Source organism: Anabaena sp. CS-542/02, assembly GCF_028331085.1.
In the GTDB taxonomy this organism is placed as follows: Bacteria; Cyanobacteriota; Cyanobacteriia; order Cyanobacteriales; family Nostocaceae; genus Anabaenopsis; species Anabaenopsis arnoldii.
Window position 1 is genome coordinate 1 of sequence record NZ_JAQMTM010000055.1, and the last position, 51551, is coordinate 51551.

General features: G+C 41.2%; 39 protein-coding genes and 3 pseudogenes. 24 read left to right on the plus strand and 18 right to left on the minus strand.

Going from position 1 to position 51551, the window contains the following annotated elements:
* The 3 genes and pseudogenes from PN447_RS05760 to PN447_RS05770 all read right to left on the minus strand — a co-directional run.
* Window positions 1-200: pseudogene (locus PN447_RS05760) on the minus strand (RNA-guided endonuclease TnpB family protein); the annotation flags it as partial.
* A gap of 240 nt (window positions 201-440) precedes the next feature.
* The gene (locus tag PN447_RS05765) at window positions 441-2501 is read right to left on the minus strand and encodes a serine/threonine-protein kinase (protein WP_271761554.1); all 2061 of its coding nucleotides are present in this window, start codon (window positions 2499-2501) and stop codon (window positions 441-443) included.
* A 21-nt stretch (window positions 2502-2522) separates the two neighbouring features.
* Window positions 2523-2645 (minus strand): hypothetical protein, encoded by a 123-nt coding sequence (locus PN447_RS05770; protein WP_271761617.1) that lies wholly within the window; start codon window positions 2643-2645, stop codon window positions 2523-2525.
* Window positions 2646-2665: 20 nt separating this feature from the next.
* Here PN447_RS05770 and PN447_RS05775 point away from each other — a divergent pair.
* Window positions 2666-2807 (plus strand): annotated as a pseudogene (locus PN447_RS05775) (transposase); the annotation flags it as partial.
* Between the two features lie 213 nt (window positions 2808-3020).
* On the opposite strand, the gene PN447_RS05780 reads toward PN447_RS05775, so the two are convergent.
* Together PN447_RS05780 and PN447_RS05785 are read right to left on the minus strand one after the other, a co-directional pair.
* The gene (locus tag PN447_RS05780; RefSeq protein ID WP_271761556.1) at window positions 3021-3329 is read right to left on the minus strand and encodes an RNA recognition motif domain-containing protein; all 309 of its coding nucleotides are present in this window, start codon (window positions 3327-3329) and stop codon (window positions 3021-3023) included.
* A 360-nt stretch (window positions 3330-3689) separates the two neighbouring features.
* A complete protein-coding gene (locus PN447_RS05785; protein WP_271761557.1) occupies window positions 3690-4340 on the minus strand; it encodes a fasciclin domain-containing protein in 651 nt (216 codons plus the stop codon).
* A 339-nt stretch (window positions 4341-4679) separates the two neighbouring features.
* On the opposite strand from PN447_RS05785, the gene PN447_RS05790 reads away from it, so the two are divergent.
* Window positions 4680-5471, plus strand: coding sequence for a glutathione S-transferase family protein (locus PN447_RS05790; protein WP_271761559.1), 792 nt, complete (start codon window positions 4680-4682; stop codon window positions 5469-5471).
* A 96-nt stretch (window positions 5472-5567) separates the two neighbouring features.
* The gene (locus tag PN447_RS05795; protein ID WP_271761561.1) at window positions 5568-7286 is read left to right on the plus strand and encodes a helicase HerA domain-containing protein; all 1719 of its coding nucleotides are present in this window, start codon (window positions 5568-5570) and stop codon (window positions 7284-7286) included.
* Between the two features lie 9 nt (window positions 7287-7295).
* On the opposite strand, the gene hemW is transcribed toward PN447_RS05795, so the two are convergent.
* The gene (hemW, locus tag PN447_RS05800; protein ID WP_271761563.1) at window positions 7296-8474 is read right to left on the minus strand and encodes a radical SAM family heme chaperone HemW; all 1179 of its coding nucleotides are present in this window, start codon (window positions 8472-8474) and stop codon (window positions 7296-7298) included.
* A gap of 245 nt (window positions 8475-8719) precedes the next feature.
* Between hemW and PN447_RS05805 the strand changes: the two genes are divergently transcribed.
* Entirely contained in the window at window positions 8720-9796 is a 1077-nt protein-coding gene (locus PN447_RS05805; RefSeq protein WP_271761565.1) for a PIN/TRAM domain-containing protein, read from the plus strand.
* Between the two features lie 167 nt (window positions 9797-9963).
* Here PN447_RS05805 and PN447_RS05810 read toward each other — a convergent pair whose 3' ends face one another.
* Both PN447_RS05810 and PN447_RS05815 read right to left on the minus strand, forming a co-directional pair.
* Window positions 9964-10128 carry a MerR family DNA-binding transcriptional regulator gene (locus PN447_RS05810; RefSeq protein WP_271761567.1) on the minus strand — a complete coding sequence of 55 codons (165 nt, stop codon included), beginning with the start codon at window positions 10126-10128 and terminating at the stop codon, window positions 9964-9966.
* A 68-nt stretch (window positions 10129-10196) separates the two neighbouring features.
* Window positions 10197-11453 carry a vWA domain-containing protein gene (locus PN447_RS05815; protein ID WP_271761568.1) on the minus strand — a complete coding sequence of 419 codons (1257 nt, stop codon included), beginning with the start codon at window positions 11451-11453 and terminating at the stop codon, window positions 10197-10199.
* A gap of 192 nt (window positions 11454-11645) precedes the next feature.
* Between PN447_RS05815 and PN447_RS05820 the strand changes: the two genes are divergently transcribed.
* The 8 genes from PN447_RS05820 to PN447_RS05855 all read left to right on the plus strand — a co-directional run bounded on the left by PN447_RS05820 (window position 11646) and on the right by PN447_RS05855 (window position 20032).
* The gene (locus PN447_RS05820; RefSeq protein ID WP_271761570.1) at window positions 11646-12308 is read left to right on the plus strand and encodes an ATP-dependent Clp protease proteolytic subunit; all 663 of its coding nucleotides are present in this window, start codon (window positions 11646-11648) and stop codon (window positions 12306-12308) included.
* A 71-nt stretch (window positions 12309-12379) separates the two neighbouring features.
* On the plus strand, window positions 12380-12973 hold the full coding sequence (locus PN447_RS05825) for an ATP-dependent Clp protease proteolytic subunit (RefSeq protein ID WP_271732085.1): 594 nt from the start codon (window positions 12380-12382) through the stop codon (window positions 12971-12973).
* Window positions 12974-13390: 417 nt separating this feature from the next.
* A complete protein-coding gene (locus PN447_RS05830) occupies window positions 13391-14056 on the plus strand; it encodes a phosphoribosyltransferase (RefSeq protein ID WP_271761572.1) in 666 nt (221 codons plus the stop codon).
* A gap of 47 nt (window positions 14057-14103) precedes the next feature.
* Window positions 14104-14751, plus strand: a complete 648-nt coding sequence (locus PN447_RS05835) for an HPF/RaiA family ribosome-associated protein (protein ID WP_271761575.1) — start codon at window positions 14104-14106, stop codon at window positions 14749-14751.
* 2 nt (window positions 14752-14753) lie between these two features.
* Window positions 14754-14969 (plus strand): hypothetical protein, encoded by a 216-nt coding sequence (locus PN447_RS05840; protein WP_271761618.1) that lies wholly within the window; start codon window positions 14754-14756, stop codon window positions 14967-14969.
* Between the two features lie 128 nt (window positions 14970-15097).
* Window positions 15098-18067: a cation-translocating P-type ATPase gene (locus PN447_RS05845; RefSeq protein ID WP_271761577.1), complete on the plus strand. Its 2970-nt coding sequence runs from the start codon at window positions 15098-15100 to the stop codon at window positions 18065-18067.
* A gap of 721 nt (window positions 18068-18788) precedes the next feature.
* On the plus strand, window positions 18789-19034 hold the full coding sequence (locus PN447_RS05850; protein ID WP_271761579.1) for a hypothetical protein: 246 nt from the start codon (window positions 18789-18791) through the stop codon (window positions 19032-19034).
* 11 nt (window positions 19035-19045) lie between these two features.
* The gene (locus PN447_RS05855; RefSeq protein ID WP_271761581.1) at window positions 19046-20032 is read left to right on the plus strand and encodes a hypothetical protein; all 987 of its coding nucleotides are present in this window, start codon (window positions 19046-19048) and stop codon (window positions 20030-20032) included.
* Between the two features lie 86 nt (window positions 20033-20118).
* Here PN447_RS05855 and PN447_RS05860 read toward each other — a convergent pair whose 3' ends face one another.
* On the minus strand, window positions 20119-21282 hold the full coding sequence (locus PN447_RS05860) for a helix-turn-helix domain-containing protein (protein ID WP_271761583.1): 1164 nt from the start codon (window positions 21280-21282) through the stop codon (window positions 20119-20121).
* A gap of 579 nt (window positions 21283-21861) precedes the next feature.
* Between PN447_RS05860 and PN447_RS05865 the strand changes: the two genes are divergently transcribed.
* The 4 genes from PN447_RS05865 (at window position 21862) to PN447_RS05880 (ending at window position 28446) form a co-directional block, all read left to right on the plus strand.
* Complete coding sequence (locus PN447_RS05865) at window positions 21862-22683, plus strand: transcription factor RcaD (RefSeq protein WP_271761584.1); 822 nt, start codon at window positions 21862-21864, stop codon at window positions 22681-22683.
* A 46-nt stretch (window positions 22684-22729) separates the two neighbouring features.
* Complete coding sequence (locus tag PN447_RS05870; protein ID WP_271761586.1) at window positions 22730-24823, plus strand: ATP-binding protein; 2094 nt, start codon at window positions 22730-22732, stop codon at window positions 24821-24823.
* Window positions 24824-24828: 5 nt separating this feature from the next.
* The gene (locus PN447_RS05875) at window positions 24829-27444 is read left to right on the plus strand and encodes a DNA translocase FtsK (RefSeq protein ID WP_271761588.1); all 2616 of its coding nucleotides are present in this window, start codon (window positions 24829-24831) and stop codon (window positions 27442-27444) included.
* Window positions 27445-27561: 117 nt separating this feature from the next.
* The gene (locus tag PN447_RS05880) at window positions 27562-28446 is read left to right on the plus strand and encodes a ParA family protein (RefSeq protein WP_271761590.1); all 885 of its coding nucleotides are present in this window, start codon (window positions 27562-27564) and stop codon (window positions 28444-28446) included.
* A 65-nt stretch (window positions 28447-28511) separates the two neighbouring features.
* Here the strand turns inward: PN447_RS05880 and ileS are convergent, their stop codons facing one another.
* A complete protein-coding gene (gene ileS / locus PN447_RS05885; RefSeq protein ID WP_271761592.1) occupies window positions 28512-31514 on the minus strand; it encodes an isoleucine--tRNA ligase in 3003 nt (1000 codons plus the stop codon).
* A gap of 317 nt (window positions 31515-31831) precedes the next feature.
* On the opposite strand from ileS, the gene PN447_RS05890 reads away from it, so the two are divergent.
* Window positions 31832-32230 (plus strand): helix-turn-helix domain-containing protein, encoded by a 399-nt coding sequence (locus PN447_RS05890; protein ID WP_271761593.1) that lies wholly within the window; start codon window positions 31832-31834, stop codon window positions 32228-32230.
* A gap of 278 nt (window positions 32231-32508) precedes the next feature.
* Window positions 32509-33621, plus strand: a complete 1113-nt coding sequence (locus PN447_RS05895; protein WP_271761595.1) for a three-Cys-motif partner protein TcmP — start codon at window positions 32509-32511, stop codon at window positions 33619-33621.
* Here the strand turns inward: PN447_RS05895 and PN447_RS05900 are convergent.
* The 3 genes and pseudogenes from PN447_RS05900 to PN447_RS05910 all read right to left on the minus strand — a co-directional run bounded on the left by PN447_RS05900 (window position 33611) and on the right by PN447_RS05910 (window position 36133).
* A complete protein-coding gene (locus tag PN447_RS05900; RefSeq protein WP_271761597.1) occupies window positions 33611-34387 on the minus strand; it encodes a DUF5131 family protein in 777 nt (258 codons plus the stop codon). The two genes, PN447_RS05895 and PN447_RS05900, sit on opposite strands and share 11 nt — an antisense overlap.
* A 201-nt stretch (window positions 34388-34588) precedes the next feature.
* A pseudogene (locus PN447_RS05905) lies at window positions 34589-35130 on the minus strand (REP-associated tyrosine transposase).
* Between the two features lie 286 nt (window positions 35131-35416).
* Complete coding sequence (locus PN447_RS05910; protein ID WP_271761599.1) at window positions 35417-36133, minus strand: Ycf66 family protein; 717 nt, start codon at window positions 36131-36133, stop codon at window positions 35417-35419.
* A gap of 467 nt (window positions 36134-36600) precedes the next feature.
* On the opposite strand from PN447_RS05910, the gene gndA reads away from it, so the two are divergent.
* The gene (gene gndA / locus PN447_RS05915; protein WP_271761600.1) at window positions 36601-38031 is read left to right on the plus strand and encodes an NADP-dependent phosphogluconate dehydrogenase; all 1431 of its coding nucleotides are present in this window, start codon (window positions 36601-36603) and stop codon (window positions 38029-38031) included.
* A gap of 197 nt (window positions 38032-38228) precedes the next feature.
* Here gndA and patX read toward each other — a convergent pair whose 3' ends face one another.
* Window positions 38229-38462 (minus strand): heterocyst-inhibiting protein PatX, encoded by a 234-nt coding sequence (gene patX, locus PN447_RS05920; RefSeq protein ID WP_271761602.1) that lies wholly within the window; start codon window positions 38460-38462, stop codon window positions 38229-38231.
* Window positions 38463-38569: 107 nt separating this feature from the next.
* Entirely contained in the window at window positions 38570-40345 is a 1776-nt protein-coding gene (locus PN447_RS05925; protein ID WP_271761604.1) for an FAD-dependent oxidoreductase, read from the minus strand.
* 130 nt (window positions 40346-40475) lie between these two features.
* Between PN447_RS05925 and PN447_RS05930 the strand changes: the two genes are divergently transcribed.
* The 4 genes from PN447_RS05930 to hetR all read left to right on the plus strand — a co-directional run bounded on the left by PN447_RS05930 (window position 40476) and on the right by hetR (window position 47368).
* Window positions 40476-41522, plus strand: a complete 1047-nt coding sequence (locus tag PN447_RS05930) for a zinc-dependent dehydrogenase (RefSeq protein WP_271761615.1) — start codon at window positions 40476-40478, stop codon at window positions 41520-41522.
* A gap of 119 nt (window positions 41523-41641) precedes the next feature.
* A complete protein-coding gene (locus PN447_RS05935; RefSeq protein WP_271761606.1) occupies window positions 41642-42880 on the plus strand; it encodes an inorganic phosphate transporter in 1239 nt (412 codons plus the stop codon).
* 551 nt (window positions 42881-43431) lie between these two features.
* Window positions 43432-45615 carry an EamA family transporter gene (locus tag PN447_RS05940; protein WP_334311084.1) on the plus strand — a complete coding sequence of 728 codons (2184 nt, stop codon included), beginning with the start codon at window positions 43432-43434 and terminating at the stop codon, window positions 45613-45615.
* Window positions 45616-46468: 853 nt separating this feature from the next.
* The gene (hetR, locus tag PN447_RS05945; RefSeq protein ID WP_271761607.1) at window positions 46469-47368 is read left to right on the plus strand and encodes a heterocyst differentiation master regulator HetR; all 900 of its coding nucleotides are present in this window, start codon (window positions 46469-46471) and stop codon (window positions 47366-47368) included.
* 385 nt (window positions 47369-47753) lie between these two features.
* Here the strand turns inward: hetR and PN447_RS05950 are convergent, their stop codons facing one another.
* Both PN447_RS05950 and PN447_RS05955 read right to left on the minus strand, forming a co-directional pair.
* Window positions 47754-47966: a hypothetical protein gene (locus tag PN447_RS05950; protein ID WP_271761609.1), complete on the minus strand. Its 213-nt coding sequence runs from the start codon at window positions 47964-47966 to the stop codon at window positions 47754-47756.
* Window positions 47967-47974: 8 nt separating this feature from the next.
* Window positions 47975-48595, minus strand: coding sequence for a hypothetical protein (locus PN447_RS05955; RefSeq protein WP_271761611.1), 621 nt, complete (start codon window positions 48593-48595; stop codon window positions 47975-47977).
* A gap of 390 nt (window positions 48596-48985) precedes the next feature.
* Between PN447_RS05955 and PN447_RS05960 the strand changes: the two genes are divergently transcribed.
* The gene (locus tag PN447_RS05960; RefSeq protein WP_271761612.1) at window positions 48986-49927 is read left to right on the plus strand and encodes an N-acetylmuramoyl-L-alanine amidase; all 942 of its coding nucleotides are present in this window, start codon (window positions 48986-48988) and stop codon (window positions 49925-49927) included.
* A 339-nt stretch (window positions 49928-50266) separates the two neighbouring features.
* Here the strand turns inward: PN447_RS05960 and PN447_RS05965 are convergent, their stop codons facing one another.
* Window positions 50267-51253: a CHAD domain-containing protein gene (locus PN447_RS05965; protein ID WP_271761613.1), complete on the minus strand. Its 987-nt coding sequence runs from the start codon at window positions 51251-51253 to the stop codon at window positions 50267-50269.
* Window positions 51254-51551 lie beyond the last annotated feature (298 nt).

The window sequence follows — 51551 nt, forward strand, 5'->3', positions numbered from 1 at the left end:
AAAGCATTTGGGACTGCTTTTCTCATGATGTTATAAGATCCATTAACATCAGCGTTAATCATCCTGCCATCAGCAGATTTGTACAAACCTCGAATTATTCTCTTACCACTAAATGTGTGTTTAACACCTTCTTGATAAGTAGGGATATTATCTAAATCTAAAAAGCTAGCTTTAGAGGTGTAGCTTTCTTCTGTGACCAAAACTTTGATTCCTATTAACTCTGCTTTGTACGTCAACTTATTAATAAATAGTGAATATAGCATACATAAGTCCATAATTGGGCATACTTGACTACAAAATAAGCAAAGTTTTTCAATACTCTTCAAACCAGCAATCGCGCAAGGGCAGCAAAAGCCCATCGCATCTTGAAGAATGTCTGTATTTTAACAGCAAGTCTTGCTCATCTTAATGATAAATTTAAAACCTGCAAGCAAACAAAACTAGTTGGGTTCAGTATCATTTGGCTCTGGGGTAGTTTCTGGTGTAGGCTCTGGGGTAGTTTCTGGGTTAGTTTCTGGGGTAGGCTCTGGGGTAGTTTCTGGGGTAGTTTCTGGTGTAGTTTCTGGTGTAGGTTCTGGGGTAGGAGTTTGTGTCGCAATGCTGAGTTGATAACTTAGTGCTCCTGATGCTGTGGAAGCAATTACAAACTGATAAAATCCCGATTCTGGTAATTTATTAACTAATAAATTACGTTCTGGAGAGTCTTCTAAAAATTTAACTTGGCCAGAAGGAGAATAAACCGAAAGTAAAACTTGAGAACTGGCTTCTAACTTCACTTCCATTAATTGATTTTGCGCCAGGTGAGCAATAAAAACCTTACCCCCAGCCGGGTCAACAGCTGATTGCAGGTTACCTGTAACTGTTTTGCTGGTAGTACCTGGATCAAATAGAATTCTGTCTAAAGCCGTTCCAGAGACAATAGCGTTAAGTTTATCGCTAACAAACCCGTGCCAAACTTGTCCCATGGGTTGATTAATAAAATTTTGGCCTTGCTGTTGAGGAAATTGGTTGAAAAACGCAGGGTCAGCTAAATCATATAAAGAATTTATACTCACATTGAGTTTGTTAACTTCCACTCGCCAAGCTTCCCGTTCTGCTGCTGTATAAGTTCCCAATTGTTGGCGCGACCTCGTACTCAATACAGCTAGTTTTTCTAGTAATTGGGCGGCTGTTTTATCCCATTGCGCCCGCAAACTTTCATCTTGCGCTTCATCACTGAGAGTGCGTTGCTGTAAACTGGGGTTATTGTCCCAAAATATTTGATCTACCAACCGGACGTAAAAGCTAGAGTCAATTCCCAATTGTTGACGACGGTTGTTTAATCTTTGTTTACGCTGACGTTCCGCTGGGGAGAGCGGATCTGGGGGAGCAGTGGGCTGCTCAAGGGTGGGAGGGCGAGTAGGTGTAACTGTTTGTGGAGTGTGATCGCTGCTAGTGAATCCCCACCAAATTCCCCCAGCTGTACCCGCAACTATGATTACTGCTACTAAGGCTGTTGCTGGTGTTAACCAGGATGTTGGTTCGGGAGATGATGATGAGGGAGATGGGCGCGGTGGGGGAGGTGGGGAAACAGCAACTGTAGCAGATGTGGGTGGGTTAGTGGGATATTGAGTTGGGGGATGACTCACTGATGAGGGGTTGAGAGCAGCTAAGACGTGAGCCGCTGCATGATAGCGATCGCCTGGTCTAGGGGATAGCATTTTATCTAATATCTGTCCCAATACCGGACTGAGAGTAACTTCTCGTCGCCATTGCCAAGTTAGATTATAATTATCAATGAGTTCTGGCGGTTGTTTACCTGTCAATAAAACTAGGATGGTGACAGCCAAGGCGTACAAGTCGCTGTGAGTAGACACCATACCTGTTTGCATCTGTTCTGGAGGTGCAAAGCCTATTTTACCTAGTAGGGTGAGTGATTGGGGGGATGGGGTTTTTTCCCCTTGGTAATATTGCGAGGCCACCGTTGCGGCTACTTGTTTCACACCGCCAAAGTCAATTAATACCGGTAATTTGTCAGTACTGCGCAGAATTAAATTATCTGGTGAGATATCCCGATGAATTACCCCCATGGAGTGGATATATTCCAACACTGGCAGAATTTCTAATAACAATTGCCTAACTTCAAGTTCTGTAAATCCCAACCCTTGCTGTTTACGCGCATCTAATAAGGAACTATAAGTTTGTCCTTCTACATAATCCTGTACCAAGAACAGGTATTCCTGACCTTGTAAGTTAATTCGCAGTAGTTCCCGAAAGCGGGGAATTTGCGGATGTTGCAGCTTGTACAGAACAGTCGCTTCTCGCTGAAATAATTCTTGGGCTTTTTGTGCAATATACTCTGTTTGAACTTGAGGGGAAAATTCTTTTAAAACACACAGTTCACCGAAGCGGTTCAGGTCTTCAGCTAAATAGGTACGTCCAAAACCTCCCTGACCGATTTGACGAACAATTACATAGCGATCGCTTAAAGTTACACCGGGTTGAATATTATTTATATACATAAGTCATTAGCTATCCGATTTTTACCTGACTGACTTGATCAGCCGCGATCGCATCCCAAAGTGTCTATAGGATTTATGCTGATCTTGAGCCGAATAAGTGTGGTCAAAACCACCATATACTAAACCACAATAGGACTTATACACGAGTTACTTTGACACTATAAACTAGATTGAAACAAATTTTTCTTGATTTAGCAGTGGAAAAGGAATGGGATATTTTAGCTGGTGGAAGTCGCACCAGACGATATTCATCTGTTTGTAAGCGTCAAACCAACCGACGCACCACATTTTATCGTTAAAGCTTTTAATACCTGTTAAAACCTTTTTGTTAAGGATACGACAGGATAAATCCTGTTGAGTCGCGTTTCATCCCTACGCTTTAGCGTAGGGGTTCTCACGCTCCCACTATGTTTTGATAGTTAAAAGCTCCGAACATGGACTAAGCCTTGCTCGGAGCGACAGTATTAAAGGGGTTGAGGACTAGATACTAGGACAAACTTCCCCCCTAGTCCCTAGGTTTTAGTAGCGGTTACGGGAACCGCCACCACCGTATCCTCCCCGGCCACCACCAAAGGAACCTCTATCCTCTTTGGGTTTAGCTTTATTCACTTTCAGGTCGCGTCCCATCCATTCCGCACCGTCTAGAGCCTCAATGGCTGCTGTTTCTTCATCCTCCGAACCCATCTCTACGAACGCAAAGCCGCGTACACGACCTGTTTCACGGTCGGTTGGTATTTGCACTCGTTTGACAGAGCCGTACTCTGCAAACACGTCAGTGAGGGCTTGTTGGGTAACGTCGTATGAAAGATTACCTATATAAATTGACATCAATGGTCTCCAAAATCACAAAAACGTAGAGATTTAGATTTCGGAGATAAGTCTGTAAATACCACAAGGAAAAAGCCTGTCAATACTAAAAACAAACGCTGTCGCCGAATTAATTCTCAACTCCAATTGTGGCACATAATTTCAATGATCACAGGAAAAGTGAAAAAAACTGTTATAAAAAGTTATGTTAAGGTAAATCTATATTTATGTCATCTTGTCTACCCCCCTAAGATAAATATTTGAGTCTTGCAGATTTGCAATATCAAGTCCCCCTACCCCACCTAACACACAGAAAAAGACCGCTTAGATTATTGATATCAACGGTCTTTAATGCTTGAATAATGGTATCAACGATAGGGTCTACAGGTCAGGAGGTAGAATCACCTGATCAATAGCGTGGATCACACCATTAGTACCCTTAATATCTACCTCAACTACGTTGGCATCATTGACCATCACACCATTAGAACCAACCGAGACCCTGATGGCTCCCCCTTCAAGGCTTTTCACTTCCCCGGATGACAGATCGGTAGATAGCACTGTGCCGCTAACTACGTGGTAAGTTAATAGCTTGAGCAAAATTTCTTTATTCTCTGGCTTTAACAAGTCTGTGACAGCATCTTGTGGTAATTTGGCGAATGCTTCATTGGTGGGAGCAAAGACTGTTAATTGATCTCCACCTTGCAAAGCGTCTGTTAATCCGGCTGCTTTTAATGCCGCGATTAAGGTGGTAAAGTTAGGGCTTGACTCTGCCAATGCTAATAAGGTTTTGTCTTGAGTTTGGGTTTTAGGGGGTGTAACTCTTGGAGTGGTGGGTTTAGCTCGATGATTGCGGTTATAGGGAGGCTCATCGAAAATGCTGGGTCTAGGATTAACTGTTCCACTCCCAGCTTGTGCTAGATTATAGGTTGGTTCATTGGCTAGAGATGGTAAATTGATTAAAAGGCTAACACTGGCTAACCCAACTATTCCGGCAAGATTGGTCAAGAAATTGCTGTAATTTACTTTCATAAATCTGGTTGGTCTTTCTTAATATAGGTGACATTAAAGATTTATAACACTTCGCTATGCAAAATATATAAATCCAGCAGCAATATTTTTAGTGCAAATAACTATGTTAAATTATCATTTATGCTTTTAAACAGTTGAGATCATTTCCCACAATCCATAATAAACACTTTGTAGATGCTACTTGGTTTCCTAGCACCAGGGCTACAGTCCTGACTAACAGCCAAAATATCCTATTTCCTCCATAAGATTTTTGCTAAATTGCTGACTTGCTCAGGAAAATTACCGGAAGTAAAGATACAATAAGAGCGTTGTAGAATTAAACTCTTGAAAATATAGGTTATGCTGGAATTATATCAGTGGGAAATATCTCAATATTCAGAGAAAGTACGGTTGATTCTAGATTACAAAGGGCTAAATTACCGTAAAATAGAAGTTACCCCCGGAATTGGACAAATAGATTTATTCCGGCTGACTGGACAAAGACAAGTGCCAGTTTTAAAGGATGGTAACAGATATATTGTTGATTCTACTGAAATTGCTAAGTATTTAGATTTAGAATATCCCGATCGCCCACTCATACCCCAAGATTCTCGGCAACGTGGTTTATGCTTATTGATGGAAGAATGGGCAGATGAATCAATCGGTAAGAAAGCAAGGGTAGCTCTTTTTTCTGCTATTAGCCAAGACCAAAATTTCCGCCAGTCTTTATTACCTAATTCCACACCGGATATATTTAAAAGTCTAATTGCGGGAGTACCTAGTGATGTGTTGACTGTTTTGGGCTTTGGGGTCGGTTATAGTCCAGATGTGATTAAATCGGCGATCGCGGACTTGAAACAAGACTTAGAAGCACTAACATTATTATTGGCAGATAGTCCATATTTAACCGGTGATGAGCCAACTTTAGCTGATTTGACAGTGGCGAGTTTATCAATATTACTGAAGTTCCCAGAACTCCCCTATTTAGACTTACCCGCAGGTATCAGAGGTAAAGGTGTACCTGGTTTAGCTGATAATCCTGATTATCAGCCATTTTTTGCCTGGCGCGATCGCCTGTATGCTCAATTCCGTAAACCATTAATCGGAAACCCACCAACGGGAAATGCACCCACTTCTATTCAAATTGAATAGGTGATGGGATGATGGTGATTAACTTTGTATTATTGGCTGGTTGGGCTATGGAAGTTAGGAACCACAGATGAACACAGGAATCTATAAGTTATTCAAATGAATTCTTCACAACCATTAGGTTCGGTTATCCAAGGTTCTCTGACTGGGGGGTTAGAAGTAAGATTACACCCGGATATTTCTGTGGAAGATATGCGGGTGGGTAAATTCTTGGTTGTCCATGGATTGCGATCGCGTTTTTTCTGTATGCTGACAGATGTAGCATTAGGAACTTCTAACCCCCGCATTATTGCCAATCCCCCCGGTTGGGAAGACACTTTTTTACGGGAAGTTTTAGCTGGTAGTGGTACTTATGGTACTATCAACCTCGCCCCAATGTTGATGTTTACCCCTGAGTCTGATGAATCCTCAAATCATACTACCAATGGTTTTGTCAAATCGCCAAATGGTTTAGCGTCATTTCAGCCCCAAACTAGTACTACTATGGAATTGCTCCCAGTTAAAACAATTCCCAGTCATTTCAGCCAAGTTTACGAAGCAAGTGAAGAGGATTTTCGCCGGGTGTTTGGTTGGGAAGATGACCCCCACAGGCGAAATTTTTCTGTGGGTAAACCCTTAGATATGGATGTACCAGTTTGTATTGATTTAAACCGCTTTGTTGAGCGTAGTAACGGCGTGTTTGGTAAATCTGGAACTGGTAAATCTTTCCTCACACGCTTACTTTTAGCCGGAGTCATCCGCAAAAATGCGGCGGTAAATTTAATTTTCGATATGCATTCCGAGTATGGTTGGGAAGCAGTAGCGGAAGGGAAAAATGTTAATACTGTTAAAGGCTTAAAACAACTATTTCCTGGTAAAGTAGAAGTCTACACCCTTGACCCTCAATCTACAAAGCGTCGGGGTGTGCGGGATGCTCAAGAATTATATCTGAGTTATGAGCAAATCACAGTTGAAGATATTAAATTATGTAGTCGAGATTTAGGACTCTCGGAAGCAGCTTTAGATAACGCCAGTATTTTATACAACGAGTTTGGTAAATCTTGGATTCCCCAATTATTTAATATGACCGGTGAGGATATTAAAATGTTCTGCGAAGAAAAGCCAGGACATCCAGGTTCTATCACCTCTTTACAGCGTAAACTCTTGCGCTTGGATAGTTTGAAATATATGCGGGGAGTTTGTCCCCAGAATTATATTAGTAAAATTATCCAGTCTTTGGAAGCCGGGAAAAATGTAGTCATAGAATTTGGTTCCCAATCCAATATGCTTTCTTATATGTTGGTAACTAACATGATTACTCGACGTATTCATGAGGAATATGTCAAGAAAGCAGATAAATTCTTACAAAGTAAAAACCCCTGCGATCGCCCGACACCATTAATGATTACCATTGAGGAAGCCCACCGGTTCCTTGATCCCGCCATTGTCCAAAGTACAATTTTCGGCACCATCGCCCGAGAACTGCGAAAATATTTCGTAACCCTGCTAGTGGTAGACCAACGTCCATCGGGAATTGATAATGAAGTTATGTCTCAAATTGGCACACGCATCACCGCTTTGCTGAATGATGAAAAAGATATTGATGCCATTTTTACCGGTGTATCTGGTGCTGGTGGTTTGCGCTCAGTCTTAGCCAAATTAGACTCTAAACAACAAGCCTTAATTTTAGGCCATGCGGTTCCTATGCCTGTTGTGGTCAAGACCCGACCCTATGATACCAAATTCTACGCCGAAATTGGTGATCCCGCTTGGGAAGAAAAGCCAGATGCAGAAGTATTTGCTGCGGCGGAAATAGCTAAAGCAGATTTAGGTTTTTAGTTATTGGTTTCAACCCAACTGTTCAAACAAATCAGCTAACACCACATTAGAAAATAAAAACCCTTGGGGGTCAGACAAGCACAATCTCCCCTCAACAATTTCTACCCAACCCTTATCTAAATAAGGCTGTAAACATTTGTAAATTTCCTTGACTTGATCTTCCCCAAACTTCCCAACTAACATACTCAAACTTACACCCTCAGCCAAACGCAACCCTAACATTAAAGTTTCTAATAATACTTCTTGTGGGGGAGTCACTTCACAATCAATTATACCCCCAGAATCTAACCATCGGTAATATTCCTTGGTCTTACGGGGGCGAGTAAAGCGCTTTCCATCTATATAACTCGCAGCACCCATACCAAAAGCATAATAAGGGCGGTTTTCCCAATATACTCGATTATGCTGACATTGATGACCAGGGCGGGCATAATTGGAAATCTCATAATGTTCATAACCTGCATCAGTCAGAACTTTTTGCCCCATTTGGTACATTTTGACTGTGGTTTCATCCGTTGGTAATGGCTTGTCACCAGGTTTGTAGTAACGACCAAAGGCTGTACCTGGTTCTATGGTAAGGTCATATATAGATATATGAGTAGGCATCATCGCTACTGCTTGATCTAGGGAATCCTGCCATTGTTCTAAAGACTGATGCGGCAAACCTGAGATGAGGTCTAAGCTAAATTCGGAAATTTCGACTTGATGAATTAATTCCACAGATGTAAAAATATCTACAACAGAATGCGATCGCCCCGCAAACTGCAATAATTCCGCTTGAAACGCTTGTACACCCAAACTAACCCGATTTACACCAACGCTGCTATAGCCAGATATATGTGCTAAATCAAAGGTTCCTGGGTCTACTTCCATAGAAATTTCTGCACCAGCAGCAATTCCCAAATGTTTTTCCAGCGTTGCTAATATCTGTTGTAACTGCTTTGTTGATAGTAAAGAAGGAGTACCACCACCAAAAAAAATTGTCTTCAGAGGTTGACCAGTGCGAGTCATGGCAATTTCCCGACATAGAGCCTCCACATACTGGGATATAGTACCAGATGTTTCGCCCCGCAGGCGATCGCCCACCACAGACACAGGAAAATCACAATAAAAGCACCGCCGTCTGCAAAAGGGAATGTGTACATATGCAGCACTCGCCATTTCAGGAACATTAACTTTTTGATTCATTGTCAGTAAGAACTAATCAACCCCAGTGAGTATGACAAACAGTGAAAATAAATAGTTTTTCTTACAATTTCCTATCGTTTTACAACAAAAGTATGAAAAATATCTCCGAAAAACAGTTTAGTTATAATATTTGCAGATATTACCTGCTAAAAACCCTAATGTAAGTCAATATTGATTAATCTCTCCCACCGATGAAAAATAGTTGAGTTTATTGGGTCACACAATCGCGGGAAAACAAGACAACTATGATTGACGCCATTATTATTCTCTCATTCATCCTAGCAGCAGCGGGAATCGGGTTCTACAGCATTGAACTACTACCCGACGGTTCCCTCGATGGGGTCACAAACCTAGACGCTTTACGGCTGGTTTTTGCCGTATTTGCCGCTATTCTGGGCGGTGCTGTGGGTCTACGTTTCCAAACATCATATCGGCGCTTAGAGATACAAGTGCGAGAAATGCCCTTGGAAATGATCTTAACTCGCGCCATTGGCCTAGTTATTGGGCTATTACTAGCTAACTTAATGCTAGCGCCATTATTTTTACTACCAATTCCCCAGGATTTTGGCTTTATTAAGCCACTAGTAGCCGTTGTCGGCAGTATTTTACTGGCTGTGACCGGGATGAATTTAGCCGATACCCACGGACGCGGGTTATTGCGGTTCATTAATCCCAATACTGTAGAAACAATGGTAGTGGAAGGCACACTAAAACCTGCCAGTACCAAAGTTTTAGACACTAGTTGCATTATTGACGGTCGCATTGAAGCTCTCCTAGAAACGGGATTTCTCGAGGGACAAATTTTAGTACCACAGTTTGTATTGCAGGAGTTGCAACAAGTAGCCGATGCTAGCAAAGACCAAAAGCGAGTCCGGGGAAGGCGGGGATTAGAGATTCTCAACCGCATTAAGAAAGATTACCCAGAGCGGATATTGATTAACCCTGTGGACTATGAAGACACTGCCACAGTCGATGCTAAATTAGTCCGCTTTGCCCAAGAAATCAACGGTACACTCCTCACCAATGATTACAACTTATCCAAAGTAGCCAGCGTGCAGAAAGTGCCGGTTCTGAACGTGAATGACTTAGTAAATGCTGTGCGTTCTACTTATTTACCTGGTGATAATCTTGACCTGAAGATTCTCAAAGAAGGTAAAGAACCCACTCAAGGAGTGGGCTACCTCGATGATGGCACAATGGTTGTAGTGGAAGAGGGGAGAAGTTATGTCGGTGGTGAAGTGCGGGTAGTGGTTACTAGTGCTTTGCAAACCTCCGCCGGACGCATGATTTTTGCTAAACCTCAGGCCTCAGCTTTGGCATGAAATCTCACGGCGAACTAAAGTTAAATTGCGTTATCGGTGTAGTCCCACTGCACCGATTTTGTTTAGAAAGATACAGCCAATTTTATCATTTTGATGGAGAATATGGGGCACAGATACCGCCACGACAATAGTTTTACTATTTCAATGATACGTATGTAGTTTGAGCATTACCTGTAATAAGTTGCACCACTGAGGTAGGATTCAACGTGAAAAAGTCTTTGTCCTGCTTCGTTTTTGATGCTTTCAATCTTGCCATTGTCTGCGTATTTTCTTAAAGTGTTTGGGTGCAATCCCAGTTGTTTAACTGCTTCTCGTAGTGCTACATAAGCCATACCACTATATTAGCATTTATGAGCTTATATAATCTATTGTTAGTAAATAGATAGCTATTAGCTAACCTTTATTGGCGAGGAGTATCTTGCAAGACCGTTTTAGAGACAATTCTGGTTTTCTTGCGATCGCTCTGGGACAATTCCCCTCCGGATTGCAGTTGGGTAGCAGAACTTTGTAACACCGTCGCCGCCCCTTGATCACCCATTTGCAGAGCCGTTTTCGCCGCAGTTTGCAGCATAGTAGCAGCACCGGCGCGATCGCCCTGTTGTAATTTCGCCTCAGCTAACTGGGTTTGTCGGTACTTAGCCAATGCCAAAATAGACTGGTGCACACGTGCATCAGTTCTTGGTTGATACATCCCAGTTACCTGGATATAAACCGGAACCGGAGCAGTCAATAAACCCATTTGATTTTGAGCCGGGTTATCATAGCGCACTTGGAGATTAGCGATCGCCTGTTGACCTTGTGGTAATTGTCCCAAGTAGATATTAGCCAAAATTACCCTTTGCGCATCCTTCATTAAATCTCCCAAGCGCACAACCAACCGCCCATCTGCTTCTTGCAGCACTGGTAACTCAATGGTTTCTGGCGCAACTTGAGCAATGGGTTTGAGTTCAGCTAGGCGAATATTAGCCATGAGGGAAATCAGCAAATAAGCATTAGTCAATCCCACCCTTTGCACACGACTAAACAGGCGGTTAAACTCATCGGCTGCTTCTTCAGGTCGTTCAATGTGGGACAAACTACCCAAGCCAGCATCAGCGATTTTTTCTAAAATATCTTGATTCCATTTGTCACCAAATCCTAAGGTGTTTAAAGTTAAATTATAGCTAGTGGCTAATTGAGCCAATTTTAAACAACGTTGATTATCACCGTGTTCATTTTCACCATCGGTTAATAAAAAGGCTTGAGAAACAGTTTCTTTCTTTCCCTTAGCTAACTCCTGAATCCCCAAACGCAAACCTTCATCAATAGCCGTACCACCACCGGCAGATAAACTCTGAATCTGGTTTTTAATCTGCTGTGGGTCAGTAATCATTTGATTAGATACCAACACAGTCGCACGGTGATCAAAAGCAACAACACTCAGGCGATCGCCTGGTTTGAGTTTATCGACTAGATTACTAGCCGCCTGCTTCACAGTTTCTAAAGGTCTGCCATTCATTGAGCCACTATGGTCGAGAATTAAGCATAAATTCAGTGGTACATTAGGTTCTTGAACTTCGGCCATTGCCGAAACCGATATAGACAACTGACGTTGACTGCTCGGTTGATATGCGTCCAAACTACAATCATTCAAGATAGGCTGTAAATTGACCTTCATAACCCAAAATTTTTAGTTAGGATATCTCTATAAAATAACTTCAAAACGCCACATCGGCACTGCGGAAAAATCAAGGACTGGGCAAACAAGCAGGGTCAATCACCAATTAGCGAGAAATCCACACTTGAAGTCAGCTAACATCGCGTTAGGATGTATTACAGTTAACGGCATAGTTTCAGGCGATCAGTTGCTATGGACAATTCCCCCATCAAGGCTGTGCAAGCCCCTTATTACGGTGATAACTTTTACCGGACACCCCCGCCAGATTTACCTTCCTTATTGATGAAGGAAAGAATTGTCTATCTGGGAATGCCATTGGTGCCAGCGGTGACAGAATTGATTATTGCTGAATTGCTGTATTTGCAGTCAGACGACCCAGAGAAGCCGATAAAAATCTATATCAACTCTACAGGAACCTCGGGTTACAGTGGCGAACCCATTGGCTTTGAAACCGAAGCCTTCGCCATCTATGACACGATGAAATACATCAAGCCCCCCATCCACACCATTTGTATTGGTTCGGCAATGGGTATGGCAGCAATGTTACTCAGCGCTGGTACAAAAGGCTGTCGCGCCAGTTTGCCCCACTCGTCCATTATCCTACACCAACCTAAGAGCTACGCCCAAGGTCAAGCAACGGATATTCAAATTCGGGCAAAAGAAGTTTTGGTAAACAAAGTGGCAATGGTAGATATCCTGTCTCACACCACCGGACAGGCACCAGCAAAAATTACCAAAGACATGGATCGGCTATTCTACATGACTCCCTATGAAGCTAAGGAGTACGGTTTAATTGACCGAGTTTTTGAAAAAGAGGAACTCGCCAATCCCCCATTACCTGCCAGTGTTCTCTAAGTAACACAGGTAGTGATTTACGTTGGTAAATCACTAATAACCAATGACTAATTACAAGCGGAGTAACGAATATGCCTATAGGTGTTCCTAAAGTTCCTTACCGGATGCCCGGAGGACAATATACAGACTGGATTAGCATCTACGATCGCCTTTACCGGGAGCGGATTATTTTCCTAGGCCGAGATGTTGATGATGAAATTGCTAACCAAATTATTGCGGTAATGCTATATCTGGATTCAGACGATCCAGGTAAGGATATTTATTTATACATCAATTCCCCTGGTGGTATGGTAACCTCTGGCATGGCCATTTTTGACACCATGCAACACATCAAATCAGATGTGGTGACAATTTGTGTAGGTCTAGCAGCCTCGATGGGATCATTCCTGCTCGCAGCTGGAACCAAGGGTAAGCGCATGGCATTACCTCATTCTCGGATTATGATTCACCAGCCCTCCGGCGGAACCCGTGGCCAAGCCAGCGATATCGAAATCGAAGCCAGAGAAATTCTGCGGATTCGTAGCCAGCTAAATAATATCTATGCTCAGAATACTGGTCAACCTTTAGCCAAGATTGAAAAAGACATGGATCGGGACTTTTTCATGTCTGCTGCTGAAGCTAAAGAATATGGCTTAATTGACCGTGTGATTGAAGAGCGTCCGTAAGCTAATGTTTAATACTCTCCCGATAGCCGACATTAGCGCCGGAATATGAATTAAGTAACACAGTAATCTGGTTTTTGGCCTCACCCCACCTTTGACTTGTCTCAAAGTCTCCCTTTCCCTACCAAGGAAAGGAATTGGGGGTGAGGTTCTATTTTTTTTTCTCCTCCATTAGATAGATCAGTAGATTGTTGATGTCGCGTCGTTAGTCAGAGGTCATGCCGGGTCTAGCTTTCTATGATCAGTTCAGAAACACTAGCAAGACTTGATGACTGTTATTAGTCACCATTACCACTGAAAGACTCAACCAAATCGGGAGGAAAAATGCCAGCTGTTGATCAGTCAGAATTTCGACTTTTCTTTGAGGGGAAAAGTCCAGTAAAACCTCATTTGTGAGGCAAATATCAGGAGAGTAATACCATGCTATTCAAAAATCGCACAATAGCAGGTCAAATGTTGGCCCGAGAATTAGCAGACTATGCTAACACTACAGATGTCATCGTGTTAGCTCTGCCCAGAGGCGGTGTACCCGTAGGTTTTGAAGTTGCTCAAGGGTTAAATGCTCCCTTAGATGTGCTGGTGGTGCGTAAATTGGGTGTGCCTGAACAAGAAGAACTGGCAATGGGGGCGATCGCATCTGGTGGCGTGCGGATTATTAACGAATATATTATCAATTTGGTGAAGGTCTCCGAAGAAACAATTGCTAGAGTTGCAGCCCAAGAAGAACGAGAATTAGAACGTCGAGAACTACTGTATAGAGGCCATCGCCCTGACCCTGATTTAGAAGGACGCATAGTCATCTTGGTAGATGATGGGTTAGCTACAGGTGCGACTATGTGGGCTGCGGTGGCCTCCGTGCGGCGACAGCACCCAGCCAAAATAGTTATTGCTGTACCTGTAGGTGCTGCGGCCACTTGCAAAGAGTTACAAACCGCCGTCAACCAAGTCGTTTGTCTGGCTACACCTGACCCCTTTTATGGTGTTGGTCTATGGTATGAAGAATTTACCCAAACTACAGATGAGCAAGTCCGCGATTTGCTTTTCCAAGCTGAAACTAGCTATCAACCGTTATCTATTGGTACCTAGGTTTACCCCAATTGTTTCCAGTTGCCTACTGCAAGCGTGACAAACATATGAAAGTACCACCAGAAATTACTTATCGCAATGTTGAGAAAACCAATGCAATTGATACCCTAATTCATGAAAAAATCGCTAAATTAGAGAGTGTTTGCGATCACATCAGTAGCTGCCATATTGCCATTGAAAAAATACATGACCGCCCCCGCAGTGGTTCACCATATCGCGTGCGCATTGATATCACCGTACCCCCCGGTCACGAACTTGTGGCAGAAAGAAATCCGGGAGAGGGTATTCAATATGACCCCTTAGATGCAGTCATCCGTGATACTTTTAACGCCGCTCGTCAGCAACTAGTTAAACTCAACCAACTGCAATATGAGCGTAACGGCCAAGGTGGTAAGCTACGAGGCCATAATCAGGAACAATTCCAGGAAGCAACGGGACTAGTTACCAAACTCTTTAAAGATAGGGGCTATGGCTTCTTAAGAACTTTAGAAGGCCGAGAAATTTACTTTCACCGCAATAGTGTGTTACATCACGAATTTGAACGTTTAGAAATTGGTACCGCAGTCCATTTTGCCGAAGAAATGGGCGAAGAAGGCCCCCAAGCCAGCACCGTGAAGATTTTCGATAAGCCCGGCGCTGGTGTGGGTAAGTCAGACCAAACCATGATTGAACCGCCATTGGGCTGGAGGGAATAAGGGTGTCACAACTTAATCAACTCCAACAAACCGCATCTCAACTTCTGGCCGCTATGCTATCTAACCCTCATATTTACCCAAAAGTTAGTGATGAGGGCGGTAATGGGGCTATGGAAGAGCAATTAATTATTCTCGCCATTGAGATGGCTGAAAGTTTAAACCAACATATAGAAAATTCTCATGGCCAAGCTGCTGCTCAACTAAAGCAAAAAAACTAAATTATTCACAGGTTGACAATCCCCTGGCAGAGAATGCAGGGGATTGTTACTTGATAGGGAGAGGCAAAACTGCTAGATAAATTATAATATTCTCAGCTATTAGTGGCGTTACAGGAGCAAATTTTGCTGTGATTAAGGCTATACACACTAAAGTTAAAGGGAGAGCTAGATACAAGGTTAATAAACTTTATGGTTCGCTATTACTGCAAAAATATTTAGAGCGATCGCTTGGCAATAACCCAGAAATAATTTATGTTTATGCTAATTCATTAACTAGTAATATTCTGGTTATTTTCACAAATAAATATAGCTTTCAGGGTATAGGGTTACTTCTTGAGACAACTTTAAGAGAGTATCAAGAAAAATCTAGTTTAACTCAAACCGAAAGTTGGTTAAATAATCAGAGATTAGTTATTAATGATGCCAAACAAAAAAACACTGATAATTGGCATTTAATGACAGCAGATAGAGTCATAGATAGGTTAAATTCTGCCAAAATATCAGGTTTATCTAGTGAGTCTGCCATAGCAAATCTTACTAAATATGGGCGAAATGTTTTAACTGCAATCCCAACTCGTTCCCCTAGCAATATTTTCATTGACCAGTTTAAATCTCTGCCAGTAGCTTTACTACTGGGAGCGGCCGGAATTGCCATGATTACCGGGGGGATAATAGACGCTGTGGTAATTATGGGTGTTGTGGGTCTGAATGCCTTCATTGGATACACCACAGAAAGCCAATCAGCAAAAATCATTCAATCTCTCCAAAGTCAAGAGCAAATATTAACTTGGGTAATTCGAGATAGTCAGCAGGTGGAAATATCTACAGAGAATGTGGTTATAGGAGACATTTTACTGCTCAAATCAGGTAGTTATATCGCCGCAGATGCCAGACTCATGGAAGCTGATAACTTGATTGTTGATGAATCTCCCCTGACTGGGGAAAGCATCCCCATTACTAAAACTACTGCGCCTGTGTCTGGTGAAAATATACCTTTAGCAGACCGCTTGAATATGGTCTATCAAGGAACTTTTGTCACTGGCGGTCAAGGATTGGCTGTGGTTGTGGCCACAGGTAGATTTACAGAAATGGGCAAAATCCAACAACTGGTGAATCAGTCCACAGCTACAGATACCCCCCTAGAAAGACAACTAGACCAGGTGGGAAATCAACTGGTTTTATTGGGTATGGGAATTTGTAGTTTTGTCTTTGGTTTGGGAGTGCTGCGGGGATATGGTTTATTAACAATGATGCAATCATCTATATCCCTCGCGGTAGCCGCGGTTCCTGAAGGTTTGCCCACAATTGCTACCACAACCCTGGCTTTAGGTATCCGTGAGATGAGGAAGAATAATGTCCTGGTTCGGAGTCTGAGGGCGGTGGAGGCTTTGGGTTCTGTACAAATAATTTGCTTGGATAAAACCGGGACAATTACAGAAAATAAAATGTTGGTAGTGGAAATACGTACAACCACTCAACAAATTACTGTGGAGGAAGAAAATCTTAACCCCTACAGCAATGATGAACTGTTAAAGCTGATTCATATATCTGTTCTATGCAACGAAAGTGAAGTCACTCTACAGGATAATGGTGAGTATGCGGTTACAGGTTCGCCCACGGAAAATGCTTTGATTTACTTGGCAATTAGTGCTGGGGTGGATGTCATCGGACTCAGACAAAAGTATCAACTGTTAGAAACTAATCTGCGCAGTGAAAACCGTAATGTCATGAGTACAATTCATCGCATTGACAATGATCACAAGTTGATTGCAGTTAAAGGTAACCCCGGCGAAATGATTAACTTATGTCAATGGTGGATGAAAAATGGCCAAGTTGTGCATTTAACAGCGGAAGACAGGCGGGTAATTGAAATGGAAAACCATCGCTTGGCTGCAAAGGCTCTGCGAGTGTTGGGGGTAGCTTATAGCTATGTTGATCATGGCAATTCTGATAATTATGAAACCAACCTGATTTGGCTGGGTTTGGTGGGGATGACAGACCCGATTAGAATGGGTGTGAAACAATTAATTGGGGATTTTCATCAAGCTGGAATTGAGACGGTGATGGTTACTGGCGATCAAAGTTCCACTGCTTATGCGATCGCCCAGGAATTAGAATTAAGTCAAGATTCCCAATTAGAAATTCTGGATGCTGCCCACCTTGAGAGTCTCACATCGGAGGAACTGACAGCAGTCAGCGATAAAGTTAACGTTTTTGCCCGTATCAGTCCTAGTAATAAACTGCAAATTGTCCAAGCTTTGCAAGCAGCCGGAAAAGTGGTGGCCATGACCGGGGATGGTATTAATGATGCACCAGCACTGAAGGCGGCGCAAGTTGGTGTAGCAATGGGTAAGGGAGGAACTGATGTGGCGCGTGAAGTGGCAGATATTGTCCTAGAAGATGACAGACTAGAAACTATGATCATTGCTGTCAGTCGGGGGCGGACTATCTATAACAACATTAGAAAATCAGTGCATTTCCTCCTCTCCACCAATCTCAGCGAAATCATGGTCATGACCACCGCTACAGCTGCTGGTTTAGGTGAACCCTTAAATGCCATTCAACTGCTGTGGCTCAATTTAATCAGTGATATTTTCCCTGGTTTGTCCCTAGCCATGGAAGCACCAGAACCTGACGTATTGAGTCAGCCGCCGCGAAATCCTCATGAACCAATTATCAAAAATTCTGACTTGGGCAGAATTGTCTTTGAGTCAGCAACAATATCTGTGAGTACTTTAGCAGCATACATTTATGCTATCCTTAGATATGGTACAGGAGCCCGGTCTAGTACTGTGGCCTGTATGACCCTAACAACCGCACAACTACTACATACCATTAGCTGCCGTTCGGAACACCACAGCATATTTAGTCAAGATAGATTACCTAATAATACTTACTTAAATACTGCCATTATAGGTTCTTTTATTATACAACTGTTGGCTTTAGCTATGCCACCATTAAGGAACCTTTTGAAGATTACCTCCATTAGTTTTGTGGATAGTTCGGTGATTGTCGGTGGTGCTTTATTGCCTTTCCTTGTGAACGAAACTACAAAGATTGGTGATGAAACTGCAAAATCAAAGCTAGAAGGATTTTGAGATTTACTTTAATTAACAAGACTGCATAACCTCCCTTGTGTACCTCACTCAGATGATGTTTGTCAAGTCATGATTAGTGTATCAACTATTGTTTCACCCCACCCTAACCCTCCCCTTGTAAGGGGAGGGGACTGGATTTTATTGTTTTATTGTTTTGGTGTGTTCGGTGTTTTCCCCCTTCCTCATTCCCTGTTCCCTGTTCCCTGTTCCCTAAGATAAAAATTACCTGTTGAAAACTTATCAAACATCCTCTCAGATGAAATATGCTGTATTTGTAGTTCACGCAGTCGGGGTAAAAACTGAGAAACCTAGTTCAAGAGATGTTTTTCTCTAAAGCTACTAACTATTTGGGTATGAAAAAATAGGTGGAATCAGATAAGCGTTTGTTACTATGGTCAGACAGTTTTGGATGACATTTTTACACGTAGCATCAAAACCCATAACCTTAAGTGCAAGCTGAACAATTCAGACAATTTGTCAGAAATATTGCTCAAAATATGTCTAATTTCTATATTTAGTAACCCAAAGACATACAAATTATCTACAGATAAATGGTGATAATTAACTATATGTATCTCAAAAAGATAACCTATTGGTTTCTCCCAAGTTAACTTGATTCCAATCAATGACTTGAATAAAACTTACAATTGAAGATACACTGATCACATTTCCTTTGCTTGAATAGTTATATTGATAGGAATAAAACTCACCGTTCTGGATTATGCCTAGTAAGTTCATTGATGTTAGAGAGTATACTGTTCGGGCGCATAAAAGAGAGATTCATACTCGTGTTTTCCACTTCGTCTGTAAGCAGTGCGACCAAACTACACAACGCGAGACCTTTGGCCCTCGTCCATTGTATTGCGAACAATGCCGGCCACCACAAGCACCAAGAAAATCCCATGAGTCATCTAAAAAAGCAAAACCCAGAGCAATGACTTATAAAAGTGATGTCAATTTAGGATAATTTGAAGTTTTATGAATAATCGACTACCATCAGCACCCCCTGAAGTTTTTATCTCGCCGTTGTTGGAATTACGAGACTACTATGCTCGTCTGGTTAAAGAGTATGAAACCTTATACACACAGGCGCGATCGCAGCTGCATCATGTAGATTCTTTGTTATCTCATTGGTCTTCTGGGTCAGATGCTCAGGATGTGGGAAAACTTGAAATGCTTCCAGAAGTTTCCTACCCACCTCAAACAGACTCGTTGTTATCCATACCTGATAAGACTCTTCAGTCCGCCAAGTCTGAACTTCAAGAGTCAGAGAATTTAGATGGGAAAAATACAGAGATTACAGAGTCTCCCGCACCAGCAACATCCGTAGAAAGTGAAGATCAATCAATTAAAGTCCCAGATATCCCCATGGTACCTGAGTATCAATCTCAAAGTCGCATGGAAGCTATTAAAAGTCTTCTAGAAGAACATATTGGTACTGTCTGTCATATAGACTTTATTGTGCGATCGCTTTATGGAGATTTAGCATCACCCATCTTTAGAGTTGTTAAAGCCAGAGTGCAATCCTCCCTGACACAGGGGAAAGAAAGGGGCGCCTGGTCAGTCGTTCCTGACGAACCTGGTTGCTACACTCTCAAATTAAGTTTAGTTAAGTCCAACAAAACTAAAGGTTACTCTCCCACCGGGAAATATAACCCGAAGAAACCGCAGATTATCCCCCAGACAAATGCCATACCCATGGTTAAAGAATTTGAGGGTCGATTTTTGATCGATGCTCTTTCGGATTTCTTGGAAAAACATTCAGGGAGGGTTTTCAGTGTGGCGCAAATCATTAATGGTCTTTATGGTGAACTAGATGATCAGCAAGTGCGAGAAGTCAAGAGTAAAGTTCTTAATGAACTATCACGAGGTTATCGCATAGGGCGATTCTCTAGAGTACCCGACAAAATTGGCGTGTACACTTGGGATTCAAAGTTGATGCTAGCGGGTAGTAGAGGGAGATGAAAGGGGAAATAGTTATTTTCTTCCCCATTTAGAAATATCCGACAAGGAACTTAGGGACAATTCATCAATTGTCCCTAAAGGGATAATTAATCCCCTAAAATAATATATTTTTTGGGGTCAAAACTAATCAAACCCTGTTGTTGTAATTTTCCCATCAATCGGGTAATTGTTACTCTAGTAGTACAACAAGCACTAGCCATATCTTCATGAGTTAATCGCACACTTAAGCGAGTCCCTTGTGGTACAGGCTCACCTATTTCCTGTTTCAAAAGTTGCAACAGATGATATAGTCTTTGTTCCACCCGACGCTTACCTGCAATAACTAAAAAAGATTCCGTCTGTTGTAAGCGTTGATTAATTTTTGGTAACAGCATATGACTAAGCATTGGGTTAGCTGCTATTTCTGCTACATAAATTGAGCTTAATTCAACATTACACAGGGCTACGGCTTGATAAATGGGTAGAGAGGTCATGTGAGAGCCAAAAATCATGTCTTTGGTAGCTAATCCTATGAATATTTCTTCCCCAGTTTCGCAAAAAGTATTGAGCTTCACTAAGCCCTGGCGTACATACCAAACAACCAAAGGATTGAGGGGAATGGTTTCTCCTTTAAGATGTTTATATACAGGTCGATCATAAATCAAATCACTGCCATAATTGAGCGCCTCTGTTTTCTGTTTCTCACCTTCATTGATATTACGCAACAGCCAACAGAGAAAGTTTACTTTACCCTCTGGGTTATGGACTGGTGACACTCTTAAAGCTGCGTCAAAATACTCGCCTTCATTTTGTTGTAAGCGGACTATTAACTCTGTGACCCTGGCGGAATGGTATAGCTGGCTGAGTTGACCTCGAAAGGTCTGTCGTTCTTCTAGGGGGAGAAAATTAACTATTGCTTGACCTACTAGTAATGGTCTGGAAATGTTTAGTAATTTAGCTGCGCACAGATTCGCTTGTTCAATGATTCCCGCGGTATTAGTCACTAAATAAGCTTCTGGTGCAAAGTCGAATAAATTCTGGTAGCGTTGGCGTTCAGCTTCTAGCCAATTGCTTGTTTGAATCATATCCTCATTTTGCTGATAAAGTTCCTCTGCTGCTGACCGCACCATTTTGGAGCTACTATAGAGTTCTTTCATAGCTTGGGGTAGCAGTTCAGGCGGAATCCAAGGTAATACGTTAGCTGTTTGGTACAAATCTGCTAAACGGGTATGTAATGCTTCTGCACTTTGAATAAATTGTTCTATATTCACCTTAAATTCTCGTTACTTACTTGCAGAGATTGAGCCAAAAAAGGTCTCCTAGGAGAATACCAGGATAAACTACACCAGTTTTCAAGCTCCTCAATCATGAAACTAACTTTGAATAAGCAGCAACTATTGCCCATAGGTTCCTTAAGTATATACGTACGTATATTTGACTGCTATACTATTTCTTTAAGGTAACACAAAACAGGTATCTCAGAAGTTTGGTAAATACAATCTTACAATATTTGTAAATTGTATATTGAAGGTTTTCTACTGGCGATTATTCAGGTGTAGCGATGTGCTTTCATACTCTTCAAACTTTAAAGTTGTTTACGATAATTAACTTCTACCTTTGGTTATGGGTTTACATATATGTCTAATTACCAACCATGATCTTACTGCTAGCACACTGTTAAATTAGTTGAATTTTTCATAACTAATCCCTCCAGACCCAGAAATACACAAGGCGGACTTGATATCAAAGGCTCAGAAATATTTTTTACCTACACTCCTAGATAACTGAGACTGAATGTTATAATATGTACTGTCAATTTTTCTAGGAAATAGCAAATCAGGCTGACAGGTATGGATACTAATGAGTTAAAGTTTCTGTTAAAATTGCTCGGATGTATAAATTATCGAGCCAGCCTGACTAGTAGTGGTTTTAAAGGTAGTAAACGAACTTGCCAGAGTTTAGGCGATCGCGAGCTGGTAGACTATTCTCGTGAGATTGCTAGCGTTAAAATTCTCCCCCCTGGTCAAGCACTGCTCAAACTTGATTTAACTCAAGTTCCCATTCCAGCCAAAGAACTCAAGGTACTACAGAAGATTGCTCAAACATCCGGTAAAATCGCCCCTAGTAAAATCACCTCACTCAAAGCTGCTGAACGAGACACCGTAATCAAAGCCCTCAATGACCGGGGTTTGATTGCAATTGAACTCAAAATCAAAACAACAAAATCTCAAGTGTGGCTAACTGAAAGAGGAATTGAGTTCTTACGGGATGAATACACCCCCACAGGAACGGCAAATATTAGCCTAGACTTACTCAATAATTACCTGCGGTTTTTGCGCAAGCATTTAGGCGGTAATGTAGCTGTAGCGGAAATTACTACTGCAAAAACAACTCTTAATTTTAGTGATGAAGATATTTTACAGATTATTCAACAGTTAGATAAAGAACTAGGTACAAGGAATTACTTACCCATTTTTCACTTACGTCAGAAGTTACAACCGCCACTGTCACGAGATGAACTAGACCAGGCGCTGTATCGTTTGCAAAAAACTGACAAAATTGAATTGAGTTCATTGTTAGATCCTACACGGTACACCACAGAACAAATTAATGCGGGTATTCCGCAAAACGTCGGTGGTCCCTTGTTCTTTATAATTGTGAACGACCAATAGATATATTAGTTTATCAATCCAGTTCGCTCCCTCACCTGAATCAATTATGGCATCTATTAACGACATTATTAAACGCGAAGTTAACCCCTTTGACTTGGTAAATTTGAGGACGGGTAATTTTTGGGGTCAAAGTCAAGAGTTAAACTCTATGGTTGAGTCAATCCATCAAGAGGTAATCACAGAAACTGAAAACCTGCTGAATTTAGTAGTTAAAGATAATAGTAGTCGGACAATTTTACTTATAGGTGAATCTGGTTCCGGTAAAAGCTATCTTTTAGGTAGAGTCAAGCGTCAACTCAACCCAAAGGCTTTTTTTGCTTATATAACTCCCTGGGTAGATGATAATTATATTTGGCGTCATATCTTACGAGCTACCGTTGACAGTTTAATTCAGGTACCAGATGGACAGCAAGAATCTCAACTAATTCTGTGGCTGAAAAATTTATCAGCCTTCACTCAAGGAAACTTAAAAAATAAACCATTTAATGATAGTATTTGGCAATTATTGCTAAATGATCGTCAAAAATTTATTAAACAACTTAAAAGAAAGTATCAAACTGCTGGTATTTACAACCCAGATCATTATTTTGGAGTTCTACATGACCTCACAGATCCAGAACTTTATCCCCTCGCTTGCGAGTGGTTGAGAGGTGATGACTTAAGTGAAGAATCAATGCAGACTTTAAGAGTTAAGCAATGTATTGACACAGAAGATGCAGCCAAGCAGATTTTGGCTAACTTTGGTAAAATATCCACCGCTACTCAGCCCATTGTTTTATGTTTTGATCAGGTAGAAAGTATACCCAATTTCTTATCTAATCCGCAATCCATATTTAGGGTAAACACTACTATCCATAATGAAAATATCTACAATTTTCTCATAATAATTACCTTAGTTTCCCATCATTGGAAGCAAACGTGGGATCATATTCCCCACTCTGACCAAGCGAGAATCGATAGAGAAATATTCCTAAAACCCATTGACCTCAAACAAGCGGAAGCACTGTGGTACTACCAGTTACAAACAATATATCAACAAGCCCAACCCCAGCCGGAATCACCTATTTTTCCCTTAAATATTCAATTATTAGAGAAAAATTTCCCCGGTGGTAAAACTAATCCCCGAAATGCGTTAATCTTGGGAAGGTCAGAGTACCAAAAATATAAAGTTTCCCTTTTGAATATTAGACAAACTATATTAATTGACCTACCACAACAGCCACAAAAACAGCCCATAAATTTTAAAGTCAGAAAGAATGACTTTTCTGGTAGTTTCGATTCTGAGGAGAAAGATCGGGCAGAATTTCAATTATTATGGCAACAAGAATATAAAAAGTATCAAGGAAAATTGAGTAAAATTTCCTTATTGTCATCTCCTGAGTTAGTGCGGATGCTGCAAGAAGCATTAGAAGCATTACAATTGCAGTCCGTAAAATCTAAAATGATTGCAGGTAAATATTCGAGCTATTCCTTGAGTTATCAACATCGTGGTAGTAGAGAAAAAATAGGTGTTGTATGGACAGAAGATTCTAACATGATGAATTTCTTCCATGTAATGAACGCCTGTCATAAAGCAGTTCAGCAAAATCTATGTCAAAAACTTGTCCTAATTAGAATTAGTAATGTAGGAAAACCACCACTCAAATCTTATCAAACCTATAGCCAGATTTTTAACAATACTCAACATATTCACATTAAACCGACTATTCAATCAGTGCATTACTTAGCTACCTACCATTCTTTAGTTAATTCGGCACTTTGCCAAGAATTATTTATAGGGAATAAAAACATTAATTTACAGACATTACAAAGCTTTATCCGTGAGTGTCAAGTCTTGCACAAATGTGTTTTACTACAAGATTTAGGAATTATTACCAAACCTCAACCTAATGATGATAGCCACTTTAATAGAAATGCTAAACAAGATTTCAGACCAATCAAAGAGTTTTTATTAAATGTGATCACAACCCAGGGTTTGATGGGTGTCCCTATCCTAATTTCCCAAGCAGCAAGTCAGTTTCCCAATGTCAAAGAAACTGAAACCCACCTATTAATTGATTTATTATGTCAGGAAAGGAAAGTAAAAATTATCAACCCCCATGCTGAAGTGAAAGAACAATTGATTTGTTTACTTAATTAAAGTTAATGCAGTACCTCACAGACCCAGGCGAAATTAAATATATAATATCTGAATTAGCATCTACAAAAGTCCTATGGGTAGATACAGAAATTGCAGATTGGTACACTCAAAATCCCCGATTATCCCTAATTCAGGTGTTAGCTGACTCTAGAGATTTAACAGGGGTATCTGCTTATATTCTGGATGTATTGGATCAAGATAATTTAGCCACAGAGTTTATTAATAAAATCATGGTTAATTCTAGTATTGAAAAGGTTTTTCACAATGCTAGTTTTGACCTAAAGTATTTGGGAGGCGAACTAGCAACTAATGTTACCTGTACCCTAAAAATAGCCAGAAAAATTACCCGTGAACGTTTGCAAGTTTCTAATTTAAAACTCAAAACTTTAGCATCAGAACTTTGTCACTTTGTCAATGTAGATGCGGAATCAGGAGCAAGCGACTGGGGAATACGTCCCCTGATCCAAAAGCAATTACAATATGCAGCTATGGATACAGTGTATTTAGCTGCTGTACATCGGAGTTTACTAGATATGGAAAATAATATCTCAGAACCGGTAAAAGAAAGACCTTCTCACCCCTCCTTAAATCCTACTAAGGTGAGAATCGCTTTTGAATGTCCGCGGCTTTTTTATTTAAATCATAAATTTGGCGACTCAGCAATATTTTTACCCCCTGACACTCCTAGAGGTATTGGTAACCACTTTCACAAATTAGCAGATGAGTTGATCAAAATAGCTTTAGTAGAACCTGAATTTCAGACTTTATTTGAGCCAGAATCATACTTGCTAAATATAGAGGAGGTTGCCTCTAGAATGCAAGGAATATTTTATAAATTAATATTTTACCCATACTTAGAAAGAGTAATCCAAAACTCCCCTGATACAGTAGTAATTTTATTAAAAGTTTGGGAGGGTTTACAGGGACTGATTAAACGCTTTGCACAGTTGTTAATCACTAATCGTAGTTATTGCGATGCAGAAAGTTTAATTAGTCAGACTTTCATATCTGGAGAATCCAGCCTTGAGCATTACTTTACTTTACCTGATGGCAGACAGCAACGGGTGAGGGGGGAATTTGATTGCTTAGTTTTTAACTTGGCTAAAAAACGTTTGTGTGTGGTAGAATTTAAAACCTATCAGCCTGTAGACCCATCGGCGCAATTAGCCCAGGTTTCACTTTATAGTTATATGCTATGGCAAACTAAAAAGGTGGCTGTGGACGCATCGGTTTATTGTGTTTTACCGGAGTTTAAAGAATATCAATATTCTTGGGAACAGCTAGAAAGTACAATACATCAACTGATTCCCTACAAATTATTACAGATGCAGGAATGGTTGAGTTGGGAACCACCCCAACCCCATGGGCCACCTGTAACAACTCAGGTTCATTTGTGTGAAATTTGCCCCCAGCAGCAAAAGTGTGGGACTTTTTTTACTGTAGCTCCTGAAAACAGGGACAATCAAGTTACTCAAGATCATACTTGGGATAATAGTGGGACTTTTTTGACTGTAGCTCCTGAAAACAGGGACAATCAAGTTACTCAAGATCATACTTGGGATAATAATAGAGGAGAGTCTGTAAATGCTGATGCTATTGGGGAAGATTTAGTTAACACTCTGCAATCTTTTAAAGTACCTGTTGAGTACCAGGGGTCTACTATTGGGCCAGCTTTTATCAGGGTGAAGCTTAAACCTGATTTGGGTGTAAAAGTCAATGCCATTATGAGATTATCGGCAGATTTACAAGTACACTTGGGTTTAGAACGACCGCCCTTGATTGCTCCCCAAGCTGGTTATATCAGTGTTGATTTACCACGTCCACAGCGTCAAGTTGCTAGATTTGAAACATATATTCAACAGGAATCTTTACCACCCACAGCACCGATAAAAATCGCTATGGGGGTGAGTATAGATGGAGATTTGATAGAGGCTGATTTATCCGATGCGAATACTTGTCACTTTTTGGTAGGTGGTACTACTGGGAGCGGTAAAAGTGAGTTTTTGCGATCGCTCCTCCTGAGCCTACTATATCATCATTCTCCCCAACATCTGAAAATTGCACTAGTTGACCCCAAAAGAGTCACATTCCCAGAATTTGAGCAGATCCCCTGGTTATATTCACCCGTGGTCAAAGACAGCGATCGCGCTGTAGAACTCATGGAAGAATTAGTTACAGAAATGGAATCTCGTTACCACAAATTGGAGAACGCCAGATGTGCTGATTTGATCACCTATAATCAAAATTCTCCCCAACCCTTACCCCGTATTGTCTGCATCTTTGATGAATATGCCGACTTTATGGCAGAAAAAGCAGTCCGTAAAGTATTAGAATTAAGTATAAAACGTTTGGGAGCAATGGCTAGAGCCGCAGGTATACATCTAATTATAGCCACACAGCGCCCAGAAGCGGGTATTGTTACCCCCATTATCCGTTCTAACTTACCGGGAAGAATCGCCCTGCGAACTGCTAGCGAAGCTGACTCAAAAATTGTCTTGGGAGGGACAGAAACATCCGCTGCTTACCTGTTGGGTAAAGGTGATTTACTTTACCAGATAGGGGCAAAAATGCAGCGACTACAGAGCTTGTATGCTCAAAAGATTTACATACCCTCATTTTAAGCTGTAAAATAAGTTCCCAAAAATATGCCAAAAATATTAACTTTATACAAGTTTTAATTATTGAGTAACAGTGTACCCTACCTAAATACGGGAACGCATCATCAGAGGAATTTACCAATGGGATACATTATAGCTACTGCAAATATGAAAGGCGGCGTAGGTAAAACCACCCTTACAGTCAACATCGCCACCTGTTTAGCTCAAAATCACGGTAAGCGGGTACTTGTCTTAGATTTAGACAGCCAAATCAGTGCTACACTTAGTCTAATGTCTCCTTTAGAATTTGCTAAACTTCGCAAACACCGCAAAACATTTAGATATTTAATAGACCAAATTATCAACCCAGAACCAGAAGCAAAACTGACAATTCATGATATTGTGCAAACTCAGGTTTGTAATCTTCCTGGACTAGATTTATTACCCGGAGATATTGACTTATATGATGAGTTTGTTGTGTCAGAAATGCTGCACCAACAAGCAACAGCTTTAGGTGAACAAGATTTTGAAAGTGTATGGAATCGCTTTGAAAGAGTCCTGATAAATAATATTTTAAAACCGGTACGTGAGGAGTATGATTTCATCCTTTTAGATTGTGCGCCGGGCTATAATTTATTAACCCGGAGTGCTTTAGCTGCGAGTGACTTTTACATTCTCCCCGCTAAACCCGAACCCTTATCTATAGTTGGTATTCAGCTATTAGAACGACGCATCGGTCAATTAAAAGATAGTCATGAACAAGAGGCGAAAATAGATATCAAAATGCTGGGAATTGTCTTTACAATGGCTAGTTCTAATCTTCTCAACGCTAGATATTATCGACAAGTAATGCACCGTGTCGTTGAAGACTTTGGTGTAGAACAAATTTGTAAAGCCCAAATACCAGTTGATATGAATGTCGCCAAAGCTGTGGATAGTTTTCAACCTGTAGTTTTAAATGCGCCTCAGTCATCAGGTTCCAAAGCATTTAATCAATTAACTCAGGAATTATTACAGAAGTTGTAACGGGGTTCCATGGGTTTTACCCCACCCTCAGAGGATGTTTGAGGGTGGGGGGTGAGATTCTCTATTTAAAACTCTCCTGCTAAAGCTGGGATACAACGCTCACACAGCAGGGGGTGTTCTGCTGACTCTCCTACATGGGTAGAATAATTCCAACAGCGATCGCATTTTTTCCCCTCCGCATCTACTACCCCAATTTCCCAATTATCAGACTGCAAATTGTATTTTAAATCTGCTAATGCTTCTGGAGTCTCTAATAGTTCCACTTGGGAAGTGATAAACAGATAGCGCAGTTCATCAATACCATTACCATTGTCAGAATCCAGTTTTTTCACCAGGGAACGTAATTGATCATCCTTAACGTAAAGCAAAACCTTTGCTTCTAGGGAGGAACCAATCATTTTTTCTACCCTAGCTTGTTCTAACACCTTATTAACATCATTGCGAACTTGGCGCAACTCTTGCCAAAATTCCGCTAAATCAGGATTTAACCATTTTTCATCTACCTGTACCCAGCCAGATTCAAACACCGACTTATAGGGTGTATGGTAGGGGATAAATTGCCAGATATCCTCAGCAGTATGACATAAAACCGGAGCGATCGCCCGTGCTAAATTCTCCAAAGCAATTTGCAACACCGTTTGACAACTGCGACGGCGCAAAGAATTCGGCGCACTGATGTATAACCTATCCTTAGCAACATCTAAGTAGAAATTGGATAAATCCACCACACAGAAATTCTGCACAGTTTGGAAAAAGCGGAAGAATTGGAAACTCTCAAAAGCTGTGGTAACTTCTGTAAACACCTCAGTCATCCGGTGTAACATATAGCGGTCAATTTCTGGTAAATCTTCCAGAGGTACTGCGTCCTTTTCCGGGTCAAAATCATCTAAGCTACCCAACAAAAACCGCGCTGTATTGCGAATTTTGTTCCTCACATCAGCCAATTGCTTAATGATATTACTACCCAGACGCACATCAGCAGAATAGTCAACCGAAGACACCCACAAACGCAGCACATCAGCACCATAAGCAGGTTCCTTCTTCTGGTCTTTACCGCCATTGATCAGAATTTGCGGGTCAACCACATTCCCCACCGACTTACTCATTTTTCGCCCTTGTTCATCTAAAACAAAGCCGTGAGTCAGTACAGTTTTATAAGGTGCAACACCATTTACAGCTACACTAGTCAACAAACTTGACTGGAACCAACCCCGGTGCTGGTCAGAACCTTCCAAATACATATCAGCAGGATAGCTTAACTCTGGACGTTGTTTAGCCACCGCAGCCCAAGAAGACCCAGAATCAAACCATACATCCATTGTATCAGTACCCTTGCGGTAAGACTTACCATTATGGCGGTAAGACTCCGGTAACAACTCCTCCACCGACATTTCCCACCAAGCATCAGAACCTTTTGCAGCGACAATACCTTGAACGTGCTTGATAGTTTCCTCATTTAACAGTGCTTCCCCCGTTGCTTGATCATAGAACACCGGGATAGGGACACCCCAGGACCGTTGACGGGAAATACACCAATCAGAACGCTCCGCCACCATGGGCGTAATGCGATTTTCCCCTTGGGCTGGAATCCATTTTACACCAGCGATCGCCTTTAAAGCCCCTTCCCTAAAACCAGCCACCGAAGCGAACCATTGTTCAGTCGCCCGAAAAATCGTCGGCTTTTTCGTTCGCCAATCATAGGGATACTTGTGGGCGTAGGGTTCCTCCTTCAACAGAGAACCAGCAGCAGTCAAAGCATCAATAACCGCCTGATTTCCCTCACCCAATACATTCAACCCAGCAAAAGCACCCGCCTCTGGGGTGAAATTGCCATTGTCATCTACGGGAGCGAGGATTGGCAAACCATAACGCTGACCAACAATGTAGTCTTCTTGACCATGACCGGGGGCAGTATGTACCAACCCAGTACCGGACTCAGTGGTAATATAATCACCACCCACCACCACGGGACTTTCCCTGTCAAACAGAGGATGACGATAAGTAGTATGTTCTAAATCTTGTCCCTTAAAGGTAGCCTTCACCGTAAGCCGAGTGGAAAGGGTGGCTGACAGACTTTGTACTAAATCTGCGGCTACGATAAGATATTTGGGAATTTGCTTTGGTTTTACTTGTCTTTCAAGTTCATGTAAAGCTTGAATATAGTCAGCATCTTGACCAAATTTATCTTGTTGAGGTCTGCCTTTTGCTTCCCATATTTCTCTTGCTCTGCGTTCAATTTCCTGATGCGTAAATTCCTGCTTGGTAGAAACCACAGCATAAGTCAAATCACCATTTACCGCCACCGCCAAATTCCCCGGAATCGTCCAAGGGGTCGTAGTCCAAACAGCCACAGACAAATGAGGTAAAAATTCACCCAAAACAGGTTTAGCCGCCTCAGACAGACCTGTTACCGGTAAAGCTGCATAGATACTGCGGGAAACATGACCTTCTGGGTATTCCAACTCCGCCTCAGCTAGAGCAGTTTTAGAACTAGGGCTCCAGTGAACCGGCTTTAAACCGCGATAGATGTATCCTTTTAACACCATATCGCCGAACACCCCAATCTGTGCAGCTTCATATTCCGGCTTCAAAGTCAGATAAGGATGTTCCCAGTTACCCCACACACCGTACCGTTTAAAACATTCCCTTTGGTCATCTACCGTAGCTAAAGCAAACTCTTTCGCCTTTTGTCGCAGTGTCAAAGGCGTTAAATTTTGCCGTTCTGCTGACTTCATGTTTTGCAGAACTTTCAACTCAATGGGAAGACCGTGACAATCCCACCCAGGGACGTATCTAACCTTACGTCCTCTCAGTAATTGGTAGCGGTTAATAATATCTTTGAGAATTTTATTTAAGGCATGACCAATATGCAATGAGCCATTGGCGTAGGGAGGCCCATCATGGAGTATAAATAATTCGCCGGGGTTTTCCTGGGACAGGCGATCGTAAATCTGATTTTCCGCCCAGAATTTTTGAATTTCGGGTTCCCGCTTCATGGCGTTAGCCCGCATCTCAAATTGAGTCTTGGGTAAGTTTACCGTATCTTTGTAGCTTCCAGGTTCTGTCACAGTCTCATGCCTATGATTATATATGCAAGTTATCCCATCAATTATAGAAGATGGGCATGGATACCGAGAAATCACCTTGACAATTAGTTCTCAAAATGAGAACCTAAATTAAGTGAGACAAAAAACATCTACTTTGATATAAACCGGCAAAATGCACCTAATCAGCATTCGCTATTATATAATATTATATTCAATTGATAACCGTTAACTTTCATACTTACTTTTGTGGATTGAAGTAAGCCATGATACGGGTCGCCGCCGATAACGGGCGAAAATCCTCCTAATGTTGGGTCGCCGCCAAACGGGCGAAAAGGAATATGACGAATTCTTTTAACAGAATCACTTACAGTCAACTTTTACTAGAGTATCAACCTCAAGTTATCACCACAGAAAAAGAATGCGATCGCGCTTTAAAAACAGTTGAGCAATTAATGGCCTGTAAACAACGTACACCAGAGCAAACTGCTATACTGGAGCTTTTAGTGACTCTTATTGAAGAATTTGAAAACAAGCAGTATCCCATTGAAGCATCGTCCCCTTGTGCAATTCTGAAGCACTTAATGGATGTTCAGGGAATTAAACAATCTGACTTAGTAGGAATTATTGCATCGAAAGGAGTTGTTTGCGAAGTTGTCAATGGTAAAAGAGCAATTAGTAAAGGTCAAGCCAAAGCTTTAGGAGAATTTTTTAATGTTTCTCCAGCATTGTTTATCTAGCAGTATAATTAGGTGGGTTTGATACTCCCCACGGCTAGAAGCCGGGGGATTCTTGAAGAGTCCACAAACGAACTTTCAATGGTGCTATCAAAGACACACTACTGATTCTGCTGAGGTCTAAACCTAGCTTTATCGCTACTTTTCTTAAAATATTAGCTGCAACCTTGGCAACAATTCAAACTATATCATATTCAATGACAAACTGCATTATTTTTTATACATCTATTAATCACTTAATATATTATACTACTTACTAGTTTGACATAGAGTAATTACGTATGGCTGGTGATTCCTTCTTTGATGAACAGACAGAGCAATCTTTAATTAAAGCCAGAATTGTAGAAAAATATCTACCGGCTTGGGCGAAAGTAATTATACCACATGCAAAAAAAGGAGGTTCTCAAATTGCCTACATCGACCTTTTTGCTGGACCTGGTAGATATGGAAATGGTTCTAAATCAACACCAATCAAAGTTTTAGAAACCGCAATTGCTGACCCAGATATGCGAAATATGCTGAAGACATTATTTAATGATGCTAATTCTCAGTATACTAATTCTCTGCAATCAGCTATCAATGCAATTCCAGGTATCCAAACTTTAAAATATCAACCTATAGTAACTAATTTGGAAATTGGAAAAAATACTATTGAACTATTTGATGTTCCTACACTGTTCTTTTTAGATCCTTTTGGCTATAAAGGATTATCATTACAACTTATCAACTCATTCGTCAAAAACTGGGGCTGTGATTGCCTTTTCTTTTTTAATTACAATCGGATTAGCATGGGGCTAGGTAATACAGCAGTTGAAGAACATATAAATGGACTATTTGGAAAAACACGGGCAGATGAATTACGCAATAAATTAAAAAATAACTCAAATGATAGAGAAAATCTTATTGTCACATACATTTGTGAATCATTAAAAGAAATGGACATAAAATACGTTAGAAATTTTCGTTTTAAACATGAAAAAAATCAACGTACAAGTCATCATTTAATTTTTGTGAGCAAGAATTTTAAGGGCTATAATATTATCAAAGATATTATGGCTAAAGAAAGTTCTGACCAAAATCAAGGCGTACCTTCTTTTGAGTACAATCCAGCCAAGTATATACAACGATCTTTGTTTGAAATTCCTAATCCTCTAGATGAATTAGAACAAATGCTCCTAGATCAATTTGCAGGACAAACAATCACAATGATAGAAATTTATCTACAGCATAATGTAGGTAAAGCCTACATTAAGAAGAATTACAAATCCGCTCTGAAAAATCTTGAATTCCAAGGGAAAATCACAGCAGAACCACCTGCTAATCAAAGACCAACGAACAAAGGAGAAATTACCTTTGGAGATGCAGTTAGAGTTACCTTTCCACCTAAGCAGTAAGCCCTAAACTTTCTTTTTTAACTCTTAATTTCTGTGGAGATACACCCCATTGCTGATGGTGTTTTTGCCAAGCATTAGGCATTTCATCCCAGATTTTACCATCTAGTAACTTACCACCAGCTTTAGAAGTTCTTCCACCAACTTGCTTAAAGAAAAATGCTACTTCAGCTTTTTGACATTGGTCACGAATATCCTCAGCCCACTCAATTTTCATAGGACGATGTTTTTGTCCTGACTCTCCCCCAACTATAACCCAATCAATATTTTTTAAGTTCAGGTTCAATGAACCTAAAAGTGGTTCACATGAAAGAAACCTGACATTTGCAGCAACTTGACGCAGCAAATCAACGCGGTGGACATAATTTTGATTTTCTACGGATACACCCAACCATATATTTTTATGGAATTGTAAATTAGGTGCTAACTCAACTAAACGTTCAGGTCTTTTTGTTAAGATTTGATATATGTGCCAAGGTGTAACCTCAATAACTTTGAATACTTTTTGCATAAAATCTAGAGGTACTTCTTCGTGAAAAAGGTCACTCATGGAATTGACAAAAATTCTGCTAGGGGTTCTCCACTTTAAAGGTTCTACCAACCTGTCGGGATGTAAAGTTAAATTAAATCCATTTCTAAAATTATTAGGAAACCGTTTAGTCAAAGCCTCTGCGTAGCAATGTAAACATCCTGGACTAACTTTATCGCAACCAGTTGTGGGATTCCAAGTTTTATCAGTCCACTCAATACCTGTGTGTGTACTAGACATGATTATTTAACCTGATATTTATTTTAAATGCCAGTAATTCATCTGTACTATACTATAGCAGAGTTTTGAATTAAGAAATTACTCTAACTATTTTTTTATACATGAAGATGAGCAAAAAGGAATCAAAATACACCCAAATTACTAGAGGTAGTAGCATTAACAGTTGATTTAAATGTTGGGTTTCATTTCATTCAACCCAACCTACTCATTTCCAATATGATCATCAAAAATTATTTCCTCACCCGCACCCACATCATATCATAGATACCTTGACGCACAGCAAGATGAAAACTGGAAAATTCCCAATCTTTTGGTGCTGTTACTAAACCATGTTTGACAGGATTATAATGAATATATTCAACATGATTTTTCATATCTATTTCATCTCTAATTAAATGTTCCCAAAAACGATATTGCCATACTGGTGGTTGTTTTTTATTGTGCGTAGATAAAGATATGTTTTCTGGTAAAACAGTTTCACATCTACGACTAAAATAACTTTTAATCAAACGCCAACGAGTGGAAAAATCCTGATCATTTTCTGGTAATGTCCACATACAATGAAGATGATCAGGCAAAATAACAACAGCATCTATAATCAATGGATGTCTCTCCATCACGTAGCGAAAAGCATCTCTTAGTAAAGAAACATTATTTGGTAAACATAATATTTTTTGTCTTTTTTCGGTGACTACTGTAAAAAATTATGTTCCTCCTTGTACCTTGGCGCGGCGATATTCCATAATGAAAATATCTTTTGAGTAAACTTGTGTTTTATTATATTTATTTTACCCCGTAGGTTGGGTTAAGCCCAGCGCAACCCAACACAACTCATCGGTATATTGCAATTAATGTTTGGTTTCGTTCCATTGCTTTGCAACGCTGACGGGAACAACCCAACCTAAAAATATTGGAGGTTAGAAAATTTGCGATCGCTCAATGGCTGAATCCTAATATTTATACACTTTACTAAATCCAGAAATTAAAAAAACCCAACGCCATAAGAGACAACGCTGGGTTTAATCCAAGTCAACCAGCTTGATTAGTCGGTGGTATTTGTTCTGCTGGCGCTTCCGCAGGGGGCGCAAGTGCTGCATCCGGTGCAATTTCCTCAGCAGGAAGCGATGGTTTTTCTTCCGTCTCAGGTTGTGCTGCGGCTACCATTTCCGCAGGTGGGGGATTTGGTGGAGTTGGTTCGGGGACTTCCTGGGTTGCAACTTTTTCTGCCGGTGGTGCTTCTGGTTGCACAGCAGTTTTATCAATAATCTCTACTAGAGGTTTCTGGGGTGGTGTAGATTTGGTTTCCTCCATTGTAGGAGTGTCAGGGGTCTTCTGGGCGATCGACTCTTGTCCCTTGTCTTGTGCGCCGCTAAATATCTTACTAATACTTTGTTGTACCTGAGCGAGCCTATCCGGGAGAGATAACTTAGTTATTTGCTCCTGAATCCCAGTTTTTATGGTTTCAGCACTGGGGACTGGGGTTTGTGCTGTTTGGGGGGTGACTTGGCGACGTAATGAAAAAGTTTGCCAACCAAACCAAACTAACAGAGCGACGCTAGCTATATGACCCAGTAATAAGCCTCCAGAAATGCGCGGAGCAAACACCCATAACACTAAACCATAGAAAAGTCCCACACCACTCCAGATAAAATCATTTTTACGGTGGATTTCCGGGAAAAAGAAAGCTGTTATGTAAATGGCTAAACTACCTAGTCCAACCACAAAAGCTAGAATATATGCCAGCATTTTTGGTTACTCCTTACTGCACTGCTTTATTAGGGGCTAGGAATTAGGGGGTAAGGAATAGTTGACAGTTCCTGACTATCAGCCCTCAGTACCCAGTTCCTTAATTAGATATTTCAATTTTGCATTTTTTGCAACTGAATTGCTCATTTAGATACAAACTGGATGACAAAACTTATCCTGACAGCCTTGGGCTTTTTAGCCGTGTGATCAAAGGGAGTTGCAAGGGTTAACTGGGCATGATATTATCAAAGGCTAAATAAGTCTCCTGTGTCTTGGCAGAAACTGGGTAAAGTCCACACCTAGATCCTCGCAAGTGCTTCAAAATCAACTTGTCATAACTTACCAATTGTGTTAGTTGTGGATTTCTATAATTTATTCAAGTCTTAAGGTCTTCTTTAGGAGATCAGCCAAAATCTCGGTCTACCCTAAAGATAAAAGGATCTGCAAGAGTTAGCCAAACATAATTTATGACACTACAAAGCTTTGGTGTGATTGGATTAGCCGTAATGGGCGAAAATATAGCTCTCAACGTCGAGCGTAATGGCTTCCCAATTGCAGTTTATAACCGCTCCAGAGAAAAAACCGACGCGTTTATGGCGCAGCGTGCACCAGGAAGGAACGTCAAAGCCGCCTTTACCCTAGAAGAATTTGTTGCATCATTAGAACGCCCCCGCAAAATCCTGGTGATGGTGCAAGCTGGTAAGCCAGTAGATGCAGTAATTGCCCAACTCAAACCTTTACTAGATGAAGGCGATATCATTATCGATGGTGGTAACTCTTGGTTTGAAGATACAGAACGCCGGACTCAGGAATTAGAACCTGTGGGACTGCGGTTTATTGGTATGGGTGTGAGTGGCGGTGAAGAAGGCGCTTTGAATGGCCCTTCACTTATGCCTGGTGGTACACCCAGCTCCTATGAATATCTCTCCCCAATTTTAAACAAGATTGCCGCCCAAGTCGATGATGGCCCTTGTGTAACCTATATTGGCCCTGGTGGTTCTGGCCATTATGTCAAAATGGTACACAACGGTATTGAGTATGGTGATATGCAGTTAATTGCAGAAGCCTACGACCTGCTGAAAAATGTGGCTGGGTTAAGTGCAAGTCAGTTACATGAGGTGTTCACTGAGTGGAACACCACCGATGAACTTAATTCCTTTTTGATTGAGATCACATCTAATATTTTCCCTTACGTTGACCCCGAAACCAAGAAACCCTTGGTAGATTTAATTGTTGACGCAGCTGGTCAAAAGGGAACTGGACGCTGGACTGTACAGACTGCTTTGGAATTGGGTGTGGCTATTCCCACAATTACCGCAGCAGTTAACGCCCGCATTATGTCTTCTATTAAAGATGAACGGGTAGCAGCATCTCAGAGCCTCACAGGTCCTAGTGCTAAGTTTGATGGGGATGTGAAGGATTTTGTGAATAAGGTGCGTGATGCTCTTTATTGTTCTAAAATCTGTTCTTATGCTCAGGGTATGGCGCTGTTATCTACAGCTTCCCAGACTTATAAATGGGATCTGACTCTGAGTGAAATGGCTCGGATTTGGAAAGGTGGCTGTATTATTCGTGCTGGCTTCTTAAATAAAATCAAGAAGGCTTTTAACGAAAATCCTGCATTACCCAATCTGTTGTTGGCTCCCGAATTTAAGCAAACTATTCTCGACAGACAAGATGCTTGGCGGGAAGTGATTATGACAGCTGCAAAAGTGGGTATCCCAGTACCTGCTTTTAGTGCATCTTTGGATTATTTTGACAGCTATCGCCGCGATCGCCTACCCCAAAATCTCACTCAAGCGCAACGTGACTACTTCGGCGCACATACTTACAAGCGTGTTGATAAAGAAGGAACATTCCACACTGAGTGGGTTCCCATTGCTGAAGCTAAAAAGTAAGTTCTCCAGCCTGAACCAGATTATCTGCTAACATACTTAAAAGTGACTCTGAACTTCAGAGTCACTCCGTATACATACATATCAGCGCTTCATCCCATCATTCAGTATTTACCCCTACCAGACAATTACCACAGGCTTGTTGAGGATTTGATCCGGGTGCTTTTCACTTCTGACCGAACAGATAGGCCACTCTTCGGTCAACCATCAATACTCTGCTGTTCTATGCTATTGATACGCCCACTACCCCGGTGTGGTATGGGTTTTTCTCGGTCATTAGCTTGCGCTTGATATGAAGATGAATCTGAGTATAACTGTTGCGAACTAGAAGAAAATAACAACATCTCAGATGAGAGATTTGCCTTTACTTGGTAGTTAACAGCTAATACACTGAAAACCAAACTCGGAACCAAAAGTGAAATCGTAGCTCCCATAATAGATGTTTATTTTAGGATTCTTTAACTAATTCTACTGTTTTTCTGGTAGTCTTTCCGGAAAATTAAACAAAAAAGTATTCAGTTTTACTGAAAAAAAAATGGTTTCACGATATATCAACATCTTCAGCTATTAACCAGTGACCAGCATGATTTAAGTGACCCCAAATAGTTAGTTTTTGCCCATCTATCAACCCTTGTAGTTTTTCCTCTATGGGCGATCGCAAAGTCACAATCTGCCAAGTTTGACCATCATATTCTCCTGGTGTTGTCATAGTAAATTGGTAATCCTGCTGATTTCGCCGCTGAAAAAGACCTGTAAAACAAGTGCCTGTGCGTGTTAATAATTGCTGTGTATCTAAACAATCATACGTAGTTACTAAGGGAATAGGGCAATTTCCACTTAATGGATAGGCTGGAGGTTGATTTAAATAATACAATTGCCAATTTACCCATGCAGGATTTTGGGGTGATATATCTAAATTAAATAAAGGTACAATAGCCCCAGGCACTTGCAAGTCTGTTAACAGAGCAATTTGCAGTTGTCTCACAGGTAAATCCCTCGGCTGACAATTCAACTCAACACACATAGCCGCAGCCATTCCCGCAGCTTGACCGATACCCATAACCACAGGTTGTAATCTGGTAGCACCATTGGCAATGTGAGATACAGAAATATTCTTTTCACAAACCAATAAACCATCTGTGATTCTGGGGATCAAGCACCCATAGGGAATAGTAAAGGGTGTACCAGTCCAACGCCCCCCCCAGCATATAGATTTGGGTTGCAGTGGTAAATTGAATCCAGGATAATGATGGTCGTTAGCGTAATTACCCACAGCAATGGTATCGGCACACAAAGGGGCGACCCTACCCCCAGACATCGGTAAAATATCCTGTTCTCCCACAGTAGCTACCCCCACCAAGCGGCGACTTTCCCGGTAGTAAGGATGTAAGGCAAAAGCACCACAGTTACCCGGAAAAATTGACTCAGCCAAACCATAGCGCCTACCCAAGTTTTTTTGGATGAAATGAGCAAAATTTTGGCTATGCCAGCGACATTCTTGTAAAAATTCTTTTTTAGCTGCTTCTGACTCGATTAATCTTCCTACACCTTCGCCATAGTCATTACCACATATGGGCCAGTTGATCATAAATCGACCACCCGGCAAACGTCCATAATTTAAGAACTTCTCAGCCCCATAATTATCCCAAGCAACGGTAAACAGGGACGGATCATAATTGGGGGGTGGAATAATTTCCGGAGCAATACTTTCACCAAAATCTTGCATCACTACCACCCAAGTAGGGGCTTGCACCGGATACCTTTGTGTGAGATGATTATAATTTGCTGGGGCGCTTTTTTCTTCCCACTGAGATTGTAATTCCCAGCCCCAACGGTGAGGTATTTCTCCTAAAGCCAGTAAATCCCCTAGTTCCGTACCGTCAAGAATAATCTTGGCAGTAACTGTGAAATCTGAAAAGCGCACACCAGTTATACAATTCCCTTGGTGCAATACTTCTTTTGGTACCTGTCCAGAAATCCAATGCAGATTCTCTAATTCTTCCACCCAATCAGCAAAAATCTTGGCTCCAATGCCGGGATCATAGCTAAAAAAGCTCACCCAACTGTTATCTAGTCCCCCTGGCTGTCGTTGTCGCAATTCTTGTAAAAATGCGCCCCATAAGCCAGTTTGAAAAGCGATTAATTCATTCCCATCGGGTGCAGATACCCCTGCGGATGTGAGCATTCCCCCTAACCAAGGAAACTCACTGACTAAAATGGTTTTTGCTCCCCTTCGTGCTGCTTGAATGGCCGCTGCAGTTCCCCCAGTTCCTCCGCCAACTACTAAGACATCAGCTGTATATGTCTGATGAACCATCACTCCACCTCGGTCAATTTTTCATGATTTTATTTCATTGGGAAAATTTAATTTTAAAAGGGAGGATGACAGTTGATTATTTCAGCTCGACTAAATGTTAAATCTAATAAAGATGAGTGGAAAAAACAACGTGAAAGCACAGGTATTTAGAGGTGTAAATCAACTATCATACGAAGAAATCCCAGTCCCAACTCTGGAACCGGATGAGGTGCTGGTACAGGTGAGAGTTGTGGGGTTGTGTCAGTCAGATATTAAAAAAATTCGTTATCCTCTGTATGCACCACCGCGGATATTTGGTCATGAAACAGCCGGAACTATTGCTGCTGTAGGTTCTCAGGTACAATCTTGGCAAGTAGGACAACGGGTAGCGGTGATGCACCATATCCCCTGTATGCGTTGCTCCTACTGCCTCAATGATAATTTCTCCATGTGCGATGTCTATAAAAATATCTCTACCACAGCCGGATTTGATCCTAGCGGTGGCGGTTTTGCTGAGTATGTCAAGGTTCCAGGACATATTGTCCAGAATGGCGGGTTAATTCCCATTCCCGATGATATCAGCTTTGAAGAGGCGAGTTTTGTAGAACCGACTAACTGCTGTCTCAAAGCTGTGAAAAAAGCCCAAATTGCTCCGGGACAAACTGTTCTAGTAACAGGTGCAGGACCGATTGGGTTAATGTTTGTCATGTTAGTTAAGTATTTTGGGGCGAAAGCGATCGCCACTGATTTATTACCATCTAGAATCGACAAAGCCCTGAATGTGGGTGCAGATGCAGCTTTTGATGCGCGGGATCCTGATTTACCTGGGAAAATTCACGCCTTGACTGGGGGGATGGGCGTTGATGTGACTCTCTTAGCGGTTCCCAGTGATAAAGCTTTCTTTCAAGCCTTGGAATGTACCCGCAAAGGTGGTAAAATCCTATTCTTCGCTGAATTTCCCGATCAAGTAGAAATTCCCATTAACCCGAATATTCTTTACCGTCGGGAAATTGACTTGATGGGTAGTTACAGTTCATCCTATCGGCTTCAGGGTTTATCAGCGGATATTGTGTTTAATCGGCGTATCGATGTCCAAGCCTTGATTAGCGATCGCTATCCATTACAAGATTTATCAGCAGCTGTAGCACAAGCGATCGCACCTACACCAGAAACATACAAAATTTTAATTTATCCGTAATCCGGGCAAACAAGATAACAGCAGAAAATATTTATAGCGCTGCTCGTGATTTTACGATAGTCCCTTGCTATTGATTGATCACACAATCGCTGTTTTCTTTCCATCTATCCCCAGACTAAATGTCCATTACCTTAATTTTCATCGCCCTACTAGCCTTTTACGTCGCCTGGAATCTCGGCGCTAATGATGTCGCCAACTCCATGGGAACCTCTGTAGGCTCCAAAGCTATCACCCTAAAACAAGCAATAATTATTGCTGGAATTTTAGAGTTTACGGGCGCTGTATTATTTGGGCATGAAGTATCCCAAACCTTAGCCACGAAAATTGCTCATCCTGCTTTGTTCACTGCTACACCGGAAATTTACATAACTGGTATGGTAACAGTGTTAATTACCTGTGGGTTGTGGCTGCAAATTGCTACCTCTCGCGGTCTACCTGTAGCTTCATCTCATGCAGTGGTCGGTGCGATCGCCGGATTTAGTTGGGTAGCTGGGGGAGGAAGTGCAATTAATTGGTCATCCATTGGCTTAGTCAGCATCGGCTGGATTTGCACACCAATTATTAGTAGTGCCATTGCGGCTTTATTCTACAGTCAAATTAAGCACTGGATTTTACAACAACCAAATTCAATAGCACAGCTAAAACAGTGGATTCCCTGGTTGAGCGTAATTATATTCAGTATATTTGGTGTAATTGTCCTCCCTTCCTTAACAGAACCCCTCACCAACTACTTAAATCAGCAAGTAGGTTTAAACCTACCCAGTTATGACATTCCCTTATTTACAGGTGCAGTTGCAGCTGTTGCACTCACGGTCATTAGTTGGCGACAGTTAGCAGCAGAGGGAGGAGAAGTAGAACGCCTATTCGCTCGCTTTCAAGTTCTCAGTGCTTGCTTTGTCGCCTTTGCTCATGGTTCTAATGATGTGGGTAATGCCATAGCTCCTTTAGCTACTATCGTCTATATTAATCTCACTGGTAGCGTACCTATTAATGGCATCACCATCCCCATCTGGATTTTAATCCTTGGTGGTGCTGGTATTGTCGCCGGTTTAGCTGTGTGGGGTGAAAAGGTAATTGCTACCATTGGCGAAAATATAATTTCTTTACAACCTAGTAGTGGATTTTGTGCCGAACTTGCAACCGCTACCACCATCCTGCTAGCCTCTCGGTTAGGTTTACCTGTCTCCACCTCCCATGCTCTTGTTGGTGGTGTGATTGGTATTGGAATGGTGCAAAATATCAAATCAATTAAATTTCGCACTTTACAAGATATTGCAGTTGCATGGATAATTACAATTCCAGTGACTGCAATCCTGAGCGCTGTCATCTTTAGCACAGCCAGAATTGTGTTCCTATAATATATATTCTTTATTTATGTTCATCAACTAATACTTATCTACCTCCTACCTGAAAGTCAGGTTGCTACAACGCCAAAACCAGAATGTGTTTTTGCACAATAACAGTTAATTGATTAAAATAGTTTATAGAGGATAACTATACTTGGAATTTCTGGCGATTACGAGTTTAATACATATTAATAATGTAACCCGTCACACAAGATACATTTGGACAAAATTAACATACAAGCCCATAACTTTTTTCATACTGTGGTGTTAATATACGTACTCATAAGCTGTTAGTAATTGCTTTTGCTCCTAAAAAAACAGTATTTATATGGGGTATGATGTTTTTCGCTCATCAAGTATCCGTAGAGAACCGTGAATTTAGATAAGTCTGTCATGAAAAGCAGTTCTGTGATAGTGAACATAAATAACAGAGTATAGTATGGCTGTTATGTAAATAAATTTAGATACTTTGCCAACCAGGCACTCAGCATGACAAAATTACCTTTATGTCCGCAGTTTCTGCGAAAGTTTTCAGCTAGTCTGACAAAATCCAGAAATTGAGTATGAGTACCAAGCCAGTTGACAACAAGGAGCTTTATCTTCCAGGTGTTAGAGGTGAGAAGCTAATGGGGCGATTTGAAAAGCGACCAGACAACCCGCGAGTTAGAGGTGATCTATCCAGAGCCGCAGAGACAGCTTTATGGGCTGTAGTGGAGGACCTAGAAAGTCTCCAGCAAAATGTGCTCAGATCTTTACACGAAGAAATAAAACGGCTTCAGGCGGATAAAACTCGTTTATCTGACGAAATTCAACAGTTATTAGCAGAAAAAGAACACTTACAAAAGGTACGGCAAATCACCGAACAGCAAGTGTTAATCCGTCAGTTATCAGAAGCCTTAGCAAAACATATATCTTCGCAACTGCAATTATCACTGGCCAGTTTAGCTCGCAAATCAGTAGAAGGTGATTCTCAGGAAACACCTGCTATTCAGTCAGCAGGGAACAACAGTCAGAATGTTGAACAAATGCTTGCTAATTTGAATGATACCCTGATTATTAACCTTAACTCCTTACAACAGGATCTGAAAAGTTATCAAAATCATCTTTCTCAACAGTTGTCTCAAGTGCAGAGCCAACAGCAGCAAGGGGAGGTGATTGCAGAGGAGTTGATTAATCATCTGCGTGGTGAACTGGTCAAAACCATGGAGGAAATCTCCAGATCAGCAGTCAAAGCATCACCGCCTACTATCTTACACCCAACGGAGTCACAGCTACCCCGTTCTTCTCAGACACATTTACAGTCAGGAGTAATCGAGACTAGCAGCAGCGAGCCAAGTTCTACTGGAGATTTATCAGAAAGTAACAATATTGATCTTTCTACACTAGGTTTATCGTCGAACACAATATCATCTCTGGAGACTAAACCACATTCTCTACCCGATAGAGATGTGTCTGAACCTGAAACCCCATCACCACCAGAGGTGAGGGAATCGGGTTTATTACCTAGTACCGAACCTTTAGAACCTGAAACCCCATCACCACCAGAGGTGAGGGAATCGGGTTTATTACCTAGTACCGAACCTTTAGAACCTGAAACCCCATCACCACCAGAGGTGAGGGAGTCGAGTTTATTACCTAGTACTTTATCTGAACCCAAGACTAAAACCCTTAGTTCTGAACCAGCAACTAGGCCAGAAGTAAAACCCCCATCACGACGGTCAGTTAGCTCCCGCAGGTTTTCGCCAGTCCAGGTCGGTTTCTTGCTGGTTGTGTTGTCAACAGTCCTATCATCGCTATACAACATAGTCATCAAGTGGATGTTTTTTAAACCTCAGGACAATTTGGGAGTTTTGGAGATACAGGGAGTTATTTCGCCAACACTGGGAAATATATTTTTAATTTTAATGCTACGTCTGCTGGTAGTTGTGCCACTAATGTTGCTCTTGGCTCCCATGATGCATCCACAAGTATGGCAAGATATACAAACTCTGATGGCATCATCAGGTAGTAACCCTACTCCGAATCGTACTCTGAAGAAACAAAGAATTTTACAGATGTCGATCGCCAGTGGTTGTTTTCTGTTTGTATCTCAGGTGCTGATCTACCTTGCTATGGGTCAGGTAGCTACTGGAATGGCGATCGCTTTGTTCTTTGTCTACCCCATAATCAGCGGATTTCTCTCATGGTTACTGTTCGGCGATCGCCCTCATGGATTCCGATTGGCTGCTATGGTTGCTATTTTATGCGGTGAATTAATGGTTTTAGGCGGTTCTAGTACCATGGGTACGAGTATTTTTAATCTCGGAAGCACCACAGGCATTTTAGCTGGTTTAGCTTTTGCCTGCTACGTGATTTTGACAAGGATATGTGCTAGTAAACTGCATCCAGTGTCTTTTACGTTAGTTAATTTTAGCACCATGTTCCTGTTGAGTTTTATCTGTTTGATGCTACCTTTACCAAGAAACTTGAATATTACTGTTGAGCCATCTAATTTGCTGGAACTTATTTTGATTGCTTTTATTTTGGGCGTTCTAACTCTAGTAGGTTATGTCCTCAACAATGTTGGTATTCGCAAATTAGGTGCTTTACGATCAGCGATTATCGGAGCGGCTGTGCCAATTTTAACTGTAGTGTTTGCTGCTTTAATACTTCAGGAAAGCTTGGCAGTTGTGCAAGTTATTGGAGTGTCATTTGTAACAATTGGGGTAGCAGCTTACAGTTTGGAGAAAATGATCCCATCCCGTTAGAACTTTTTCTAGTTGGCAAAATGACACAAACTACAGACCTTGCACAAGACTACCTGCAGAAAACCACAGTACCCGTCACGACTCCTTTAGCTTACATCCCCGATGCCCCAACGTAGCTTACTTGTGTCGTCCTTCTTTCACGGAGTTTTAGATGAATTATTCAGTGAATATATTGATTTTAAGTATATATATAGTATTATAATTTACTAAAATTTACCGTAGTACTTTCAGGGAATCAGCGATTTATTCGCGATCATGTCAAACCCGAAGAGCTAATGGGGCTATAAATGATCATCTGTGGGTAAATATCAGGGAAGCTTGACAAATAATTGCATATTAAGCATTTTAATGCTACTGAGGTGGGTATTGAAAATAAATTACTTTATATAAAATTAATACAAAACCAAGCCAAAAAAGAATATCATATTCTAAGAAAATAAAATGTATGTTGAACTGAGAATTATCTGCTAAATTTTAGGTAGATAATTTTACCTTGGAGCAACTGCCTATACTCCCAAAAAATGCTGAAAGTTTTAACCAACTAGGTTACAACTTGGCAAAGCTGCCTGTGAACCTAATGGCATTAGGTTCACCCTATGGCTAAATAAGTCCCAACCACGAATGGGAATCTGTAAACAACCAACGGATGCTGGAAGCTTATTGAATCCATGCGAGAGTTATTGTAGTCAGATATACCCACTCGATTATCATGTGCAAGTCCCGAAAAATTGGGAATTCAAGGATAATAAGGATAATTAGCTGTAAACTGAAGACACTAGCGGCAATTGGATGTATAATACTTATTACTGTGCGACTAACAAATCTGTAAACTTGCTATTCAACTGTCTGTAATATGAATAACGACATAGATCTGATTAAGCGTCTTAGCCCTAGTGCCATGGATCAGATCATGCTTTATCTGGCTTTTAGTGCCATGCGGACGAGTGGGCATAGGCATGGAGCATTTTTAGATGCAGCAGCAACGGCAGCTAAATGTGCGATATACATGACCTATCTAGAGCAAGGACAAAATCTGCGGATGACCGGTCACTTGCATCATCTAGAGCCAAAAAGGGTAAAAATCATTGTAGAGGAAGTCAGACAAGCGCTAACAGAAGGGAAATTATTAAAGATGTTAGGTTCTCAAGAACCTCGCTATCTGATTCAATTACCTTATGTTTGGATGCGAAAGTTTCCCTGGCAACCAGGGATGTCTCGTGTACCTGGGACAAGTTTAACCAGTGAAGAAAAAAGACAAATTGAGCAGAAACTACCGAGTAATCTGCCCGATGCTCAATTGACTACATCTCTTGAGTTTTTGGATCTGATTGAATTTCTACACAGGCGATCGCAAGAGGTATTGCCACCTGAGCATCAAATGCCTTTGAGCGAAGCCTTAGCAGAGCATATCAAGCGTCGGCTACTATACTCCGGTACAGTCACGCGCATTGATTCTCCTTGGGGAATGCCCTTTTACGCTCTTACCCGTCCTTTTTATGCGCCAGTAGACGATCAAGAGCGTACATACATCATGGTGGAAGATACAGCCCGGTATTTCCGGATGATGAAAGATTGGTCAGAACATCGGCCAAATACCATGCGAGCCTTAGAAGAGCTTGATATACCAGCCGAAAAATGGGATCAGGCTATGACAGAATTAGATGAAATCATTCGTGCTTGGGGAGATAAATATCACCAAAGCGGAGGGATTCCTATGATTTTGCAGATGGTTTTTGGTAGAAAAGAAGACTGATAGTCGAGGTGTTATAGCATTAACACCTTTTACTATGACAGTGGGATGTAAATATGAATACTATACCCTAAAGGTAAGGGCTGCTCTTTCGCTTCAACGCTCCTGAAGTGATTGCGCTTTTATGCACCTAGATGGGGCGATGGCATCTAGGGGAGAACAAATAGTTTTAAGTGGTTCCCTGAAACTAGGAATGTCCACCTCTGGGCACGAGAGAGTATCAATTCCTGGCAGTGCGGGATAAAACACTTAAAAAACTCACAAGCAAGAGCTTTTAACTTTTAGTACTCGGTGCTAGGGAGCATACCCGCGCATAATCTAGAGTTAAGTGAATTTATCACCAATGCCTGATATAATTAACACATTTTATTACTGATAATTGCTTGATCTAATGGCATTTGTATGATGCCATTAAAGCCTTTTTCAGGCTAATGAAGTACACATCAATTCCCTGTTCCCTGTTCCCTGTTCTCTGTTCCCTGTTCCCTGAAACTAAACAACTTTGTACCTCACGAGGATGGGAAATGCTATATCTGACTTTCTCCATGGGGTAGAAAACCCCATCCACCATGGGGTGGGGTAATTCATACAAGTAATTCATTCAATTACTCAATAATCTACAATGGGAGTGACCTCAAACGAAGGACTAAATTGTGTGGGAACTCTAGGCGATGCAGATGGAGGTGAAAAGCGACTCACACTGTCACTGGCATCAATACAAGTATCCATTGCCTGGGTAGGTGCAATATCCATCACACTACGTAAACCCACCACACACTGAGCGAAACGCTGAGGTAACAAACTACGGAGACAGTAATTTAAGACTCTTGTGTCTACGGTTTTTTCTGTATTACTACTGATATCCACAACACAAGTAGATAAATCCTGGGGTCGCCGGGCTTGCTCACAGGAAGAGAGAGCATCTACGGCACTAATTTGAGTTTGCTGATTAATTCTCACCACGCAATCCGACAGGTCTCTCGGACGCAGTGCTTTTGCACATCCTTGTGATACAGCCTGTTCAGTTAGTCCCAAATCCAACAGTCGAGCTGTACAGACACGGTAATCATTAGCGTTAGAGACAGCCACACCGGGATTGGGGATCATCATCGCCAAAAATCCAGCTATAGCCAAAACTGGCGTTGTCAAATGCACCCTTTTACTTTCAAATCTTCCCAGAGTTGAACTACCTTGGGAGTTCCCAGTTTGACTCAATTTTTTTTTGCTCATCGCCTTTCTCCAAACACCCAAGGTTATGCTAACTCAAATTTACGCCTAGTCTGGTAACAAACCAGGAAATTTAGCTGAATTTTAATCACCCGCCGCTAAATCTTGACAAATTATCGGGTGGTGGGGAAACAAGTTCTATTGTTTGAGAGGTTAATCCGAGACAGTGCCCGTGATCAATTATGTTAACTTATTTGTTACACGATCAAAGCTATAAATGATATTTATAGCTTTTCCAGGTCCAGTGAGGAACGCAAATTATCTGTGTTTATCTAATGAAGCTGGAAGCCTACACAGACCAGACGGTAAAGTGTAGGTAGTTCACAACCTGATAATTGGCCTAGTATAACCAGAATAAATTAGAACTTAGAAGCAAAACTAGAGGTTCAACAGATGAAATTTGGCATTGATATCGGTCATAATTCGCCTCCAGACACAGGTGCTGTTGGGATCAAATCTGAGGATGTTCTCAATACAGATGTGGGGAATAGAGTTATCTCAAAGTTAAGGGGTTTAGGACATGAAGTCATAGTCTGTAAACCAGATAGGTCTACTTCCGTCTCGAATTCACTATTCCAAAGAATTAATACCGCCAATACTAACAAAGTTGAAGTTTTTGTCTCAATACATTTTAACGCTTTTAATGGTCGGGCTAATGGTACAGAAGTATTTGCAACTAGTGATGCTGGAAGGAAAATTGCTCAACCAGTGTTAAATGAAATTGTCAAATTAGGATTTTTTAATCGTGGGGTTAAAAGTGGGTCTCACTTATATGTCCTGAAAAATACTAGGATGCCTGCCATTCTTATAGAATGCTGCTTTATTGATTCACCAAGAGATATGAATATCTTTGAATCGGAAGCAACTGCTAATGCCATCGTCAAAGGCTTGACGGGTGAAGTGCCTAGCACCCCTGTTAATCCGGTACCAGATGAAGAGTTGAATATAGACACTACAGTTATCAGACTGCAGAGAACCTTAAACCAATTACAAATTACCGATAGTAATGGTAGGCGTTTGGTAGAAGATAACATCATGGGACAGGCCACAAGCTCGGCAACAGTCAATTTTCAGAATATCGTGGGACTATCACCCACTGGAATTGCAGATACAAGTACCTGGAATGCGATTAATCTGATTTTAGCTAAACGAATAGTCAGACCTAACCACGCTGGCGGTGAAATTGTGAGATATCTACAACACCGTGTCGGTGCTGGCGTGGATGGTATCTATGGACCCCAGACAAGAACAGCCATTAGGGCATATCAAAGACAAAATGGTTTACTTGCCGATGGTATTGTTGGACAAATGACCTGGCAGAAATTAATTGGTTAGCTTCACTAGACTTACCAGCAAGCAATCAGTGGGGGGCTTCCTCCACTGGGGGTGAATACAATTGTACATGTCATGGGGCAAGCAAATTCTCAATCTTGTCGTCACTAATCATGAAATAGCTGTAGCCATAAGGTTGAGTACTGATGAACTACCCACAGTTGGCTTCGCCTGAACTTATGTTGCTTCTACTGGTGGCGCACCAATTGAGAAAATCAAGCAATATATACAATCTCAAGATGCGCCTAACAGGTAATTGGAAATTACTCAAATCCCCTCCGTACTCTCTGAACTACGTTCAGATACATTTGAGAGGTTTTCGTAATTTCCCACTATTCATCCCTAGCTTGCTTCGCAGCAAGGTAGGGAATTTCGTGTTAGCGTTAAATGAAAACTGTGCCGATGTTGAGTTTGCAAATAGCGCTCTTGCAAAGGTTGCCATTGCAGCCACATTTGATAACGATTTTCTTGTAATAAACTGGTGAGGGTCGGTAGTTGGGCATCAAGTGACTGGAATACATCCCCCAGCCACTCACCCATCACCACGCTATCTTGCATCTTTCCTAATATGTCTTGGATACTTTTGACTTCCGCAACATAAGCTGCGTAAGATTCGCCATATAAATCACTAAATAACTCCATTTGGTAACGCAGGCGTTTGGCTTGTTTACGTAAATTGTGAATGCTGGCGCCTTTAGTTGTCAATTCTTGTTCTATGTTTTCTGCTGGCCAGTTTGTGCAAACTTTTACATCTGCATCTATAATATCAGTCCCCACTAGCCACCCCGGATGTAGTAAAAAACTACTCACTTCAGGTAAAAGTAAGTCGGGTAACACTTGTTCAATGCTTAGAGATGCTAAAGGTTTATAAATAGGTTGATCTAACCAAAGTAACAATCCCTGTTTGAGAGAATTGTAAGGTTCCCCTTGTAATGTTTTACGCGTCCGCGATAATGCCTTTTGGCGTTGTTTACCTAAAACATTTAAAGCTGTTGCCAGTACTTTTTGTTCTTTGGGAGGTAAATATGGTTGGTAAAGGTTTTCTAAAGTTTCTTTAAGTACATCTATGTCTCTGAGTTTACCTAAAGTAGTTGCAATTTTACTGATTTTTTGATCACTAGCTGACTGCGGTAAATTGAGTACCAAATCAAACCTACTTATTGCAGTACGTAGGCGACGCATCCCGACTCGCATTTGATGCAATCCTTCTGGGTGCTCATCTTTTTTTACTGCTGTCTCCCATTTCAAAGTTTTTTTCAGGTGTTGTTGAATTGCCTGGTAAGCATATTCTTTGATACTTTTGAGTGTGGGTTTTACTACCAATGTCATAATTCAGAATCAAATACTGAGTTAAATGATTGTATATTAACATTAGTTAAAAAATTGTATTTGTATATTCTCCTTTATGAATAGTAACCAATAATACCGTTACCACTTGGTGGTGTTTATTCCTAATCTGGAATTAAGAAAATTATATGTCGTTCATCTGCTATATAAAACCTAGACAAAGCTAGACTTTACTTTCTACTTCAACGGGAGCATGGGAGCGGTTATCCCTCAGTAGACTTGCACGCCTTAGCCAGACGCGATATTTCTCTTAAGATTTACAAGAAAGACTACCGCTATC

Excerpts from the sequence above, each read along its gene's own strand:
- PN447_RS05810 (WP_271761567.1), bottom strand. The coding sequence starts at position 10,128 with ATGGCTTATGTAGCACTACGAGAAGCAGTTAAACAACTGGGATTGCAC.
- PN447_RS05965 (WP_271761613.1), bottom strand. The coding sequence starts at position 51,253 with ATGACATTGGTAGTAAAACCCACACTCAAAAGTATCAAAGAATATGCT.
- PN447_RS05805 (WP_271761565.1), top strand. The coding sequence starts at position 8,720 with ATGATTGACGCCATTATTATTCTCTCATTCATCCTAGCAGCAGCGGGA.
- hemW (WP_271761563.1), bottom strand. The coding sequence starts at position 8,474 with ATGAATCAAAAAGTTAATGTTCCTGAAATGGCGAGTGCTGCATATGTA.
- PN447_RS05935 (WP_271761606.1), top strand. The coding sequence starts at position 41,642 with ATGTCCATTACCTTAATTTTCATCGCCCTACTAGCCTTTTACGTCGCC.
- PN447_RS05830 (WP_271761572.1), top strand. The coding sequence starts at position 13,391 with ATGCTATTCAAAAATCGCACAATAGCAGGTCAAATGTTGGCCCGAGAA.
- patX (WP_271761602.1), bottom strand. The coding sequence starts at position 38,462 with ATGGGAGCTACGATTTCACTTTTGGTTCCGAGTTTGGTTTTCAGTGTA.
- PN447_RS05780 (WP_271761556.1), bottom strand. The coding sequence starts at position 3,329 with ATGTCAATTTATATAGGTAATCTTTCATACGACGTTACCCAACAAGCC.
- PN447_RS05900 (WP_271761597.1), bottom strand. The coding sequence starts at position 34,387 with ATGTCTAGTACACACACAGGTATTGAGTGGACTGATAAAACTTGGAAT.
- PN447_RS05870 (WP_271761586.1), top strand. The coding sequence starts at position 22,730 with ATGGCATCTATTAACGACATTATTAAACGCGAAGTTAACCCCTTTGAC.
- gndA (WP_271761600.1), top strand. The coding sequence starts at position 36,601 with ATGACACTACAAAGCTTTGGTGTGATTGGATTAGCCGTAATGGGCGAA.
- PN447_RS05835 (WP_271761575.1), top strand. The coding sequence starts at position 14,104 with ATGAAAGTACCACCAGAAATTACTTATCGCAATGTTGAGAAAACCAAT.
- PN447_RS05940 (WP_334311084.1), top strand. The coding sequence starts at position 43,432 with ATGAGTACCAAGCCAGTTGACAACAAGGAGCTTTATCTTCCAGGTGTT.
- PN447_RS05820 (WP_271761570.1), top strand. The coding sequence starts at position 11,646 with ATGGACAATTCCCCCATCAAGGCTGTGCAAGCCCCTTATTACGGTGAT.
- PN447_RS05910 (WP_271761599.1), bottom strand. The coding sequence starts at position 36,133 with ATGCTGGCATATATTCTAGCTTTTGTGGTTGGACTAGGTAGTTTAGCC.
- PN447_RS05880 (WP_271761590.1), top strand. The coding sequence starts at position 27,562 with ATGGGATACATTATAGCTACTGCAAATATGAAAGGCGGCGTAGGTAAA.
- PN447_RS05790 (WP_271761559.1), top strand. The coding sequence starts at position 4,680 with ATGCTGGAATTATATCAGTGGGAAATATCTCAATATTCAGAGAAAGTA.
- PN447_RS05850 (WP_271761579.1), top strand. The coding sequence starts at position 18,789 with ATGCCTAGTAAGTTCATTGATGTTAGAGAGTATACTGTTCGGGCGCAT.
- PN447_RS05825 (WP_271732085.1), top strand. The coding sequence starts at position 12,380 with ATGCCTATAGGTGTTCCTAAAGTTCCTTACCGGATGCCCGGAGGACAA.
- hetR (WP_271761607.1), top strand. The coding sequence starts at position 46,469 with ATGAATAACGACATAGATCTGATTAAGCGTCTTAGCCCTAGTGCCATG.
- PN447_RS05865 (WP_271761584.1), top strand. The coding sequence starts at position 21,862 with ATGGATACTAATGAGTTAAAGTTTCTGTTAAAATTGCTCGGATGTATA.
- PN447_RS05855 (WP_271761581.1), top strand. The coding sequence starts at position 19,046 with ATGAATAATCGACTACCATCAGCACCCCCTGAAGTTTTTATCTCGCCG.
- PN447_RS05960 (WP_271761612.1), top strand. The coding sequence starts at position 48,986 with ATGAAATTTGGCATTGATATCGGTCATAATTCGCCTCCAGACACAGGT.
- PN447_RS05925 (WP_271761604.1), bottom strand. The coding sequence starts at position 40,345 with ATGGTTCATCAGACATATACAGCTGATGTCTTAGTAGTTGGCGGAGGA.
- PN447_RS05795 (WP_271761561.1), top strand. The coding sequence starts at position 5,568 with ATGAATTCTTCACAACCATTAGGTTCGGTTATCCAAGGTTCTCTGACT.
- PN447_RS05895 (WP_271761595.1), top strand. The coding sequence starts at position 32,509 with ATGGCTGGTGATTCCTTCTTTGATGAACAGACAGAGCAATCTTTAATT.
- PN447_RS05875 (WP_271761588.1), top strand. The coding sequence starts at position 24,829 with ATGCAGTACCTCACAGACCCAGGCGAAATTAAATATATAATATCTGAA.
- PN447_RS05950 (WP_271761609.1), bottom strand. The coding sequence starts at position 47,966 with ATGAATTACTTGTATGAATTACCCCACCCCATGGTGGATGGGGTTTTC.
- PN447_RS05890 (WP_271761593.1), top strand. The coding sequence starts at position 31,832 with ATGACGAATTCTTTTAACAGAATCACTTACAGTCAACTTTTACTAGAG.
- PN447_RS05785 (WP_271761557.1), bottom strand. The coding sequence starts at position 4,340 with ATGAAAGTAAATTACAGCAATTTCTTGACCAATCTTGCCGGAATAGTT.
- PN447_RS05765 (WP_271761554.1), bottom strand. The coding sequence starts at position 2,501 with ATGTATATAAATAATATTCAACCCGGTGTAACTTTAAGCGATCGCTAT.
- PN447_RS05955 (WP_271761611.1), bottom strand. The coding sequence starts at position 48,595 with ATGAGCAAAAAAAAATTGAGTCAAACTGGGAACTCCCAAGGTAGTTCA.
- PN447_RS05815 (WP_271761568.1), bottom strand. The coding sequence starts at position 11,453 with ATGAAGGTCAATTTACAGCCTATCTTGAATGATTGTAGTTTGGACGCA.